This window comes from Streptomyces olivaceoviridis (assembly GCF_014650115.1).
Lineage (GTDB): Bacteria > Actinomycetota > Actinomycetes > Streptomycetales > Streptomycetaceae > Streptomyces > Streptomyces olivaceoviridis.
On the sequence record NZ_BMUI01000040.1, the window covers coordinates 1 to 57,396 of the forward strand.

Consider the following 57,396-nt stretch of genomic DNA (forward strand, 5'->3'; position numbering starts at 1 on the left):
TCGGCGGCACCCCGCCGCTGCACCCGCGAGGGCCCACGCCGCTCCCCCGAGACGGCCCCGCCTGCCCCCCTGAGACCGGCCCTGCGGCCTCAAGCGACCTCTGCCTGCGCTGCCCGTGCCACTCCGCGGAGTGAGGCGTGGACTCACCAGGGGGATGTCGGCCCCGAGGACGAGGCCGGCCGGAAGGCCGTAGCCCCTACCGGTGGCAAGGTCACGCGGCCGTGGTCCTGGTCCCGGTCGTGGTCGTCCTCGGCCTGCCGGTGACCGCGCTCGGCCTGATCGTCGGCCTCGGCCTGGACGCCGCCTCGCACTACCCCGTCCGCTTTGCACCGCCATGTACACCGGAATGAGGCCGTCGAGCACCGCCATGGCACCAGCATCCGGCACGGGCCGTGGCGGTGGGCATGTCGGTGCATACCAGGCACGGCCCGGCCGCGGTGAGGATCAGTCGAAACTTCATGCCCGGCCAACGCCCCGCGCCTGAGCGGGCGTCGGGATGGGGCGGGAGATCCACCCGCGCGAGGCATGGCTGTGCCCCGGACCTCGGGGGGGATCGGTCCGGGGCACAGCGGCCCGTCTGCCCGCGACGGGGGAACGCGGGCGACGGGGGCTAGTAGGACTCCGTTAGGTCTGGTCCTGCGGGACAGGGGTTGGTGGCAGGTGGTGCAGATGCCGGTCCAGCAGTTCAGCAGGTCCTGGAGGGCGTCGAGGATCTGGTAGAGGGTGAGTCCGTTGTATCGGCTTTTGGGGCCAGCCGCTGCTCGGTGAGGAAGGCATGGGCGGCGGTGACCAGGGTGACGTGGTGGTGCCAGCCCGGCCAGGAGCGGCCTTCGAAGTTGTCCAGTCCCAGGCCGTGCTTGAGTTCCCGGTAGTCATGCTCGATGCGCCAGCGGATCTTCGCCAGGCGGACCAGGTCGGCGACGGCGATCGGGCTGTCGTCGGGCTGGTCGGACAGCCAGAACCGGGTCGGTTCGTCCTCGCCGTCGGGCCACTCGGCCAGCAGCCGCACCTCGGGCAGCACGCCGTCCCACCGGCCCTGCCCAGCCACCGCGGCCGCCTGGGCCAGCCGACGCGGGCGGACCCCGGCCGGCCGGACCCACATCGCGAGGAAGCGGGAGGTCATCGGGCCGCGGGAGCCTTCCCGCCAGGTCACCTCCTGGAAGGCTTCCCATCCGGCGGCCGTGGCCAGTTCCGCCACCGTCATTGCCGGCTGCCGGTAGCGAGGAACCGGCCGGCGGCCGTTCCCGGACCAGACTGGGGCATCAGGGACTGCGTCATGCGGCTGGACGATCAGATCGCCGCGGATGCCGACCACGTACGCGTGTCCCCGTTCGGTCAGTGCGGCACGCAAGTCCGCGTTCTGGCCATAGCCCGCATCGGCCACCACCACCGGCGGCACCAGTCCCCATCCGGCCAGTTCGTCCAGGGCGTCCAGCGCCAGGCGCCACTTCTCCCGGTGTCCGACGTCTTCCGGCACGCCGGTCTGCCGGCGCCGGACGGTGTCCTCGGCCCATTCCCGCGGCAGGAACAGCCGCCAGTCCAGCGGGCACGACGCCGTGTCAGAGACCGCGTGGACACTGACCGCGACCTGGCAGTTGGCTTGCTTGCCCAGCGCACCGCAATACTGGTGGGCGACACCGACCGACATCCTGCCGTCCTTGGGGAACGACACGTCATCGACCGCCCACGCGTCCGGGCCGACCTGCGGCACCATCCGCTCAGCGATCCGCCGACGCACCGGCACTGGATCCCACGTGGACTGGTTCACGAACTGCTGCAGGTTCTGCTCATTGCCGTCCGGCAGCCGCGAGGCCATGGCCTGAATGGACTTGCGGCGACCGTCCATCATCAGTCCCCGCAGATAGCAGTCGCCCTTGGCTCGCTGGTCCTTGCGCGGCACCGAGGCGAACACGTCCGCCACGAATAACGCCAACGTCGCCCGAACACGGTTCACTTCATGTGCGTCCACACACTCACGGTGCCCCTGAACAAGGTCGACACACAGACCTAACGGAGTCCTACTAGGAGCTTTTTGCCGTCCGGGCTCGATAAGCCGCGACCGTCGTCCGGCTCGCGCACGCGTTAGAGCAGAACCGGCGCGTCCGGTTCCGTGACTGGTCCACGAAGTAGTTTCCGCACCCGGCCGCGGCGCACCGCCCCAGCGTCACCGCCGGATCCCCGGCCACGACCAGGGCGAGCTTGGCGGCGATCAGCTGGCCGACCCAGCGCTTGGCCGGGGTGCCGTTGCGGCTGAAGTGGATGTGCCAACCGCCGAGGCCGTCATGGTCGGACAGGTGCATTTCCGGCGGGTAATCGCGCAGCAGGCGGTGCACGGCTTCGGGGGCGGCGCCGTCGACCGACTGCGCCAGGGCCGTGCGCACGATGTCCGGCAGCTCGCCGTAGTCACCGCCCGGCGGCGGAGTGACCTCGTGCTCTGCGAAGAACGCGGCGACCAGTTCGCCGTGCTGGTCGAGGGTCCCGGTATTGGCCAGCTCTACGGCCAACCGCGTCACGTTCCCAATGTAGTCACCGTACTGCACTTGACCACCTACATCGCCGCTGCCTACTGTAGGTGCCATGTTATCTGATGACGCCTACGTGGCCCGCCGTCTGCAGCTGCTCGGGGAGTGGGACGCCGCACTCGCCGCCTTGGGCCCGGACGCCGAGCCCGAGCTGCGCGCGGAGATCGCCGTCGACCGCTGGTTCTTCCAGATCGAGGGTCACGAGGAGGCCGAGAAGGCGGTCGCGGCGCTCGATCCCGCATCACCGACCGCGCACTTGCTCACGGCGCGACTGGCCTACAGCCGCCTGCTGTTCCAGCGCGGCCCCCGCACCGACGACCGCGCCGTGGCCGAGGCGGGCTACCGCGCGGCAGTCGAGAGCGGCGACGAGAAGCAGCGCGCCTGGGCCGAGTACCACTGGGCCGTCCTGCTGGACAACATCGACGAGGACCCGACCGGCGCCCTCCCTCTCTACGAGACGGCTCTCGATGTCGCAACGAAGTACGGCGACGGCTATTTCGAGTCCTACATCATCCGGCACCTCGCACCGCACAAGGAGCCCGCCGAGCGGATGTCGATGCTGCGCCGCTCACTCCACCTGCGCGCCGCACTCGGCGCCCGGCCCCAGACAATCGCCGCGCAGGCCCTCCTCGCCGACAACCTCCCCGAAAACGACCCCGAGCGCGCCGAGCTCATGCGGACGTTCCGCCCGGGTGCGGAGGAACTGCACATCGGCTGGCTCCTGCACGAGGACTGATCCGCCGAGCGACCCAGCGCTGAGCAAGGTACGGCAGGGCCGGCACCCCGAGACAGCGTGATGCGAGTGTCCCGGACACCTGCGGTCACCCTTGACCTGCGCGGCGGTGGGAGGCCGCGCCCCCACCGGCTTCCGGGCCGAACATCTGAACAAGCTCGCAGCCCAAACAGCCCGTGCGCTCCGGCCCACCTGGCTGATCGAAACCCTATGAGAGAGCGCTTCGAACACTCGATGGCCGATGACAGGGTTCAAGAGGTTTCAATGCGGTTCACCGACGTGGAGCTGGGCCTTGGCGATCTGCGGCTTCGTACCTTGGTCACCACCGACGCCGCCTTGCTCGTCGAGGCCACGAGCGGGGAGCCGGGACGGTCCTTGTGGGGCGCTCATCCGGTCGGTCCGTACTCGCTGCGCGACGCACAAGTGGCGCTGGCCGCCTGGGACCCTGCCACGGCAGGTCAGTTCTGCCTGGGCATCCTGGAGGGCCGACGGCTTCTCGGCGCGGTCGGGCTGATGCCGGAGCGCCCGGGGAGCACCGAGCTGGCGTACTGGGTACGGCCGGAAGAGCGCGGCAGAGGAATCGCCTCCCGTGCTGTGATCGCCGCGACGCTGTGGAACCACAACGAACTCGCCGTTCCCCGGGTCTGGTTGGAGATCAAACCCAGCAACGAGCCCTCGCTACGGCTCGCCCAGCGCGTCGGCTACCGGTTCGAACAACGCATTCCACAGCACTGCCGCGAATGGACACACCAGGACGCCGAACGCGATTCCTGGCACGACTGCCTCATCTGGGTCCACACCAGCGACGGGAATCACAACCCCTTGAGCAGCGCGCTCCACCAGGATGTTGCGGCTGAGCGAAAAGTTGTGGGAGAGCGCTTTGGCGTGGGCGGCGGCGATGCTGCGCGGAGTCAGTTGCGGGTCGTGCAGGTGGCTCCGGACGAAGGCACGAATGCGAAGGACAAGCGTCCGACGGTGAGGTTCCGGCGTGAGCAGCTTCTCGGCTTCGAGGACGTGGGCCAATTTCCCGGACAGCAGATCGAGCACGATGACCCCTGACCGGGGGCCGTCGGAGGACGGGAAGAAGCCAGTGTCCGTCGTGATGCGGGTGAGGAACTGCGCCAGCAGGGCACCGAAGCCTTCCCGTCCTGATATCGGGTGTCCGATCAGCTTGTCGACCGCGTTCCCGGTCGAAGCCAGCATCTCCGTGGGGAGTGCGACCGCTACCGTTTCCACCGCTCGTCGGCCGCCGGCCGCGAGGCAGCCGAACGGCCGCGAGGAGCCGACCACGCACAGGTCACCAAGGTAGTACGTGGTCTCCTGTCCAGCGGGGCGAGCGTCTGGATCATCAGTTCACGCCAGTAGTCGAACCGGTCCGCGGCAGGCACGTCCTCGCTTTGGAACACCGTCTCGCGCACCATGGCCCCCCATGCCCTCGTTGAGTCCTTGCCCCCTCCCCTTCCCGGTTTCGAAGCGACACGACAGCTGCGATGCGCCAAGGGTGCGTGCCAGTTTCGCCAGCTGACTCCTGCCACGGATCCGCCACCGTCCGGCCTGCACACCAGATCCTCAAGGAGCTCGGTACCGGCCCCGCTTCGCGGGCCGAGTAGCCCACCGCGACGCCCTCGGCCGACGCGGAGCGGGAACCGGGGGCGTCGTCGGCCAAGCGGTGCCGGCGTTCGGGTGCGGGCCGGTCGTGGGCCGGGGCCTGGGCAGCCGGGCGGGCTACGCCTCGTCGGCGTGGTGCAGGACGACGGTGCAGCGTGCGCCGGACTCCGGCATGGCCTGCGCGCGATCGGCCGTTGATGTAGCCGGTACCGCGGGAGGGCTGGATCGCGTTCGCGACGTTGAACGGGGTGGCCGGCGCCCCGGTCTCCCAAGCGGTGGCGCCGGCCGTAGTCGCGTGGGCGGTGGCGAACCCCGTTATGCCGTCGGGGTCCACGCCCTGCGTCCGGACCCGTCCGAGGGCCTCGATCGCCATCGCGTTGACCCGGTGCCGGTCACCGCCGTCGTACCAGCAACACGACCGGGCACCGCTGCGGCACGGCAGCACCTGACGCAGGCGGCGCCACCACGGCACCCCGGCCGGCATGCACGCCGGCTCACGCAACGGGCGAGGCGGGCCACCGGTGAACCCGGCGAACAGCAGCTGGCGGTACGCGATGTGCTCGCCGTCCCGGATCAGAGCGTCGGTCGCGATGCTGGGGAAGCCCGTCGGGAGGACGAGCACGGTGTCATCGGCGTGGCCGGGACCGTCCGGGAAGTGGAGCACCTGGCCCGGCCGCACCCACAGCCAGTCGCCCGCGCCCATGCGCTACGTCGTGAAGTCGACCAAGCAGTCCACCTGCCCGCCGCGCACCGCGAGGACCAGGTGGAACGCCGGAAGTGAGGGGCGTCTCGCGCTCGACGGCGCGGGCCGCGAGCCCGGGCGGATCGAGCACCTCCAGGCCCGGTGGCCGGCCGGGCGTGGGCCGGTAGACCACCGTCGGAATGCCGCCCGCCCGACGGCCGGCCGTGATGTGTCCGTTTCACTTCGTCGCGTGCCCGAGTGTAGGCCGGACCGTAAGGGCGGGGGGATCCCCGCAACCACCTGGCATGTCCCGGCCTCGCTGCAGCCCGCTGCCGCTACGAGCGGCTCGCCCTCATCGCGGTGACGAGGGTGGAGGAGATGTGGCTCAGAGCGGGGTCGGCGGCGATGAAGAACGTTTCGCCTTTGGCCAGTTCGTGGTTCATGCGGGCCATCGGCGTTTCGTAGTCCAGATCGCGAACGCCGCGGACTCAGCGGATGACCACGTCGATTCCGGCTCGGCGGCAGTAGTCGACCAGCGGGCCGCCGGTGTGGGAGTCGACCGTGACGTTGCTCAAGTCCGTTGCCGCCGTGCGGAGCCGGTCCAGCCGTTCCGCGATGGGGAAGCGGCCGGTCTTGTTCGAGTTGGACATCACGCACACGACGACCTCGTCGAGCAGGAGGGCAGCGTGCCGGAGTACGTCCTCGTGCCCTTGAGTGACCGGGTCGAAGGATCCTGGAAAGAGGGCTCGCATGATCGGAGGGAGTAACAAGCGGCCGCCCCCGGTGGGGTCTGACGGGACGGGAGAACCGCTACGTCGGATTGACCTCGTGCTTGTTGCGCAGGGGTCACGGCGGACTTCTTCTTGGCCGCCTTCACCCTGGTCAGGGTCAGCCTGCCACGTGGAGCGGACGGTCCGGGTTCGCGGGTCGCGGCATCAGGACGGTGGCTTCGAAGCGGACGGTGAGGTCGCCGAACCGGCGACCTCCCGGTCGTGCTTGAGCCGGCTGATCCCGCATGCGACCGCGTGCCGGACCTTGCGTTCTCAAGATCGAATGCCGAAGGTCGCCCACCGGCTTACCCGCGCCGTTTGCGGCCGGCGGCCTGGTCGGCGGGCTCCGGGACTGTGCACCGGATCCCTCGCTTTCACAGGAGGCCCCGTCGGGGCGGGAGGGGTACGCATGACAGCCCTCAGTTCGCCGCCTTTCCTGATGATGCCGGGGAGGCTTCACCACCGAGATGCATCTGGCCTGCGGTCAGCGTGGCCGGGCAGGACCGTGGTCGTCGCAATCCGTGCGGGTTCCGCCCGGCGGTGCCTTCCCGGTTGCGCCGACGCGGCCGGCGCTGCGGCGCGCTGATGGGCCCGGCAGATCATGGAGTCGACGTTGACCTCCCCCGTGATCAGCCCTGCCGCATCCGACCGAGCCTGCGGTCCGGTGAGCGGCACAGCCGGGTGCCGTCCGTTGCCGGCGACGGAAGGGTCCGTGGACCGTCTGCCCCGGCCCGTAACTCCGACGGCAGATCTCTTCACGCGGCACCAGGGGGTACCCACCACTGGATCCCGTCCGTCAGCTTCCGTCGACCCGGGGTCGTCGGCCCAACACCGCGACCGGCAACAACGGCTCCCGCACCGCCCCCTGTTCGTCAGAGAGATCCCCTCACCCCCCGCAGCGAGATCATCACGGCGCCGCAGACACTGCCCTCCGGCGCCGTGAGCCGTAGCGCGCCTTGCCCACGAACCGCACCACAGATGTCATACCCGCAAACCTGCACCGCACTCCACCGATCCCTGCGCTCTGGGGGATGGGTGCCACAGAAACACACGTTTGTGTGCGGTGGTCACCGTGGAGGCTGCCCACATGTTTCTCGTTCGACCCGGACCGGGGTGTCCTGGACTCGCGGTCCGGGATGACCGTCCCGATGTCGGTCGTGGTGTCGAGCCCAGGTAGCTGCCCGTGGGTCGCGAGCAACCGTCCCGGGACTGCGGAGTTCGTGCCCTGAGCTGGTAAAAGGCGTTGGCAGGGGGTGGGCCGCCGATCCGGGGACCGTGGTCGGCTGGTCCGTCCTGGCGGGCTGCCGTTCGCACACCGCCGCGAGCGGGAACCGCGAGGGCGATCGCCATCCGGCGTCTTGACATCCAGGAGATCAAGCACTGAACTGGTGTCACCGGCGGGCGCCGTGCTCATATCTCAACCACTTCGCACAGCACGAACACCACAACGCGTGTGTCCTCTCGGCAGCGCATCCGGCCGTCGGTCCCAAGCGTCACGTGTCCGCGGTCCCGATCCGCACATAGAAGACGTGCCACTGATGGAAGACGCGCCACTGTTCGCAGCGTATGACGATCCGCCACATGCGGGTCGCGGCCTCATACCCGACCCAACGCCGTTTCCCCGTCACATAACAGGCCGCCAGGAGCCCTGAGTTCCAGCCTGCTCTCGCCTGGTCTGTCCGTTCTCCACCGGCTGTAGTTCCGTGTCGATGACCGAGGTACACGCATGGAGTCTGTGACCTTTTCTCCTACCGCACTGGCCATCCACAGCGAGTTCAACCGAACGACGACGCCCTATCCGCGTGACAGCAGCATGCAGAAGCTCTTCGAACACTGGGCCCGGCGTCGGCCTGACGCAGCAGCGGTCATTCAGGGTACCCGCGAGATCAACTATCGAGACCTGAACCGGCTGGCGAACGGTCTTGCCGGCCGGCTGGCGGACGTAGGCGTCGGACGAGGCGTGACCGTCGGCGTCTGCATGCCTCGCTCGCCGGAGATGCTGGTGGTCCTCTTGGGCGTCCTCAAATCTGGAGGAACGTTTCTTCCATTGGACCACGAGTGGCCGGACGAACGCCTTCGACACGTCGTCACCGATACCGGCTGCCATGTGCTGATCGGCGACCGGTCCCGGGAGATCGCCCGACGCGTCGAATCCGCGGCGGAAAACCACCTCCTGGCACTGGACGCGGGACCGCCGACGGCCTGTGATATCGATCCGCCTTGTACCACGACCGCCGAAAGCATCGCTTGCGTCTACTACACCTCAGGTTCCACTGGTCGACCCAAAGGCGTGCCGATTCTTCATCGAGGCCTCAACCGGCTGCCGTACATCACTGCTCTCGGGCCGATGAACGAGCACAGCCGCATACTCCAGCTGGGTTCCCTCACCTTCGATATGGCCGCCTCCGAGATCTGGGGTGCGCTCCTCGGAGGCGGGACCTTGGTGATGTACCCCGCCGAGCCCGTCAGCCTTTCCCGCTTGCGCGAGGTCATACAGGCCGGGCGGGTCAACCTCGTCCAGCTTCCCACGGCCTTGTTCAACCTGATCGTGGACGAGGCACCGGAGATCCTCGACTCCGTGACGACCATCGCTGTCGGCGGGGAGGCCCAGTCACGCCGGCACATGGTCAAGGCGCTGCGCGCGTATGGTCCAGGACGCGTATCCAACTTCTACGGGCCCACCGAGTCCACATGTGTCGCGACCTGTTATCCGGTCGACGAGCTGCCCCGCGACGACATACCGTTTCCGATCGGCCGCCCCCTTCAGAACACCCGCCTCTACGTCGTCGCCGACGATGCGCGCCGACTGTGCGGTCCGGGTGAGGCCGGGGAGCTGTGTCTGGCAGGGGACGGCCTGGCGGCCGGCTACCTGGGGCTGGCCGATCTCACCAGCGAGCATTTCGTCCATCGCGATGTCGCCGGCCGGGAAGAACGGCTCTACCGCACGGGCGACCGGGGTTATCTCCTGCCCAGCGGCGACGTGGTCTTCATCGGACGGGAGGACGACCAGGTCAAGGTCAACGGATTCCGTGTCGAGTTGGCGGAGATAAGCCACCACCTTGACACTCATCCGTCCGTCAAACGATGCTACGTGACTGTCCGGGACGTCGGTGGATACAAGTCCCTCCTGGCTTTCGTGATCCCGGACGACCACACCGTCTCCTCCGCAGACCTGCATGGGCACCTGACCGAGGTGCTGCCCTCCTACATGGTTCCGGCGCAGGTCCATCTTCGCGGCGCCTTCCCGTTGACCTCCCACGGCAAGGTCGACCGTCGCGCTCTTCTCGCCTCGTGTGAAGCCCAAGCGGTTCAAGGAGCGTCTTCCCATGCGAGATCTGAATGACCAGCCCACCGCCCACGACAAACCGACGATGACCGCCACCGAGGCCACTCTCGCCCTGATGTGGTGTGAAACGCTCCAGAGTACTCACGTCCGCCCCAGCGACGATTTCTTCAGACTCGGAGGAACGTCGCTCGCGGCCATGAGTCTGCTGCACCGTGTGGAGCAGGTCTTCGGATCGGACGTCCTGTCCATCGACACGCTCACCAGGTATCCGCGGCTGGCGAGCATGGCCAGGGCCATCGACGAGGCCCGGAGAACGACCTCGCAACGCCTCCCTGCCGCGCGCTCGGCGCCGGTCGACCCGCATGCCCCTTTCGACCTGACGCCGACGCAGCAGGCCTACTGGATCGGCCGCGCGGACGATCAGCCCCTGGGAGGGATCGGGTCCCACGTGTATTTCGAGTTCGATGCCGCCGGCGTCGAACCCGGCCGACTCCAAGAAGCGGTGCGCGCCTTGCTGAGAAGGCACGGCATGCTGCGCGCGCGGTTCCTGCCCGACGGCCGGCAGCAGATCATGGCGGAGTCCCCCTGGGCCGAGCTGATGGTCCATGACCTGCGGGGCGACCCCGCGCCGGAGGCGCAGGCGGCTCTGACGCGGTTGCGTGAGGCTCTGTCCCACCGCCGTCTCGACGTCGAGCACGGTGAGGTCTTCGACATCCAGCTCACCCTCATGGACGACGAACGCGCCAGGATCCACTGTGAGTTCGACCTCCTGGTGGCGGACGGCCGCAGCGTCCAGGTGATCCTGGACGATCTCAGTCGTCTCTACGGCGACCCGGAACAGGAGCTTGCGCCCGTCGGGTACGAGTTTCCGCAGTACTTGGCGGACCGACGCGCTCGGACGACCGATGCGCGGGAAGCGGACAAGACGTACTGGAGGGATCTCCTGCCGGATCTCCCCGGAGCGCCGGCGCTCCCGCTCGCCGCGGAACCGGAGCGTATGCACCGCCCACGCTTTCACAGACGGACCCATTCCATGGCGACCGCGAACTGGGAGCGCTTCGTCAGTCACGCCCAAGCGCACGGCGTGACTCCCGCCATGGCTCTGGCCACGGCCTATGCCGAGGTGCTCGGCCGGTGGAGCGCTGAGTCCCGTTTCCTGCTGAACCTGCCCCATTTCGGCAGACGCGTGACGCATCCGGCGGTCCCTGAGATGGTGGGCGACTTCTCCAACATCATCCTGCTCCCTGTCGACCTGTCCACCGAATCGTCCTTCGCCGATCGCGTCACCGCCGTCCAGAACGGTTTCCGAGCCAACTCGGCCCACACCGAGTACTACGGCGTCGAGGTCCTGCGCGACCTGGCCCAGCGGGACTCGACCTACGGGAATCCGGCACCGATCGTCTTCTCCTACAACGTGTTCGACGCCTTCGGGCGCAGTATGGTCTCGCCCCACTTCCGCACGCGTTTCGGTGATCTCGGTTACATGATCACCCAGACGCCTCAGGTCTGGCTCGACCACCAGGTCTTCTACCACGAGGACCGGGTCGACCTCGTATGGGACGCGGTCGACGGCCTGTTCCAGGCCGGCGTCGTCGAGGACGCGTTCGCCGCCTACGTCCGGCTGGTGGGTGATCTCGCAGCCGAGGAAGCCGTGTGGTGCCGGGCGGTGGAGATCCCACTGCCCGAGCACCAGCGAGCCGCGCGAGCGGCAGTCGTCCCCGCGGCGACGAGGCACTCGGGGACCCTTCTGCATCAACGTTTCTTTGAAACTGCGTCCAAGCATCCCGAGTGGACGGCACTGCACCGGAGCAGCGGCGAGACGGTGTCGTACGGGGAACTGGCGGATGACGCCCTGCGGGTCGCCCACTCGCTCACCCGGCTCGGCGTCGCCCCCTCCGAGGTCGTCGCGGTCGTCATGCCCAAGGGCGGCGATGACATCGCCTGCGTCCTGGGTGTGCTGGCCGCGGGCGGGGCGTACGTGGCCGTGGGAGTCGACACTCCGCCCGAGCGGCAGCGGCAGATCCTGGAACGCGCGGGTGCCCGTTTCGCGCTGACCGGTGAGGGTGGCGCTGAACTGCCGCACTGGCAAGGCCGTGTTCGCGTGGTGACGGCATCCGAAGCACTCGACACCGGTCCACTGAGCCGGCCGGTCGGCCGGACGCCGGACTCCCTCGCCTACCTGATCTTCACCTCGGGTTCGACCGGGAGCCCGAAGGGGGTCGAGGTTTCGCACCGGGCCGCCGTCAACACGATCGACTCCGTCAACGAGCGTTTCGGTGTGGGGCAGGGTGATCGGGCACTGACGTTGACCGCACTGGACTTCGACCTCTCCGTCTTCGACGTCTTCGGTCTCCTCTCCGCGGGCGGAGCCTTGGTGTCCGTCGACGAGGAACAGCGCCGGGACGTCGACGCATGGTGGGAGCTGCTGCACCGCCATCAGGTCACCATCTGGAACTCCGTCCCGTCCTCGTTGGACGCGCTCCTGCGCGCGGCCGGGTCACGACACGCGCCCGCGAGCCTGCGGCTCGCCCTGCTGTCCGGGGACTGGATCCCCCCCGACCTGCCCGGGCGGCTCGAAGTCTCCGGCGCGGGCCGCTGCCGGGTGGTAGCCCTGGGAGGGCCGACGGAGACGGCCATCTGGTCCAACGTCTTCGAGGTCGAACGCGTGGAGGCGGACTGGCTCTCGATACCGTACGGATTCCCCCTCGCCAATCAACGCCACCGGGTGGTGGACGCCCTCGGCCGGGACTGCCCCGACTGGCTGGCCGGCGAACTGTGGGTCGGGGGCGTCTGCGTGGCCGAGGGCTACCGCGGTGATCCGCTGCGGACGGCGGAACGGTTCGTCCGGTACGACGGACAGCGCTGGTTCAGAACGGGTGACGTGGTCCGCTACCGGCCAGGAGGTGTGCTGGAGATACTCGGCCGGACGGACTCTCAGGTGAAGATCAACGGCTTCCGTGTCGAGCTGGGAGAGGTGGACGCCACGCTGAACCGCCACCCGCGGATCGGCCAGGCCACGACGGTGGCAGCAGGGCCGCCCGGTGCCCGACGACTCGTCAGCTTCCTGACGCCGGAGGACGGTCCGGTCGATCTGGAGGACTTGCGCTCGTACCTGACTGCCCACCTGCCCCTCCACGAGGTCCCAGCCCAGTTCTTCGTCGTCGACGAACTACCGCTCACCGCAAACGGCAAGGTCGACCGCAGTGCCCTGGCCGGCTGGGCGTCGGGCCCGGTGGCAGTCCCTTCCGTCTCCGACGAGCCCCCCGGGAAAGGCCTGGAAGAGGCTGTCGCCCGCCAGTGGGAGGTCGTCCTCGGCCGGCCCGTCAGTCGGCGGTCCGACAACTTCTTCGAGCTCGAGGGCAACAGTCTGCTGGCGTCACTGCTGGTCAAAGCACTGAACGAGAGCTTCCGCGTGCAGCTGAGCCTGCGTCAGCTGTACTCCGCGCCGACGGTGGCCGCTCTGGCCGCCCTGCTGGCCGAAAAGAGCAACATCCGCGGTGGGCGGGGAGAGGACCTCGAACATGTCTGACGGCCGGGCAGTGCTGGAACTCCTCGAAACAGAAGAGGGCCGCCGTGATCCCTACCCTCTGTACCAACGCCTGCGGGAGCGTCCGCCGGTTTACGACGAGCGGCACCAAGCCGTTCTCGTCCTTCGGTACGAGGACTGCGTCCGGGCACTGTCCGGCCGTGGCTTCGGACGTCCCGACGAGGCGTGGGTGAAGCGCCGCATCCCTACGTGGGAGAGGCACCCGGCGGTCCGGTGTCTCATGCAGACGATGCAGTTCGGCGACCTCGCCGGACACCCTCGGCGCCGTGGCGTGGTCAGCAGGTTCTTCACCCGCCGCCGGATCGCCTCACACGTCGCCTCGGTGTCAGCCACCGTGGACGCCCTGGTGGACGACCTCGTCGCAGAGATCGAACGGCACGGCGCGGCGGACCTGCAGAGCATGTTGTCCTACCGGCTGCCCAGCATCAGTATCGCCCGGCTCCTCGGTCTGCCCGAAGAGGAGGTGGCGAGCTTCCAGCCCCATTCGCTGGCCCTGGCCAAGCTGCTGGAACCCCGGCTGCCGGAACAGCGCCTCGCCGAGGCGGACGACAGCTTCCAGACCTTGCGGACGTACGTCGAGCGGGTCATCGAGGCTCGCCGCCGGCATCCCGGCGAAGACCTCGCTTCCCACCTGGTGCACGTCCACGACACCGACCCGATGACCCTGTCCAGGGACGAACTCGTCTCGATGTTCGCGTCCATCTTCGTCGCGGGCACGATGAACACCAGCAACTTCATCGGCAACGGCCTGGCTGCCCTGCTGACTTCACCCGACAGCGTCGCCCGGCTGCGCGCCGATCCCGGTCTCATGGGAACCGCCATGAGCGAGATGCTCCGCCACGACGCTCCCATGCAGGTGACCCGTCGCGTCACCGTGGCCGACGTGGAACTCGGGGGCACGAAACTGCCCGCCGGCACGGAACTCGCCGTCGTGCTCGGTTCCGCCAACCGCGATCCCGCTGTCCACACCGCCCCGGACTCCTTCCTGATCGGCCGGTCCGGCCCGCCTCCGCTCAGCTTCGGCGGTGGTGCGTACTTCTGCCTCGGCGCGGCCATGGCCCAGCAGGAGAGCGCCCTCATCTTCAGCAAACTCGTCTCCCGGCTGCCAGGGCTCCGCCTCGCCGGCCCGCCGGTGCACAACCTGGGGTCAGTGCTGCGCGGCTACCTGCGTCTGCCGGTGACTGCGGACCTGGGTTCCGCTCCGGACGCCGGGCGGCGGACCGGTGCAGGGGGACGAATGAGCTGATCTTCCAGTGAGAGCGAGACCTACGTGTGATCAGCCCACCACCGTTCGACGTCCCTCCCGGAGCGAGAAGATGACAGTCATGGCTCCCTGGCAGCAGAATCTACGGCTGCTGGCCACGCGCCCGAATGTCCAGGCCAGAATCGTCTGCATTCCGCCCGCGGGCGGGGGCGCGAACACCTTCTACCCCTGGGCGGCTCACGTGCCACCGGGCACAGAACTCTGGGCGGTGCAGCTACCCGGCCGGGAAGACCGGCTGGAGGAACCCCCCGTCACGGACCTCCTCCAGGCCGCCCGCCGGGTGGCGTCGGCGCTGCAATGGCTCCTCGACCGCCCCTGCCTGCTGTTCGGGCACAGCATGGGTGCCCTGATCGGGTATGAGGCCGCCCGGATGCTGACCGCTCAGCGCACACAGGGGGTGTGCCACCTGTTCGCCTCGGGTTGTCTGCCCCCCGATCGCCACCAGGCCCGCGACCAGGACCTCGCCGGCGACCGCGAGGTGATGGCAGAGTTGCGCCGCATCGGATTCTCCTCGGACCTCCTCGACGACCCCGAGGCCCGGGCCCTGGTCATGCCGGCGATCCAGAGCGATCTGCGCATGTTCTCCTCCTACGGCCATCGGCCCGGCCAGCGGCTCGCCTGCCCCATCACCGTGCTCGTGGGCGACGCGGATCCGCATGTGCGGGCCGCGGATGCAGCGGGCTGGGGCCTGCACACCCGTGCGCCCGTGGAGACCGTGGTTCTTCCGGGAGACCACTACTACCTCTTCGGCGCGCACGAGCAAATCATCGCGAAGATCGCTGACGCGCTCGTGATACCGGCATCGGTGGGCGACTGAGCACCTGGAATGGGGTGAACGTGAATGGGCTGGAAAGGTCCCGCGAGCGGACCCGAGATCGGTGACGCCTTCGGGCAGGTGCTGACAGCGTGCTGGGAGGGCGGCATGCGGCCTGGAACAGTGCATGAAGTCCTGGAGCGCGACGACGGCTACGTCCAGGTGTGGGACGCCGCTCGGTGGTTCGCCGGGCCGGACGAGTGGTCGGCCGCGGAGCGGTGGGGATGCGAGCATGTGATCGGCAGGGTCCTCGACGTCGGGTGCGGCGCCGGACGGCACGCGATACCGCTGGCCGAAGCCGGTCACGAGGTCATAGGGATCGACTGTTCGCCCGGCGCGGTCGCGGTGGCACGAGACCGCGGGGTCCGCGCCCTCAGGACGGCGGTCGAGGAACTCGCGCCGGACGAGGGGCCCTTCGACTCCATCCTGCTTCTGGGGAGCAACCTGGGCATACTCGTCGACGAGCAACAGGCTGCCCGGTCACTGACCCGGCTGGCGTCCATGGCCGGCGCGGGGGCTCGCCTCATCGGGTCCAGCCTGGACCCGCACATCACCGGATATCCGGAGCACCGCCGTTACCACAGCGCGGATCATCAGCGGTCGAACCGCAGGACGCGACGGCTTCCCGGGCAGACACGGATGCGCGTCCGGTACCGCCGGACCGTCACGGAGTGGTTCGACTACACGTTCTTCTCCGAAGCGGAACTGGAGCGGATCCTCAAGGGGACTCCATGGGTCTTGCGCGCCATGGAGTACGACGGCCCGGCCTACTGTGTCGTTCTGGAACTCCGGTAGCCGCGGTCCGCTCGGGCTCAGCACCCGGGACTTCGGCACGACGGCCCGTCCGAATCGGAGGAACTGCTGGTCCGGCGGGGCCAGTGCTGTGACCGCACAGGTTCGCCGAGTTGGTGGTCATGGCGGTTGGATGTGCGGCGACGTCCGATGCGACCGCTGGAGGCGCGATGGCCGAGCCTGTCCGTGTGCGCAGACTGACCGGCCAGGAAGGGCAACGGCTACAGCAGATCGTGCGCCGTGGCGGCACGAGTCCTGTGCGCTACCGGCGCGCGATGATGCTGCTGGCCTCGGCCGGCGGGAACCGTGTGCCGGTGGTCGCGCAGCTGGTGCGCCGACGAGGACACCGTCCGGGACTTGATCCAGCGGTTCAACGAGATCGGCCTGGCCTGTCTGGACCCTCGGTGGGCGGGAGGCCGTCCCCAACCTGCTCAGCCCTGACGAGGAGGACTTCGTCATCCAGACGGCCACCACCCGCCCCACCGAGCTCGGCCAGCCCTTCACCCGCTGGTCACTGCGCGAACTCGCCGCCTACCTGCGGGAAGTCCATGGCCGGGTCATCCGCATCGGCCGCGAGACGTTACGCGGCCTGCTCGCCCGCCGCGGCGTCACCTTCCAGCGCACCAAGACATGGAAGGAGTCCCCGGACCTCGAGTGCGAGGCGAAGCTGGACCGCATCGAGGAAGTGCTCGACCGCTTCCCGGACCGGGTCTTCGCCTTCGACAAGTTCGGGCCGCTCGGGATCCGTCCCACCGCCGGCTCATGCTGGGCCGACCAGGGCCGACCCGAGCGGTACCCCGCGAGCCCAAAGACCTCGGCCGAGCGACGACCGGCGCGGATCCCGCTGAGCTGGGCCGGGCCGCCCTGGCCGCCTGCCTCGCCGTCCGGGACAGCCGGGGCGAGACGTTCCGCGTTCTCGTCCGCACCGACCACGGCCACCACGTGGTCATCACGGCCGACCAACTCACCGGCCCCGGCTGGGAAGCGGACCCGGCCGTCTGCCAAGCACTGCCCGCCTACCTTCGCAAAGCCCTCGCCTGACGCCGAGGCCGTGAGGTGGCCGTGACGCCGCCGGCGTAGGTCTGCTCCGTCTCCTCGGCCAGCCCGCCTCCAGCCGGCGCGACGCATTTTCGGGAGCGCAGACCCGCCGGCGCGCCTCGACACCGCGCCCTGCCTGTTCGGTGGTGTTCGGCGCCGCCCTGGGCCTGCGTCCTGCGGCGGGTCGGTGCCGAGCGGCCGGGGTGTCCGTCGTCATCCCATCAGGTCATGACGAGACCGGTCGAGAAGCCCCCGATCCGGCGGACGGCTTCGCTCAGGAGCGCTACGACGACAAGACGCCGCCAGGAGGCAGGCAGGGCACCGTGTTGTCCGTGTGCCGGACGGCACAGGGCCCGGGGCCGCCTGGGCACACACGCCGCTTGATCGGGGAACCGCTCGCGGACAGACTGCTCTCCATGGGATCAGTCGGCATGGCCACCAAGGCGCAGAACGGGAACCGGGGATGAGTGCCAGCCTGCCCTTCTTTCGCTATCACCCCGATCCCCTCGCCAGCGGGTCCATCCGCGCGGACGCCGAGACGTGCGCCTGCTGCAAACGCAACACGGGCTGGATCTACACGGCCACCTTCTACACCGCACACGAGGTCAACGGACGTTTCTGCCCGTGGTGCATCGCAGACGGGAGCGCGGCCGAACGCTTCGCGGGTGAATTCACCGACTCCTACGGGCTCGACGGTGTCAGCGAGGACGTCCTGCACGAGGTCACCCGCCGCACCCCTGGCTTCCACGCCTGGCAGGACCCGCGCTGGCTCGTCCACTGCCAGGACGCGGCCACCTATGTGGGCGAAGTCGGATACACCGAGCTGGCGGCGCATCCCGAAGCCCTCGACCAACTGCGGACCGACATACGCCTCGACGGCTGGCACGACGAAAACCAGCTCGAGCACTTCCTGACCCACCTGGGCGATGGGGCGAGCGCCATGCTCTTCCGCTGCACCGTCTGCGGCACCCATCTCGCCTACGCCGACGCATCCTAGAAGTCGACTGCTTGGCCGAGTCCGCGGTGGCAGGCGAGGCTGGTGAAGGCCAGGAAGTGGCTCGCCTTGCGTTCGCAGCGCAGGTGCGGACGTCGACATGCGGCGAGCCAGGCCATGGGACGTTCGACGGCGCGGCGCTGCCGTTACCACTCGCGGGGCGCCTGTGTGCGTCCCGTGCGCCACAGTCCGCATGCCGTCGATGACGGTGAGCCCGCCGGAACCTCAACGCAGACGGCAGGCGGCGCGGCACGGGCGCAGCGGGCGGGGCGGCGGGGCGCGACCGCAGGACGAAGAACGGCAGGCGGCCCGGCCTCCGCGACGGCGAGCAGGCGGCGGGCGGCATGCGGGACGGACGGGGGCGCTCAGGAGCGGGGCACCAGTACTTCCAGGGCGCCGGTCTGGGTGTCGTAGCTGCGCAGGGTGGTGAGCCGGAGCGACAGCGGCGGCGCCGGCAGCAGCTCAGAAACCCGCCGGTCGGCGAAGGCACCGGCCCGTCGGGGCCGACCGAGGGTGATGTGCGGGCTCCAGCGCCCGGGTTCGTGTAGGGGGTTGAGGGTCTCGGGCGGACTGTCGGAGGCCACCGCGTCCCACACCCGGCGGTGCAACCCGGCCGGCGCGTAGTCGAGGTCCAGCGCCCAGGCCAGTACCGAGGTGGCCGCTCGATGCGGACCGCGCCGGTGCACCGCACCGGCAGCGGCAGGGTGGCGGCCGCTTCGGCGAGTTCCCAGCGGATCGCAGCGGTGAGTTCCGGGCAGGCGGCCAGAGTGAGGCGGGGGCTGTTGGTCGGTGAGCGGTGGCGTGCCTGGCTGGGCGGCCCCGCGTCCGCCTGCCGCCGCCAGGCCTTCCTGACCGCCGGATCCGCCGCCTCGTCCAACAGGGGCTCGACCGTGCGCACCGCCGCTGCCTACCGGCGATCGCCCGCGGTTCCGCCGCCGGCCGGCCCGTCAGACCGGGGGCTCGTCGGCCGCTTGGTGCCGGCCGTCCCCGTTCCCGGCCCGTGCGAGGTGCCGGACGAGGGCGCGGGCGACCTCGCGCGCGGCGGGCGCCGCCCAGCGCCGGCGGTGCCGGGCCAGTCGTACGGGTACGTCGGAGAGGGGCGGGCCGTCGAGGGCGATCCCGCGCAGCCGTCCGTCGCGCAGGTGCTCGGCGACGGTCGTCGCCGGCAGCAGGGTCAGGCCCAGGCCCGCCGCGGCGCAGGAGCGGGCCGCGTCCACGCTGCCGAACCGGGTGATTCGCGGGTTCGCGCCGGGCGCGGCGCGCAGCCGCTGTTCGAAGGTGTCGCTGTAAGCGCAGCCCTCCTCGAGGAGGAAGAAGTGCTCGGCCGCCAGATCGCCCCAGGCCGCGGGGCGGTCACGGCCGGCCAGCGGGTGGCCGGGGGCGGCGACGAGGGTGAGGGCCTCGCGGGCGACCGGTTCGGTGGCGATCTCGGGGGACTGGGCGTCCTCGTTCATCAGCAGCGCCAGGTCGAGGTGACCGGAGCGCAGCCCTTGTAGGCACTCCTCGGTGCCGGCCGCGCGCAGGTCGACGTCCACGTCGGGGTGTTCGGTGCGCAGGGCGGCGATCACGGCCGGCAGCCGGGTGGCGCACAGCGATTCGGGCGTGCCGACCACCACCCGGCCCGCGACGGGCCCGTCCTCGTCGGCCGCGGAGCGCAGTCGGGCCACGGCGTCGAGCACCTCCTCGGCCTCCGCGAGGAGCCGTCGGCCGGCCTCGGTGAGTGGGGCGCCGGTGGGCAGCCGGTCGAACAGCGGCACGCCGAGGTCGCGTTCGAGGGTGCGGATGTGCACGGTGACTGTGGACTGCGCGAGGTGGAGTGCGGCCGCGGCGGCGGTGAAGCTGCCGGTGCGGGCGAGCGTGGTGAAGGTCGTCAGCAGTCGCGTGTCCACCTGCCCAGCTTATGCGGAACCTCGATGGAGTGCATCGCAATCCATCGTTGGACGCGATAGGGCCAGGGGTGTCAGGGTTTCCCCATGACCAACGACACGACCGCCGCCGCCAGCGACACCGCGACCACCGCCCCGGCCCACAGCGGCTCCGGCACGGCCCCCGAGATCCTGCGCTACTCCGCGTTCACCCGTACGCCGGACGGCGGCAACCCCGCCGGGGTCGTGCTCGACGCCTCCGGGCTGGACGCGGCGGCCATGCTCGCCGTCGCCGCCGAGGTGGGCTACTCGGAGACCGCCTTCGTCACCGCCGCCGATCAGGACGCCCGGCGCTTCACGGTGCGCTACTTCAGCCCGCTGGCGGAGGTGGCCTTCTGCGGGCACGCGACGGTGGCCCTGGCCGTCGCCCTCGCCGACCGGCTGGGCCCCGGCGACCTCGCCCTGGAGACCCCGGCGGGCGCCATCGCGGTGACGACCGCCACCGACGGCGCAGGGGCGGTGCAGGCGACGCTCACCAGCGTGCCCACCCGGTCCCGCCAGGCGCTCGCCGGCGAGCTGGAGGCCGCCCTCGCGGCCCTCGGCTGGAGCGCGTCGGACCTCGACCCCGCGCTGCCGCCGCACGTCGCTTTCGGCGGCAACGACCACCTGGTGCTGGCCACGGCCTCGCGGGAGCGGCTGGCCGCGCTCGACTACGACTTCGACGCGCTCGCCGAAGTCATGCGCCGGTACGGCTGGACCACCGTCGACCTGGTGTGGCGCGAGTCGCCGCGCCGTTTCCACGCCCGCAACCCGTTCCCCGTCGGCGGTGTCGTGGAGGACCCGGCGACGGGCGCGGCGGCGGCCGCGTTCGGCGGCTACCTCCGCGCCCTCGGGCTGGTCACCGAGCCTGCGGACATCGCGGTGCGGCAGGGCGAGGACATGGGCCGCCCGAGCGACCTCGTCATCGGTGTGACGCCCGAGGACGCCCGGGTACGGGTCACCGGCACGGCCGTGCTTCTCCCCCGCTGACGGCCCGCCGGCGGTGCGTCATGCCGGGTCGGCCTCCTCGATGGCTGCCGGGCGCACGATCGTGGAGTCGACCGACACGTCCCAGTCGATCTCGCCCACCGCATCGCCCCATGGCCTGCACGTGCCGCAGCAAGCGTTCCCAGGTGCCGTTGGCCGACCATAACCGGTGCCGCTCATAGATCGTCTTCCACGGCCCGAACCGCTCGGGCAGATCACGCCACGGCACCCCGGTCCGCACCCGGTGGAGGGTTCCGTCGATCACCTGTCGATGATCTCGTCGCCAACGCCCGCACCGCCTGTTGCTCACCGGCAGGTGTGGCCTGAGCCGTTCCCACTCGGCATCCGTGAGATCGCCGCGATCGTGCCGGCCCATAGGGCGCGCCCTCCCTCACCGTCGCGCCAGCCAGGTCGCTGTCTCGTCCACCACCGCAGGGTCAACATGTCCAGGCCGCGCGTACTCGGCCGGCGTGGGTCGGCCGCTGCCGGGAAAGAAGAGGTGATTGGCGTGCTCATGGATCCGGATCGTCACCTCGGGCCGGTGCGCCAGGGCACGGCTGCTGGCGGATCTCGCAGGTGCTGCCGGTCTGAGCGCGGCGTACCTCGCCGCGCTCAGACCGCTTCGGACGCGCGGGCGCGGACATGCCCCGGGCCGGCAGCTGGGGTTCGAGGGGCAGGGCCGCGATTCTGGATCAGCTTGCGGAATCCTCTTCGGGCTGCAGCATCGCCGAGATTGCCGGCCACTTCCTCGGGATGTGACAGTGGCGAGAGGTGACTGCTGGGGAGCTCGGTGACGACGGCTTCGGCGCGTGTGGCGAACCATCGCTGCAGTCGGGGATCGAGGATCCGGTCGTGGGCGGAGAGGACGTAGCCGCAGGGGAGGTCGTGCCAGGCGCCCGTAGAGGCCGGGGCCGCCAGACAGGCTCCATGGGTCGGCTTCTGCACGGCGGCGAGGCTCCTGGCAAGGCGGGGCGGCAGGTCGTGGGCGAGTGCGTCACCGAACAGTTCCGGGTCCACGTGGGACCAACCGTCCGCGGCGAACCGCAAGGCCACGCGGCTTGGCATCTCGGCACCCTTGTCGCTCAGCATGCCAATGGTCTCCCCCTCGTCAGGCACGTAGGCGGCCACGAAGACCAAGGAGTTGACCTTGGGATGCTCAAGTGCCGCGCCGGAGATGACGGTGCCGCCGTAGGAGTGTCCGACGAGGGTGACCGGTCCTTCCACCGCGTCGATGTGCCGACGGGTCCAGGCGATGTCGTCCGCGAGTGAGGTCATCGGTTCGGCCCTGGCCCGGCGCACGGACACCACCTGGGTCAACCTGACCTCGGGGGGAACGGAGACGATGGCCGCGGTTCGCTCCCGCGGGCCTGGCCTGGAGGAGCCCTTCCTGGTGCAGAAGCTGCCCCGTATCCCCCGAGTGGTCGACGTCTCCGCGCACAGCGTCCTGCATGTGTTCTTCGGCCAGGACCTCGGCTTCATCAACAAGACCGGGCCGCTGACCGACGCGCAGGGCGCCGCACTGACCTCGCGGCCAACGGACGCAGGGCGGACAGCCGGCTCGGAACCCGTCGTGCTGGACGACCGCGACCGACTGCTGCTCGACCTGCTGGCCCGCGACGGAAGGGCCCCGGTGGGCGAACTGGCCGCGGCCACCGGGCTGTCCGAGTCCACAGTGCGCCGCCGCATCAACGATCTACGTGCCGAAGGCGTGCTGTACTTCGACGTGGACTACCACCCCGACGTCCTGCACCGGAAGCTCAGGATCGCGCTCTGGCTGGAGACCGACCCCGCGCGGCTGGCCGAGGCAGGTGAGGCCCTGGCGGCACATCCCGAGGTGTCCTTCGCCGCGGCGGTGACCGGCGCGACGAACCTGTACGCGAGCATCCAGGTGGACTCGGCGCAACTCTTGTACCGCTACCTGACCCGGACCGTGTCCGGACTGCCCGGACTGCGGCACACGGTGACCACGCCGATCCACCGAACCCTCAAGGGCCCTGGCCCCTACCCGCTGTCACTTTGACTGAACGTGTTGTGATGGTCTGGCCGGGCGACCGTTCACTCCTGCTCGGCCTTGAGCATTCGGGCGTCACCCGCTCGCAACCGGGCCAGTTCCTGGGTCGCGCTCACACTGCCGTCGCGGCCCTCGGGCACAGCCTGGGGCTCGTCCTTGCGCACCACGTCCGCAGCGAGTCCGCGGTGATGCCGAGATCTACGGCCACCGCCGCGTACGTCCGCTTCCCGCCGGGCCTCTGCTTGGACCGGCCGCCGCCGAATACGGGATCACCAACACACTGGCCGACCTCGCGGCACGCCGCGAGGCAGCCGGAGACGAAGAACACGCCGAAGAACTCTGGGAAGCCGCTGCAACCTACGGACACCCCGAAGCACTCACGAGTATTGCCCGCTTCCGATACGAATCAGGCGAAATGACACTCGTACCGGCCCGGGGCGGCCGGATCAGGCTCCGGAGGCGGATACCCGGAGAAACATATTCAGCCAATAAACAGTTGAACTGTCGACAGTGGTGAGGTGTGTGGGCAGGCTACGTGTGCAGTGCACGTGTTCCCGTTCCCATGAGGAGTCGATCATGCGCAGGTCCCCTCGCAGACATGTCACCGTCGCCATCGCTTCCGCAGCCGCCGCCGCGCTGCTGGGGCTGGCCCCCGGCACGGCCTCGGCGACGTCCGGGCCGACGTTCCTGGACAAGATCGATGAACGATGCGTCACCGTCAGCAGCGACAACGTGTGCGTCTTTGAGACGCAGTACTTCACCGGCGGCAAGATGGCTCTCTACCAAGACGTCGACAGCCAGTGCGTCACGACACCCTTCGGCGTACTCTCCGACTTCAACATGACGGACAGGACGGTGACCTACTACAAGAACGCCGACTGCACCGGGGACTCGCTGTCCGAGCCGCCGGGCGACTTCCACTCGTGGCTGACGTTCGGCCCGGTACACAGCTTCCGCCAGCAGTGACCCGTCGCGGTCCGACCCGCCGGGTCGGACCGGCCCGCACTCACATCGCCTGTGGAGCTAACGCAGGATCCGCCGGGCCACGTTGGTGGAGACCAGGTCCAGCAACTCCTCGCCGCGGCCGGACAGGATCGTACGGATGGCGTAGCGGGTGAAGCCGTTGGCCTGCTCCAGGGTGACCGCCGGCGGCACCGACAGCTCTTGACGTGCCGTCATCACCTCGACGACGGCCGGGCGTTCGTGCGCGAACGTGTCCAAGGGTCCGGCGCCAGAGAGGGGTCTAGGTGATCAGCGGGCGCTACACCATGTGGAACCTGCTGGTCCTGACGCCTCCAGCGTTCGGCGCGGTCCAGTTGCTGCTGCCCTTCGCCTTCCGGGTCCGGCCGGCCCTGATCGGCCGGCGCGCGGCTGCGCTCGCTGTGATGTGGGTGGTGTTCGTGGCCGCGGCCCTCGGGCTGCCCCGGTGGGAACAGGTGATGGGCGAGGAACTGGGCGGCAACGGCCTCGCGAGCAGTTCCTGGATCATCGTCGCGGTGTTCACCCTCGTCATGACGGCGCTGCTCGCGTCCGCCACGGCGACCGTCGTGCGCGAGGCCCGCCAGCATGTGCTGATGCAGCCGCTGAGCTCACGGGTGAGGGGGCCGGGCCCTTGACGGAGACCTCGCGGCTGAGTGAAGCCATGGCCCTGGGGACCATGTCGGGCGCCGGCGGGTGAGCCGGCGCCCGACTGCCAGTCAGTTGATGCTGTACTGGCCGGTGAAGTCGGCTTCCTTCACGCCGCCGAAGGGGGCGCCGATGGTGCACTTGCCCGCGCCGCTGAACAGGTTGGTGCTGAAGGTGCCGCTGAAGCCGTGGCCGGCGAAGGGGCCGTTGGTCACGTAGCCGGTCACGTTCGCGTCGTTGAGGACGGTCTTGTCGATGGTCAGGTTGACGGTGCTGCGCAGCCGGTAGCCGTCCACGGTGGTCCACTCGATCGTGCCGGTGCCGCTGCCCGTGCCGCCGCCGGACAGGCAGCCGAGGGTGACGCCGTCGAAGTCGGCCGTGATGCGTGCGCTGCTGATGCCGATGTCAGTGTTGTCGTTGCACCGGCCGTCCTGGCCTTGGTAGGAGACGTGCTGCTGGCGTGGCCAGAGCTGTACGCCGGGGGTGAAGTGGGTCTGGCCGGAGGCCGAGCAAGAGATGGTCACGTTCGGGGCGGCGGTTGCGGCGGTGGGTGCGGCGAGGGCCGCGCCCGCGGACAGTGCGGCGCAGGCGACGGCAGAGGCGAGGACACGCGTACGGGAACAGACAGCACGGAGTATGGCGGGCGTTTCCTCTCCAGAAGGTGCCCCTCCTGGTAATCCTCGGCAGCCCGAGAGGCGACCCCGGGCAGGGCGGCCGGGAGGAAGCGGCACGGTGGCGTAGCGGGACGACGGCGCGGCGGCGGCTCGGGACGGCGGACGCAGGCCCGACTCAGCGCGACGGGGCGCAGCAGACCGGCACAGCGCGGGCGGCCCGTGCACGAGCGGGCGGGGAACACGGCACACCGGCGCGGGCGGGAACGCAGGAGCACGGCGGGACGGGCGCGGGCTCGCCGGGCGGCCGGGGAGCGGCGCGGAGCGCGGAGCGCGGAGGCGCGGAGGGTACGGCGGACGACGGGACGGGAGGCGGTGCGGCACGGGCGCAGTGGGTGGGGCGGCGGGGCGCGACCGCAGGACAGGGGACGGCAGGCGGCCCGGCCGGGGCGGTGAACATGCGGTCAGCCGTCGTGCACATCGCCATCCTCACCTTCGAGGGCTACAACGAGCTCGATTCCCTGATCGCCCTCGGTGTGCTCAACCGCGTCAGGAACAGCGGTATCGCCACCCGCGAGGTTACCGAAGACCCGGCGATCATGAACATCCTGCGAGGCCTGGACCCCTCGCGTCAGCTCATTGCGGCGCAGTGCTCCGGTGCGCTCGTGCTGGCCAGGCTCGGCCTGCTCAACGACATCCCCGCCTGCACCGACCTCGTCACCAAGCCGTGGGTCGTCGCCGCCGGCGTCGAGGTCCTCAATCAGCCTTTTCACGCCAAGGGCAACATCGCCACCGCCGGCGGATGCCTGGCCTCGCACTACCTCGCCGCCTGGATCACCGCCCGCCTTGAGGGCAACGACGCCGCCGAAGGCGCGCTGCGCTATGTCGCCCCGGTCGGTGAGAAGGAGGAATACATCGAGCGCGCCTGGCGCAACATCACCCCCTACCTGCCCTCTCCCGCCCCGGCGCTCGTCTGACAACCAGTTAGTCGAAGGCAACGGCCGGCCAGGAAGCCGCGACCTTCGTGCCGGCATCCGGACGGCGCGGGATCTCCGGGGCGACCGCAGCGGCGACGTGGCCCGCCCCGGCGAACTGCCCGCCGGAGCAGTCCGGTCCACCCCGGCCAGCTTCGAGGGGCGGGCCTTCACCCCCGCCATGGCGCTGCGGCCCGGCGAACAGGTCCAGGTCGATAGTGGCGGCCCTTCGCGGGCCGCCGGTGGTCCAGGTGGGATTCTGGCCGGGCACGACTGGCCGCTACGTCCGAGCAGGACTTTTCCAGGAGTCGCCGGAGCGGGCGCTGCTCACGACCGAGTCGGGGCTTGCGGAGGTGAATGGGCACTGGCTGATCAGCTTCGAGGACAACTCCGCTCGCGCGGAGACACGTTGGGTGCGCAGCGAGCTGGAGCGGACCGGGCTGCCACCGCGGCGCTGGGAGGACGTCGGGCCACAGACCGCCCCGCCGGCTCGTCGAGAGCAGCGCCTCGGCGAGCGGGTGCGAGGCAAGAGCTTGCGGGAGCCTATACCGGACGCGAAGGTGTAGGACACAGCGTGTCTTCGCGTCCGGCATGCGCTTTGTGGCCGATATCTCTACCGGAGGGTCTTGGCCAGGTAGTTGAACACTGTCTGGTGGAGCAAGTACATCGCCCCTTCGTGGCAGTGTTCCCCCGCGCCGTCGGCATTGCGCATCACGACGTGCTCGTGCGGTGCCCGCAGTTCCGCGGCGAGCTTGGTCGCCTGACCGGCGAAGACCTTATCGTTCTCCCCTTCGAGGATCAGAACGGGTGTCTGGATCCTATGGGCGTCGTCCACGGTCAGGGTGTAATCGCGGGTGCTGCGGACGTATTCGGCGAAGTCGGAAACCCCGTTGACCCAGACACCGTTCTGCAGGCCCCAACGAGCGTTGGTGTCGTCCTTGGCCATTCCTTCCAGAAGAGGGAGCGCCTCGGCATCACGCTCCTCTTCGACGAGGCGCAACGTGGCGGACGGAATCGGAGGGTAGGAGGCGTAGAAGGTGAGCAGACCGTCGTTGCACACGATCGCCGCCGACCGGTGGTCGTAGGCCGCATACCGTGCCACGAGGTATCCGCCCAGGCTGTAGCCGAAGTGCACGATCTTGTCGCTGTCGATCTCGGGTACGGTCAGCGCGTAGTCGACCACAGGGCCCAGCACGTTCTCCCAGTCCGGCCGGTACGGAACCTTCTTCTCCCGGATCATCCAGCCCTGTCCCGGCCCGTCGTAGGCCAGGAAGTTGTAGCCGCGCCGCAGCGCTGCCGCGCCGATGACGAAGTAGCCTTCCTCGCGGGTGGAGTCGAAGCCGTTGGTGTATATGACGGTGGGACGCGGTTGCCCGCTGTCGTCCACGAGGTACAGGTAGCCGGGGATCTCACCGTCCTCAAACGGGATGGTCACCTCGCGAAACGGACCGTCCAGCAGAGCTCCGGCCTTGACCATGTAGTCCTTGGACAGCCGTGACAGTTCGAGGACCTGCGGATCGTTGAGCGGATCCCGGCGGCGGTAGAACTCGGCCGACCGGTAGTAGCTCGACGCGCGCAGGAACGCTTCGCGCGCACTGACCGGGTCGCCGGCCTCAAGCGAATCCTCGCCCCGCATCGCGGTGCGCTCAGCGGTCGCCTTCCAGGCCGCGGTCCAGGCATCTTCATCCCCCTCGGGAATCTGCGCCGTGGTCACGATGACCTCACCGATGTCGGCACCGGCGTCCCCCGCGAATCCCGCAGCGCGCAGGGTCTCGAACTTGAAGGCTTCGTCCTTGAAGATGAATTCCATGGGAAGTCCCTTCACATAGGCGGGCTTGGCTGCCCGGTTCTGCGCTCGGCGTCCATGCGTCACCGAAGTCGGCGCAGTGGCGGCGCGTTCTCGGGGAACGTCACCGCCGTTGAAAACCGTAACTCCCGTCGATGCGCTCCGCTTCGGGAGGATTCGCCCCCGTGAGCCTCCGGAAGCCGCGGTCCAGAGCCTGGATTTCTGGCCGATTTGAAGGTTTAGCCCCTGGTCATGAATGCAATGACGCCACTCAGAGGCGACTGATTCCCCTGGAAGAACTGGTTTTGAGTAGTGCGCTGCCGAACATCGCACTGTGCGCCCCCTGTATAGGACGAGCCCTCACAAACGCCGCCCTGACGGCGCTGCCCGTCGGCTTCCGCACCGGCCCGGTTCGCCGCCGCGCCCTCGCGGGATCGCGGTGGACGTGAGGGACCACACGTCTGGCTTGCGGGCGGGACGCCACCCGTTGGGCGGCCGGCTGTGTACCGGCCGGTTCTCGTGGCGCTGACTTTGCCCGGCGCCAGCCCGTCACTCGTGTTCCCTTGCGGTCTTCTGGGTCTGCCACTTCCGGGGGCCCGTCGCGGCGCGGGAACCATCCGGATGCCCGTCGGCGTCGTGTTCGACGCCATTGCCGCACCGCATCGCCTGATGCGGCCTCAACTCCATTGGAAGGAGGCAGCGATGACCCCGCCCTGGGGCTTCACCGGCCCTGAGTTCCTCGGCCTGTACGCCGCAGGTTTCGCGGTCGCCGTGCTGCTCGGCGTGGCCGTACGGCAAGCGGCCCGCCGCTTCTACCCCGCCACGGACACCAGCTTCATACCGGACGTCTACACCATCGCCTGGGTCGTCGGCGGGGCCCGCCAGGTGGTGAGCACCGCCATCTACGCCCTCGTCCAGGGCGGCCATCTGCGCACGGCCCGGGACGGCACCCTCACCTTCTGCGGCAGCGTCCCCGACGAACCGGTGCAGCGGGCCGTCCTGGAGGCCGCGCGGACCCGGGAGACCACCAACACGACGCTGGTGCACGAGGCCGCCCGGCGTCTGCCGGAGATCCGCCGGGCCGGAGACGCCGCGCGCGGGCTCGGTCTGCTGCCCAGCCGCACACGCCGTCTGGCCGGGCGGCTGGCCGGGCTGCCGATGCTGGTGCTGTCCGGGGTCGGCGTCGCCCGGGTGGTGAACGGCGTCCACCTGGGCCGCCCGGTGGGCTTGTTGGTGACCTTCCTGCTGGTCTCCCTCGTGGTGGCGGCTGTCTTCGTCTGCACACCGCCCCGGATCACCCCTGCGGGTTGGTACACGGTACGCAACGCCGGAAGGTCGGGTCACCCGGTGCCCTGGGGGGCGGCCGGCGACGGCCCGACGGTGTCGGCCCCGGTACTCGCCGTCGCCACGGCAGGCTGGATCACCATCCCTGATCCGACACTCCGCTCGTCCCTTTTCAGCTCAGGGTCCTCGTCCTCGTCCTCATCCTCGTCGTCCTCCGGGGGCGGCTGCGGCGGCAGCTGCGGCGGCGGCGGAGGGGGAGGGGGGTGCGGCGGATGACGGCGCGGCTGGGCTTCGGCATCGGCTGGCGGCCCCCGATCGACCTCACCGTGGAACGGCTCGCGGGCGTGGACTTCGTGGAGGTCATCGCCGAGGTCGTCGACCCGCGGCGGCTGCCCGAGTCGCTACGGGTGCTGCGGGCCCGGGGCACCCCGGTGGTCCCGCACGGCGTCTCGCTCGGCCTCGGCGGGGCGGAGCTGCCCGACCCCGCGCGACTGGCCCACCTGGCGGCCTGCGCACAGGCGCTGCGGGCGCCCCTGGTCAGCGAGCACGTCGCCTTCACCCGGGCGGGTGGGCTGGAGAGCGGTCACCTGCTGCCGGTGCCGCGCACCCGGGCCGCGCTGGACGTCCTGGCCGAGAACGTCCGGATCGCCCAGCAGCAGCTGCCCGTGCCGCTGGCCCTGGAGAACATCGCGCCGCTCCTGGCCTGGCCCGGGGACGAGCTGACGGAGGGACAGTTCCTCACCGAGCTGGTCGAGCGGACCGGGGTGCTGCTGCTGGTCGACGTGGCCAACCTGTACACCGCCCGGGTCAACCTCGGCGCCGACCCGGTGGCGGTGCTGGACGCGCTGCCGCTGGAACACCTGGCGTACGTCCATGTCGCGGGCGGAGTGCTGCGCGACGGCCTGTGGCACGACACCCACACCCACCCGGTGACCGGACCGGTGCTGGACGTCCTCGCGGAACTCGCCCGCCGCACGGACCCGCCCGGAGTGCTGCTGGAGCGGGACGGCGGCTACCCGCGCGACGACGAGCTCGCCGCCGAACTCGCCGCCATCCGGCGCACCGTACGGGAGGCCCGCGGTGCCCGCTGAGACCGTGGCCGGGGCGGGGGCCGCGCGGGAGGGACTGGCGCGGCGTCAGGCCGAGCTGCTGGCCGCCCTGGTCGGGGGCGGCCCGGCCCCGGAGGGCTTCGATCCGGACCGGCTGCGGGTACAGGCCAGGGCGCTGCTGGACAAGCGGCGCAGGGTGGTGGCGGCCCATCTCCCGGACTTGGCCGAGGCGTTGGGGGAGCAGATGCCCCGGCTCTTCGCCGGGTACGCCGAGGGACAGCCGCGCCCGCCGGGCGGGCCGCACGCCGACGCGGCGGCCTTCACAGCGCACCTGCGCGCTCGCGGCCTGCTGCCCCGGGGCACCGGGCCGCGCCGTTGGGCCCGCCTGCCGGGCCGCCTGCGCCGGCTGCGGCCGGGGCGCTGAGAAAGGGCAGCCGGTGCCGTGTCCCCGGGCGGCACCGCCTCATCCATCCCGCCGTCGACCATCATCTTGCCTGGCCAGGGTCTCCGCAGGTCGGTCAGACGCTGATGGTGAAGTCTGGCCGGAGTCCTCGAACACTGCCCCGCACCCCGATCGCCGTCACCCTCGCCCGGTAGAAGCCCGGCCCCACCGGCCTGCCGGATACTGGGCGACTCCGCGGCCGGCCCCTGGAACGCGCGCGGCTCCGGTTCGGGCTGCCGGGTGCTCCTGGTCCCTGCCGTGGCGAGACTCCTCGCGCAGGTGGCGCGGGGTCCGGAGGGAATCCGCCCGTCGCTTGCCAGAGGTGTGGCCTTGCCAGAGGTGTGGCGGAAGTCGGCGGTGTGCCACTCCACCGAGCGCCCGTAACCGATCCGTGAGCGTCAAGCGGGCGCGGCTGACCTGTGACACCGGACCTGGACCGCCTGTCGAAGTCGGACCGCCCGTATCAGCTCACAGCCCTCACCGTCGGCCGTGCCGGCGGGCAGTGGGCGGCCTCGTTTCGCCGGGCCGAAGTACGCGGCCGAACCAGCGCTCGCCCCTGTCCGATGCCGCCCAGGACCCGGAGTCGGTCGGCGGGTACCGCGTGCTCGCGCGGATCGGCGCGGGTGGCATGGGCGTCGTCCATCTCGCCCGTTCCGAGGGCGGTGCCCTGGCCGCCCTGAAGGTGATCCGCGCCGGGCACGCCGCAGATCCGGGCTTCCGAGCCCGTTTCCGCCGCGAAGCACAGGCCGCCGCGCGGGTCGACGGCCGCTGGACCGCGCCCGTCACGGCCGCCGACCCCGAGGCGGCCGAACCCTGGATCGCGACCGCCTTCGTCCCCGGGCCCTCGCTCGATCGAACGGACCGTGCCGTGGCTGTCCGCTACAGCCGACTCAGCCGCCGCCACAAACACAACCCCCTGCAGCCGCCCGGCATTTCTCGGACTCGCAGCAGCCCTGTGCCACTGCAAGCGACTCCTTCGCCTCACCGCATAGGACAGGGCACGGATGCCGACAGAACCGGGCGGAGCCGGCCCGGAGGTGCTGAGCCGGGCGCTGCTCCGGGCGAGGCGCGGCTCAGCCGGTCTGCTCGGCGCGGGCGTTGTATGCCTCGCGGGCTGCGAGGACCTCGGCCATGTGCCGCAGGGACCATTCCGTGAGCCCCCTGAGGGGGCCGCGCAGGGTGTGCCCGAGCGGGGTCAGCTCGTACTCGACGCGCACGGGCACTTCCGCGTGAACCGTTCGCAGGACCAGGCCGTCGCGTTCCAGGGCGCGCAGCGTCTGGGTGAGCATCTTCTCGCTGATCCCCGACAGGCGCTTGCGCAGCTCGGTGAACCGGGATGTCCCGTGCTCCCCGAGTTCGCCGAGAACGAGGATCGACCATTTGTCGCCGATCCGGTCGAGCAGGTCCCGTGAGGGGCAGCCTCGCTCGTACGGATCCCACGACGATGTCGCGTCGGTCACAGTCTCGACAGTCGTCACGGCTCCCACCTCATTTCTTTCGTCCGGGTGGCCACCTTACCAAAAGGTGGCTACTTACCGATGGAGAGTTGCCAGGTCAGAGTGGTGGCGTGCTGCGAACGCCGCGGCGGAAACGAGGAACCGCACATGACCATCGTCGTCACCGGAGCCACCGGCCAGTTGGGCCGACTGACCATCGAGGCGATGCTGCGGCGTGGAGTGCCGGCCGCGGGCATCGTCGCCACGGGCCGGGACACCGCCAGGATCAAGGACCTGGCCGACCGTGGTGTCGTGACGCGCCGGGCGGACTTCGCCGACCCCGGCAGCCTTGCGGTGGCCTTCGCGGGAGCGGAGAAGCTCCTGCTGATCTCGGCCTCGATCCCCGTGGACGAGCGCCTGGCCAATCACCGCCGCGCCGTCGACGCGGCACTGACCGCCGGGGTGTCCCTGATCGCGTACACGAGCATGACGCGGGCCGACACAGCCCGCACGATCCTCGCCGACACCCACCGCGCCACTGAGGAGTACCTGCGCGAGCGCAACGCCCCAGCCGTGATGCTGCGCAACAGCTGGTACCTGGAGAACTACACCGACCAACTGCCCCTGGCCCTCCAACACGGCACCTTCCTCGGCGCGGCCGGCAAGGGCACGGTCAGTGCCGCGACCCGCACCGACTACGCCGAGGCCGCCGCGGTCGTCCTGACCACCGAAGGCCACACCGGCGCCGTCTACGAGCTGGGCGGCGACCAGGCGTTCACCCTGACCGAACTCGCCGCCACCGCCTCCGCCGCGACCGGCATGCCCATCACCTACACCGACCTCCCCGCAGGCGCGTTCGCCCACGCACTGACCGACGCCGGCGTGCCCCCTGAACTGGCCCGGATCCTCGCCGACTCCGACCTCGGACTGGGCCGCGGCGAACTCTTCACCGACACCGGCGACCTGAGCCACCTGATCGGACGGCCCACCACCACCCTCGCCGACGCGATCATCGCCGCCCTGCGCTGACACCTACCGCATCGGCATCAAGTACGACCAACCCCGCGGTCTTTCTGGCCGGGGCACGGCGTGGTCCTGCTCCCGGTTGCCTTGCTCGGCTCGTCTTTCGGTGACCTTGCGCCGCCTCGGCTGCCCCTCCGCGGCCCAGATCGTCAGTGTCGACGCTCAGGCCCCAGCGCGTCTCGTCGGCCGCCCGGTCGGTGACGTACTGGCGGCCGTAGCCGACGGCGGTCGACAGCCACGTGGACGGGTCCTGGTCGGCCTTGGACCGGTTCGAGGCCGCCGACACCGCGATCAGCGCACGCTCGTCACCGAGGTCGTTGGCGTAGACCTCCCGATCCTTCCAGGCACGTTCGTTCATCACCCCCTTTTGATACGTGGCCACTCATGAACGACCCAGCGGGCGATCTCGGACTCGTCCCGCTCGGGCACGTAGGCGGCTGGCGATCGGATTCTGGCAGGTCACGGCTCGCCGAGGACGAACCGTCAGAGGTGGTCGGGTGGTGGCTCGCGGACGTCTGCGCGTTGATACGGAGACACCGGCGGTCTCTCGGTCGACGGGCTGCGGACACAGGCGGTCGTGGTGGCGGTGGCGGCGCTGAAAGCCGTCGTGGAGGTCCCCACCGACGTGGGTCGCGCTCGCAGATCACTGCCCGACGGTCCACTGTGGAGGTTGTGGTCTCCTGGAAGCGACGTCCTGCTGGGCTCGGGCGCATATGGCAGCCACGTCACACGGGGCTGCTGATTCCGGTCGTGCTCATTGTCCTGATCACGGTCGCGGACACTGTGACCCCTGCCGAAATCGTCCTCGGCCCCCTGCTGGTGATCGCGCCCGCGCTCACCGCGTGGTTCGAGGGCCCCTGGACGACGGGCGGCATCGGAGTTCTGGCCGTGGCGGCCCAGACGTCCATCGGCTGGCGGTCCGGACTGCTGACCTCACGGGGCGTGATCGTGCAGATCGTCGCTCTGTCCGTGCTCGTCACCCTGATCGTGGTCATGTGTGTGGTGCGGGATCGGCGCACTCGCCAGCTGACGCAGGTGCGCTCGGTCGCCGAGGCCGCCCAGCGCGTGTTGCTGTGGCCCCTGCCGAACTACCTGGGTAGTCTGCGGCTCGCCTGTCTCTACCTGGCCGCCGAGGACGAGGCCGAGATCGGCGGCGACCTGTACGCGACCGCGCGCACCGAGGGCGCGGTCCGCCTGATGATCGGCGACGTGCGGGGCAAGGGCCTTTCCGCGATCGGCGAGGCTGCCCTTGTTCTCGGCGCCTTCCGGGAGGCCGCCCACCAGCACGCCGGCTTGCCGGAGCTGGCCGGCGCACTGGAGGGGAGCGTGGCTCGATACCTCGCCGACTTCGAGCCGCTGGACGAAGCCGGGGAGCGTTTCGTCACGGCCCTGTTGCTGGAGATTCCCGATGACGACCACGTCGTCCGATTGACCAGTTGCGGCCATCTGGCGCCGCTCCTGCTCGGTGCGGACGGCACCGTGACCGGCCTGGACCTGCATCCCGCACCTCCACTCGGCATCGGCCTGACGGACGCCGAAGATCACCCAGTTGATGTGGTGCCCTTCGCCTCCGAGGACACGCTGCTGCTCTACACGGACGGTGTCATCGAAGCTCGGGATCGCAGCGGCGCCTTCTACCCGATCACGGACCGCGTCGCACGGTGGGCCGGCAGCGACCCCGAAGCGCTGCTCCAGCACCTCAGGCGTGACCTCATCACCCATACCGGCGGACGCCTCGGCGACGACATCGCCCTCATCGCCGTCCGCCGCGCCACCGACCCGTGTTCACGGCACCGCCTCGGACACGCTTTCGCGTCCGGTGGACTCCGCCGCGGTTCCGGATCCGCCCGGCCACCGGGTTGAGTAGTCCTTCCTCCGGCGTCTGACCGGTCGTCGTGGCGTTCGTGCGGGGGCGGTCGCAGCATGGACAGCGGATCAACGGCCGGACATCGCCTCTCACCGAGTTCCAGGGCGTCGAGTCCGTGCCGTGCGTAGACGGTGCCAGCCTCGGCTTCGCCGCTGGGTGACCGCATCACCGCCTTGTCGCGACGGAGTGCGAAGTACCCGAGCGAGTCCTCCTCACCGTAGCGCGGTAGCCGTTCGCGCAGCCGCTTCTCGTAGGAACAGCAACGCGGGAAAGTAACGGCTGGGTAAAAAGAGCACGGATGTATGTGCTTCCCTGACCTGGCCTCGAGCACTCGACGTCTCAGTCGCGGTTACTTTCGGTGACGTACGGAGATGCCGTGCCGGGTGATCCGATGCAGCCTGTGAGAGGGCTCCGCTCCGTGAGTCGATGGAGCCCATGCCTCGTCAGAGGCGTTCGTCCGTCTCACCAACGGGAGAACCCATGAGCAGCAAGTTCCGCGGCCGTAGTACGCGCGCTCTGGCGGTCTGCGCCCTCTCCGCCGCGCTGGTCACCGGCGGCTCGGTCGCAGTGTCCGCCGCGCCCACTCCGACCCCGAAGCCGAGCATGACCCACCGCGCCGCGTCGGTCACTGTGCACGCGAGCCCGACCACCGTCAAGGCAGGTCAGAAGGTCCGGTTCACCGGACGTACCGCTGGCATCCCGGTCGGTGCCTCGGTCAGGCTGCAGCACGAGATGAACGGAAAGTGGACCACGCTCAAGGCCAGCACCGTGGTCAAGAAGGGCAACTCCTACGCCGTGACGACCAGGCCCACCGCCAAGGGCACGCAGCACTACCGCGTCATGGTCGGCAAGACCCATTCCCCGACGGTCACCGTGACCGTGCGGTAAGGCCACACGCCGAACCGCGCGGGGCCGTGCCCTCCACCGTTCGGGGGCGCGGCCCCGTTATGAGGCTGCCCCCACAGCCCCTCGGACCGATCAGTGCTGGGGGTGCGGACGTGCGTGGAACAGGCTGCGCCGCTGGGCGGTCGTGCCGCCGGCGAGGTGACCGATCTCGACGCGTGTCCTGATGGCGCGGACCACCTCGGTCAGGCCGACGACGATGGCCATGACGCCCACTACCAGGGTGAGTGTCGCGATCGAGGCGAAGGGCATGACGATCATTACGATGCCGGCCATCGTGCCGATGATGCCGAAGGCCACGTGCCAGCCGCGGGCCGGCATGGTCTGGTCGGAGGCCGCCGCGACCGTCTCCAAGGTGCCCCGCAGCAGCCAGCCGAAGCCGATCCACAGGGCGAGCAGGAAGACCGACTCGAGGCTGCCCCGGAAGCAGACCAGTCCGAGCAGGATGGAGGCCGCGCCGGTGATGAAGTGCAGTACGCGAAGGTGCCGGGGGACGTGGGTGCCGAAGGCGGCGGCGAGTTGGAAGACACCGGTGGCCAGCAGATAGACGCCGAAGAGCACGCCGACGACGCGCAGCGTCTCACCGGGCCAGACCAGGGCGATGACGCCCAGGGCGATGGTGGCGAGGCCCAGGGTGAGCAGGATCTGCCAGCCCACGTTCGCCAGGGCGGTCATGCCTTCGGCCAGGGGGCCCTCCTGTGGTTCGGTCCCGCGTGGGGGGACATGGCCGGGGAGATCCGAAGGAGGTGTCATGGCACCTACCTCCTTCTGTGAGCAGGTGGTCACTTCACTACATGTCCATCGTGACCTGATCGGCTTCATGTTGCCCGGTGGGAGGGGGCGGGGTCCGTGGACGACGGCATTGGCGAATGGGGGGTGAGTCTCGGGGGTAACAAGGAGGTGGGCGTTCCGCGGGTTTCGACAAGACGATCTACAAGCGGAGGAACGACGCTGAGCGCACGATCAACGCGCTGAAGGACTTCCGGGCGGCGGCCACGGGATTCGACAAGCGCGCCTACATCTTCCACGGCACTGTCACCACCACCTCGATTCGACGATGGCTTCGCCCGTGACGCGGCACACCAGATGTACCCGGCACTGCCAGTCGTGGGGCTGTGGGCGTACCTGCTCAGCCGGTGTGGGCCGCCACGGCATCGATGATCTTGGGCCACAGTTCGCGCGGTCGATCGTGGCCCATGCCGGGGATCAGCAGGAGTTCGGCCTCAGGCACCAGGTCCGCGGTGCGTTTTCCGCCGCTGGGGTCGATCAGCGTGTCATCCAGCCCGTGGATCACCAGCGTCGGCACCCGCAGCTCGCGCAGTTCGTCCGCGCGTGATCCACTGAGAATCATCGCGCCGAGCTGTCGGGCGATGCCCGTGGGATAGTAGGAGCGGTCGTATTGGGCCCCGGCCAACTCGCGCAACACCGCAGCGTCTCCGTATCGCTTGGAGGCCCACACCAGCTCCTTCTCCGCCGCCGCGACGTACCCCTCGCGGTCTGCGGGCTTCGGGCTGAACAGCACCGCCTGGGCCTCCGGGCTGGGCCGGCCGTATTCCCTCTCGCCGGTCGAGGACATCATCGACGTCAAGGTCAGCACCCGCTCCGGGGAGGCGAGCGCCATCGTCTGAGCGATCATTCCGCCCATCGAGGCACCGACCACGTGGGCGCGTTCGACACCCAGCGCGGTGAGCAGGCCAAGGCCGTCGTCGGCCATATCGAGAAGCCGGTAAGGAACCATCGCTCGGGCAGCGGGAATGTCACCCGAGCTCACGGTGGCGATGAGCTTCCCCATGTCTACGGGGTGACTGTCGAACTTGGTGGACAGCCCGCAGTCACGGTTGTCGTACCGGATCACGTAACGGCCGCGATCTGCCAGCGCCCGACAGAAGTCCTCGTGCCAGGCGAGCATCTGCGCCCCGAAACCCATCACGAGCAGGACAGGAGGGTCCCCAGGGTCGCCGAAGCTCTCGTATGCGATGGAGACTCCGGGAGACACATCAACGATCGACATACGTGGAGCCTGCCACGGACAACCACGAAGCGCACCCAAAATACGGCCTGTGACCTGCGCATCTTCCTCCAGGTCCGCCCGTGATACGCCGCGCCTCGGCCCAGGTTCTGTCTGACAAACGATCACTGTTCGCGGAGCCGGAGGATGAGTGAGGCAATGCGGGGACCCGCGCGCGATGACTGTCTCGGTCCTGCGCCGCGGCCGTCCGCTGCGAGGTGGACCTTGGTGGTCAGTCCACCGCGGGACCGGCCCAGTGCCTGGCCAGACGCCGGATGTGGCGGATCTTCCGGTTCGTTCTCCGTTGAGCGAACCATTCGTAGACGGTCTGCCACGGGCCATAGCGCCCGGGCAGATCCCGCCAGGGCCGCCCACGACCATCCGGCCGGCAGCAGCGGAGCTATCCGCTCCCACACACGCCGGTTTCCGCCGCGTCCTCGTCGCCGAACCCGACCACTCTCACCTCGAAGCCTGGTGCCCGCCGCATCACGGTCTGGGCTACGAACACACTTTCGTCCGCCAGACTCACGACCTCGTGCACACAATCGCCGCGGGCCGCGCACCCGAGCCCTCCTTCGCCGCCGCCTGCGCCTGCTTAGGTTGGCGGCATGGTCGGGCGCACACCGAACCCTGACCGGTCGCCGGTGGTGGCTGCGATCCTGGCACCTCGCGTACGACGAGGTGGAGCTCCTTCGACGCGGCCTGTTCCCAGGGGAAGTACTGACGGTTGCGGGTGGCCCGCGACGTGCGAGTCCGACCCGTGGCGTACGCGCATTACCTGTGGCGTAATCGACCGTCCACAGCCCACCGGGCAGGGTGGTCCCTAGCAGACCATTCCCACGGGACCCCGACGCCATGGAGGCCGATCCGCCATGTCCGCTCCTCAGCTCGCCGCCCTGGCCCGCACCTCCGAGCCGCAGACCATGCTGCGCCGCTTCCTCGCCCTCGACGCCGTCGTCACCACCGGCAACGGACTCGCCTACCTCGCCGCCTCCGGGCCGCTTGGCCGATTCCTCGGCGTGGACCAGGGGCTGCTGCTGGGACTGGGCGCCTTCCTCGCGCTCTATGGCGCGGGCGTCGGAATCCTCGCCACGCGCAAGACCCCGCCGGTGCTGCCGGTTCGTGCCGTCATCGAGGCGAACGTGGCCTGGGCCGTGGTCAGCCTGATCGCGCTCGCGGCCTGGCTGTCGCCGACTGTGGCGGGCGCGGTGTGGATCCCCCTGCAGGCCGTCACGGTCGGCGGCTTCGCGGCCCTGCAGTACGCGGCGCTGCGCGCGACGCGGGCCTGACTCGGAGCTCCGGACAGCACGGCGGGTGCGCGGCGCCCCTGCTGTCCGGAGCTCTGAGCCCAGCAACGACCGCAGGGAGGTGAGCGTCGCCGGGCACCCTCGACGGGCGACGGCGGCGGCGCCTGGCAGCTTGTCGCGGGAGCAGCACGGAGCCACCAGGCCAGGCCACACTGAGGCCGGAACCGTTGAGGTGGCCGAGCCGCGGCCGGCGAAGGCCGTGGTCGGCCGGCTGATCGACGAGTTGGTCTCGCGTGCCCGGGCCGGGGGTCTGCAACTGACCGGCGAGGGCGGGCTGCTGCAACAGCTGGCCAAGCGGCTGCCGGAGTCCGCTCTGGAGGGTGAGGGCTGCCCCGAGTCGTGGAGCCTCGTCGGCTCGGGAATCGATCCCGTCCTGGTAGGCCCGGGCGGTGAGACCGACTGGCAGCACTGATCACCGCCGCAACCGACACCGTTGCGGACTCAACCCGTGGTGCGACGACCGCTGGAATCCGCCCCCCGTCGCTTCGTTCGACGGTCGCGAAACCAGCCCCTCCCGGCTGCCGCCCCGCGCGGGCGGCCGGATTCCGTGAGGCTCTCCGGCATGACACCCCGTTCGGATGACAGGCTGCGCGTCCGGCTGTGTGCGGTGACGGTTCATCAATCCTGGCAGAACTCGGCGTCCAGGACCTTGTCCAGGCGGGCCGGGTCGGGCCAGTCGGAGTTGACGGCTACCGTGGCGCGGTGTGTGCCGTCATCGGTCGCTGCGGCGTAGGAGAGATAGCCCTGGATCTGGCCGCCGTGGCCCCACACCGTCTTCCCGCAGGGCAGCTTGCGGGCCAACAGGCCCAGTCCATAGGAGAGCTGGTCGTTGAGCGGGACGGTGGTTCGCATCTGCCGCAGCCACGGTTCAGGGACAAGGCGACCCGACATCAGGGCGGAGAGGAACCGGTTGAGGTCGGGGGCGGTGGAGATGATCTCGCCGGCGGCGTTCGGCACGGTGGGGCTCATGCGCGTGACGTCGTGGACGCGGGCGGAGGAATCGTTCTCGCCGAGCTTCGAGTAGCCGCGCAGGCGGGGTGCGGGTACCTCGACGGAGGTCCCGGGGACGGTGGTCTGACGCAGGCCGAGGGGCTCGATGATGGTGCGGCGAAGCTGTTGCGCGTAGGTGCGGCCGGATGCCTTCTCGATCACGAGTCCGGCCAGGGCGTAGTTGGTGTTGGAGTAGTTCCAGCCCTTGCCGGGGTCGTGGTACGGGTGGTGGGCGAGCGCTGTCGCGATGAGCTGCTGTGGCGTGAAGCGGTCGAAGCGGTGGCGCAGGAAGTTCTCACCCGTCAGATGGGAACGGACGAACTCCGGGTCCGAGGTGTAGTCGTACAGGCCGCTGGTGTGGTTCAGCAGCTGACGCAGAGTGATGTTGCGGCCGTCGTTGCCGTTGCCCCGTACCAGGTCCGGCAGCCACCGGTCGACCGTGTCGTCGAGGCGAAGGCGCCCCTGGGCGGCCAGTTGGACGAGGGCGGTGGCGGTGAACATCTTGGTGATGCTGCCCGCGCGGAAACGGTGGTCGGGCAGAGGGGTAACCGACGCCCCGCGCTCGGCCGTGCCCGCCGAGGCGTACCAGGTTCCGCGGGGGTCCTCCGCGACGGCGAGCGCCCCCGGCGTACCGGTCGACAGCAGCGCGCGTACCTCCTGCCCGGTGGCCTCGTGCCCTTGCGCGGGAGCGACGGCGGCGGTGCGGGTGCCGGGAGCCGTGGGCGGGGCGGTGGCGAGGGCGGGAGCGGCGGTGGTCAGTACGGTCACGACGGAGGTGGCGGCCAGGGCGGACACGAGTCTCATGGGCACCTCGCGGATCGGAATGCAGGGGCGTGGAGATGTTTCCGTCCGCGATACCCCCGAATAACGGGTATTGCGCTGTTCGGCCCCGCTGTCGTCGCGTCAGCCGACGTGGTCCCGAGAGGATGTGGGACCAGACTCGGCAGGGTTCCGTCAGACAGTGGTGGCCACCCAGCCGACGGTCTCTGACACATGGCGACCGTCGCTGCGGACCTCGGCGTTGACGTCGACCTCGTTGAGGCGGATCAGGAACCCCTCGGGAGTGACGTCATGCATGCGGGTACCCGGCGTCTCCGGGCCGTTGAACGTCTGGGTCTGCGCCAGCACGATCACCCGGGAACCGCCGGAGAACCCGCGGCATGACCAGCACCTTTCACCAGGAGCATCCCGATGGTGCCCGGGCTCCCCCGCTACTCCAGTTCGCCGTCGATGATCGCCAGCATCTCCTCCAGACCGGCGCCGTCGAGATCTGACGTCTCCGCCACGACGCCCCGCGGCTGCTCGCCTCGGGCGGCTTCCGGTACGGTGCCGAGCAGTGCGAGCAGTCGCGTGCGCAACAGGGCGCGGCCCGCGTCGTGCGGCGGCAGGGAGGAGACGAGACGCTCCACGTCGTCCAGTGCCGCGGACAGAGCGTCCGGGCGGGAGCGGTCCCGCTCCTCCAGGAGGACGCCGAGGTGCTCGGCGAGCGCCGCCGGTGAAGGGTGGTCGAAGGTGAGTGTGGTGGGCAGGCGCAGTCCCGTCGCCGCACTGAGCTGATTGCGCAGCTCGACGGCGGTCAGCGAGTCGAAACCGAGTTCGATGAAGCCGCGTGCGGGATGCACCTCCGGACGGCCCAGCAGTGCGGCGGCGCGGCGGCGCACCAGGTCGAGCAGCAGGCGGTCCCGTTCGCGGTCGGTGGCCCGTGCCAGCCGTTCCGCCAGGCCGGCGTCCTCGCTTCGCGGAGCGGGGAGCGAACCGCCGAGGAGGTCGCGCAGCAGCGACCGGTCAAGGCCGCGCGCCGCGGCGTGATCCAGCCGTACGGGTGCCAGCAACGCGTCGCCGCAGGCGAGCGCGGCGTCGAACAGCGCGAGACCTTCCTCACTGCTCATCGGGAGCACACCCGCTGCGGTCAACCGGGTCCGGCCGCCGTCGCCCAGAGCGTCGGTCAGACCACCGGTCTCAGCCCACCAGCCCCAGGCCAGTGACTGAGCGGCCAGGCCGTGGCGCCTGCGGTGGAGAGCCAGGGCGTCCAGGAAGGCGTTGGCGGCCGCGTAGCCGGCCTGCCCCGGGGCGCCCAGCAGGCCTGCCACGGAGGAGTACATCACGAACAGGTCGACGTCCCCGCACAACTCGTGCAGGTTCCATGCGCCGTCGACCTTGGGCGCGAGAACCGGGCCCAGCCGTTCCTCGGTCAGGGTGGTGACAGTGGCGTCGTCGAGAACACCGGCGGTGTGGATCACAGCGGTCAGCGGGTGGGCCGCGGGAACGGTGGCGAGCAGGGCGGCCAGGGCGTCACGGTCGGCCACGTCGCAGGCGACGGATCGGACCTCGGCGCCCAGCCCGTCGGGAACCGCCGGAGCCGTGCGGCCCACCAGCAGCAGGTGCCGGACACCGTACGACCGCACCAGGTGACGGGTCACGAGGCCGCCCAGCGCACCGCCCGCCCCGGTCACCAGGACGGTGCCGGAGGGGTCGAGGACGGCCGGTTCCGCGGGCGGGGAAGCCGGCACGAGCCGAGGGGCGCGCAGACGCCCCCGCTCGATGACCACTTCCGGCTCGTCGGCTGCCAACGCTGCGGGCACCACCGCCAGGTCGGCGGGGTCGGCGGGATCGCAGTGCACCAGGACCAGACGGCCCGGGTGTTCCGTCTGCGCGGACCTCACCAGCCCGGCGACGGCGGCCGCCGCCAGGTCGTCCCGGGGCAGCAGGACCGCCATGCTCGTCTCCGCCAGGCGTGGTGCCGCCAGGTGGGCGCCGACCACGGCCAGGGCGCGAGCGGTCGCCCGGTGCGCCGCCCGGGCTGGTTCGGGCCCCTCACACGGCGGTGCCACCGCGATCACGTCGGGGACGCTGTCCTGCCGCAGCAACTCCTCGACGGTGTCGGCGGCTCGTGCGCCGGGCAGGGCGGCGGCCAGTGCGGCAGCTCCCTCGCCGACGGCGGCCCAACGCCGGGACGGGGCGGGCCGTGTCCCGAGGTCGGTCCAGGTGTGACGGAGCAGACTGTCACCGGCGGGCATCGCTCCGCGCAGCCGCGCCGCGGGTACCTCCCTGACGGTCAGTGAGCCGATGGAAGCAGCAGGCACGCCCGCGCCGTCCGTGACCAGCAGGGAGACGGTGTCCTCACCCGTCGGCGTGAGGCGGACCCGCAGCGCCGACGGTGCGTCGGCGGCGAGGGTGACATCACGCCAGGTGAAGGGAAGGCGCAGGTCCTTGCGGTGGTCCCCGACCGCCATGGCCTGTACGGCGGCGTCCAGCAGGGCCGGGTGGACACCGAACCCGTCGCGCGGCAGCCCGTCGTTCTCGATCTCTGCGTAGACCTCGTCCCCACGCCGCCAAGCCGCGCGCAGCCCGCGGAAGGCGGGTCCGTAGGCGAGCCCGGCGCGGGCGTAGGCGTCGTACAGCGCCGGCACGTCGACGGGCTCGGCACCGGTCGGCGGCCAGGCGGTGAGGGCGCCGGTCAGCGGTTGTTCGGGTCCGAGGACGCCTTCGGCGTTGCGGGTCCAGTCGGTCGACTCCTCCCGGCTGGAGGAGATCGTCACCGGGCGCCCGTCGGGGCCGGCCGGTCCCACCCGTACCCGCAGCCGCACCGCGCCCGTGGCCGGCAGGGTCAGCGGGGCCACGAGGGTCAGTTCGGCGATCCGTCCGTGGCCGACGCGGCGGCCTGCGGCGACGGCGAGGTCCAGCAGAGCGGTTCCGGGCAGGAGGACCACGCCGACGGCCGTGTGATCGGCCAGCCAGGGGTGGGTGCTCAAGGAGATCCGGCCGGTCAGCACGCAGCCGTCCTCGTCCAGGTCGACCGCGGCACCGAGCAGCGGGTGGTTCGCCGGGACCAGGCCGGCGCCCGCCACGGCGGTGCGCTCCCTGGGCGGTTCCGGCCAGTACCGCTGCCGCTGAAACGCGTAGTGGGGCAGGTCCACGCGACGGCCCCGCGGGATCGGCAACCGCGCGGGCAGGCCGTGGACGTGGGCGTCCGCGAGTGCCAGGGCCAGGCGGCGCGGGCCGCCGTCGTCGCGCCGCAGCGTGCCGAGGACCGGCGCGCGTGTCCCGGCGTCCTCGGCGGTCTCCAGGATCGGGACGGCGAGCACCGGATGCGGGCTGACTTCGATGAAGACGGTACCCGGCCGGTCCAGCAGGGTACGCGTGGCGGCCTCGAACTCCACGGGCTGCCGCAGGTTGCGGTACCAGTACTCCGGGCCGAGGTCCGCGGTGTCCGGCCGGTCGCCGTCGACGGTGGACAGCAGGGGGATCGCCGCGGTGCGCGGCGTGATGCCGGACAGAGCCTCCAGGACGCGGGCGCGCAGCGGTTCCACCTGCGAGGAGTGGGAGGCGTAGTCCACCGGGATCCTGCGGGCCCGCTCGTCGTGGGCCAGCAGTTCCGCGACCGCCTCCGCGTCGCCGGAGACCACGGTGGAACGGGGGCCGTTGACCGCGGCGACCTCCAGCCGGCCGGACCAGCGGACCAGCAGGGCGCGGACCTCGGCCACCGGAAGCGGAAGCGAGACCATGCCGCCGTGCCCGGCGAGTGCGGCCAGTTCGCGGGAGCGCAGGGCCACCACGCGGGCGCCGTCCTCGAGGGACAGTGCCCCGGCGACCACCGCGGCGGCGATCTCTCCCTGGCTGTGGCCGAGCACCGCGGCGGGCTCCACGCCGTGCGCGCGCCACACCTCGGCCAGCGAGACCATCACCGCCCACAGGGCGGGCTGCACGAGGTCGACGCGGTCGTACCGCGCTCGACGCACCACATCGTGCAGGTCGCCGTCCAGGTGGGGGGCCAGCGCCTTGGCGCACTGGGCCATCCGGTCGGCGAACTGCGGGCAGTGGTCCAGGAGTTCCACCGCCATGCCCGCCCACTGGCCGCCCTGGCCGGGGAAGACGAAGACCGGCCGGGGGTCGGGAACCGCCTCCCCGACCACGAGGCCGCTGTCCGGCTCGCCGTTGTGCAGCGCTTCCAGGGCTCGCCGCAGTTCCCGACGGTCGCCGCCGAGGACGACGGCCCGGTGCGGGAAGGCGGTGCGGGTGGTGGCCAGGGAGTGCGCCACGTCGCCGGGGTCGTGCCGGACCAGTGCGGGCAGCAGTGCGCCGGCCTGGCCGGGCAGCGCCGCCCGTCCCCGCGCGGACAGCGGCAGCGCGAGGAGCGGGCCGGCCGCGTCGTCGGAGGCGGGCCGGTGCGGACGCTGTGCGCTCTGCCGCGGGTCGGCGTCAGGGGCGGGTGCCTCGAGGACGACGTGGGCGTTGGTGCCGCTCGCCCCGAACGAGGACACACCCGCACGCCGCGGCCCCTGCCAGGGCCGGGCCTCGGCCAGCAGCCGCACGGCGCCCGCCTCCCAGTCGACCCGGGTCGTCGGGGTTTCCGCGTGCAGGGTCCGCGGGAGGACGGCGTGTCGCATGGCCATGACCATCTTGATGATGCCCGCGGCGCCGGCGGCTGCCTGGGTGTGGCCGATGTTCGATTTCACCGAGCCCAGCCACAACGGCCGGTCCGCGGGGCGGTCCTGGCCGTAGGTGGCCAACAGCGCCTGCGCCTCTATCGGGTCGCCCAGCCGGGTGCCGGTGCCGTGCGCCTCGACCGCGTCGACGTCGCCGGTCCGCAGTCCGGCGTCGGCCAGCGCGGCCCGGATCACCCGCTCCTGGGACGGGCCGTTCGGCGCGGTCAGCCCGTTGGACGCGCCGTCCTGGTTGACGGCGCTGCCGCGCATCAGGGCCAGTACCCGGTGGCCGTTGCGCAGGGCGTCGGACAGCCGCTCCACCAGGAGCATTCCCACACCCTCGGCGAAGCCCGTTCCGTCGGCGGAGTCGGCGAAGGCCCGGCAGCGTCCGTCACCGGACAGGCCGCGCTGCCGGCTGTACTGCACGAACAGTTCGGGGGTGGCCATCACCGAGACCCCGCCGGCCAGTGCCATCGAGCACTCCCCGGCCCGCAGCGCGCGTGCGGCGAGGTGCAGCGCGACGAGTGAGGAGGAGCAAGCCGTGTCCACCGACAGCGCGGGTCCCTCGAAGCCGAACGTGTAGGCGATGCGTCCGGAGGCGATGCTGCCGGCGCTGCCGTTGCCGACGTACGGCTCGATCTCCGGCGGGGCGTCGCGCAGTCGGTCGGCGTAGTCGTGATGCATCACGCCCGCGAAGACACCCGTCGGGCTGCCCCGGAGCCCTGCCGGGTCGATGCCGGCGTCCTCCAGCGCCTCCCAGGTGACCTCCAGCAACAGCCGCTGCTGCGGGTCCATGGCCAGCGCCTCACGGGCGGAGATGCCGAAGAACTCGGCATCGAAGCCGGACACGTCGTCCAGGAACCCGCCGTGCCGGGCGTAGCTGCGTCCGGGCCGGTCGGGGTCGGCGTCGAAGAGGGCGTCGAGATCCCATCCCCGGTCCCCCGGGAACGGTGTGATGGCTTCTTCACCCGCGGAGACCAGGTCCCACAGCTGCTCCGGGGACGTGACTCCGCCGGGGAAGCGGCATGCCATACCGATGATCGCGATGGGCTCGTCGGCGAGCGGGCGTCGGGCGGCCGGCGCGGACCCGGATGGCCGCGCCGGCGTCTTCGCCTCCGACTGTTCCCCCAGCCACCGGGACAGCAGACGGGGGGAGGGATGGTCGAAGACCAGGGTGGCGGGCAGGCGTATGCCGGTGGCGGCGCTGAGGCGGTTGCGCAGGTCCACGGCGGTGAGCGAGTCGAAACCGAAGTCCTTGAAAGCGCGCTCGGGATCCACACGCCGGACGTCGTGTCCGAGGACGGCGGCGACCTGAGCGAGCACGAGGGTGAGAACGGTACGCTCGCGCTCCTCCTCGGACAGCCGGGAGAGGCGCTGGCCCCACTTACCGCCCGCAGCCTGCGGGCGCGGTCGCGACGTGTCCGGCGTACGGCTGCCGGCGAGCGTCCGCAGCAGGGCCGGCGTCGTCTCGTCGCGCAGGCGCGCCGGGTCCACGCGCACGGCGGCGAGGACCGGGTGGTCCACGGTGAGCACGGTGTCGAACAGCGCCAGTCCTTCCCCGGTGCTCAGGGGGAGAACGCCGCTGCGTCCCATCCGGCCCGCGATGTCGGACGCCGTCAGGTGACCCGTCATGGAGCTCGGGTCCTGCCAGAGCCCCCAGGCGATCGACTGCGCCGCCAGCCCCTCGGCGCGGCGGTGCTCGGCCAGGGCGTCCAGGAAGGCGTTGGCGGCCGCGTAGTTGCCCTGCCCCGGCGAGCCGAGGAGCCCTGCCGAGGAGGAGAACAGGACGAAGGCGGACAGATCCATTTCCTTCGTCAGCTCGTGCAGGTGCCACGCCCCGTCGACCTTCGGCGCGAGCACCGGTCCGATCCGGTCGGCGGTCAGGGACGTCACGGTCGCGTCGTCGAGTACCCCGGCGGCGTGGACGACGGCGGTGAGCGGGTGGTCACGGGGTACGGCGGCCAGCACGGCGGCGAGCGCCGTGCGGTCCGACACGTCGCACGCGGCCCACGTCACCTCGGCATCCAGGTCGTCCAGGTCCGCCGCCCTGCCGCGGCGGCCCACCAGGATCAGGTGCCTCACCCCGTGTTCACGGACCAGGTGCCGGGCCACCAGGCCGCCCAGCAGTCCGGTGGCGCCGGTGACCAGTACCGTGCCGCCGGGAGCGAGGGACGGTCGCCCGGTGCCGCGTGCCACGCGAACCAGGCGGGGAGCCAGCACCGTGCCGCCGCGCACGGCGACGTGCTGCTCCCCCGTGGCCAGAGCGGCGGGCACCGCTTCGGGACCGTCCGCCTCGACCAGGACGAACCGGCCGGGGTGCTCCAACTGTGCGGCGTGCACGAGTCCTCGGACGGCACCGGCCGCGAGGTCGTCCGGGCGGGTCAGTACGACGAGGCGGGAGGCGGCGAACCGGTCGTCCCCCAGCCAGTCCTGAAGGAGGGCGAGGAACCGTCGCACGGTCTCGTGCGTGGCCCTCACCGGATTCTCCGCGTGGCCCGGGGCGGCGCTGACGGCGGCCACCACCGCGTCGGGCGCACCGGTCACCTCGGTCAGGTCCAGGCCGGCGCCGAGCGGTACCGGAACGGTGGACGCGGGCACCCTGGCCGGTACCGGCGTCCAGTCGGGCCGGAAGAGCGAGCCGGTGCCCGGCCGCCCGGAGGAGAGCTCGTCGACGGGCAGCGGCCGGCCGGTGAACCGGTCGACCGAGCAGACCGGACGGCCCGTGTCGTCGGCGATGAGCACGGACGCCTCGTCCGGCCCCCGTGCGGAGAGCCTCACCCGGAACACGCCGGAGGCGTGGGGGCTGAGTTCCACGCCGTTCCAGGAGAACGGGACCCGGATCTCGTCGACGTCGCGATCGAGGAAGAACGCATGCAGGGCCGCGTCGAACGCCGCCGGGTGCAGCAGGAATCCCCCGGCGGCCACGTCGCCGGGGACGACCACCTCGGCGTACAGCGTGCCCTCCAGTCGCCAGGCGGCGCACAGCCCCTGGAAGACGGGCCCGTAGCCGTAGCCCGCCTCGTCCAGCCGCTGGTACAGCGTCGCGGTGTCGACCGGTACGGCGCCGGGCGGCGGCCACTCGGCGAGGTCTCCGTCGGAGGGCGACGTACCGCTCGCCGTCAGGAGGCCGTCCGCGTGCCGTGTCCAGTCGTCGTCCTCGCCGCACCGGGACAGGATCGTGACCGGCTGGGTGTCTTCCCGTCGGGGGCCCAGCCGTACCTGGAGCGTCAGGCCGCCCCGGTCCGGCAGCACGCAGGGCGCGTACTGGGTGAGCTCGGCGAGGCGGGGACGTCCCGTCCGGTGTCCCACGCTCACCGCCAGCTCGACGACGGCCGTCCCGGGCAGGAACACGGACCCGGCGACCGCGTGGTCGGCCAGCCACGGATGCGTCTCGGACGACAGCCGCCCGGTCCAGACGGCCCCCTCGTCGCCGAGGTCCACGAGCGCGCCCAGCAGCGGGTGACCACTGGCCGCGAGGCCGAGGGCGGCGACGTCCCCGCCCGGTCCGGGGGCCGGGTCCAGCCAGTACGACTCGCGCTGGAACGGGTACGTCGGCAGCTCCACCGGGCGCGCGTCCGGGAACAACGACGGCCAGTCCACCGCCACGCCCCGCACGAAGAGTTCCGCGGCGGAGCACAGGAACCGGCCCCAGCCCCCCTGGTCCCGCCGCAGGGTTCCGGCCACGACGGCGTCGGGAACCGTCTCCTCGACCCCGACCGTCAGGACGGGATGAGCGCTGACCTCCACGAACGCCCCGAACTCCTCCTCGGCCAAGGCCCGCACAGCGGTCTCGAACCGCACCGGCCGGCGCAGGTTGCGGAACCAGTACCCCGCGTCGAGTTCCTCCCCGGTGAGCCACTCCGCATCCACCGTGGAGAAGAACGGCACCGTGGCCGGCCGGGGGGAAACCTGCTTCAGCACCTGCAGGATCTCCTCGCGGATCTCCTCCACCTGTGCGGAGTGCGAGGCGTAGTCCACCGGAATCCGCCGGGCCCGCTCCACCCGGCCCAGGACCTCCTCCAGACCAGCCGGATCACCAGCGACGACCACCGAGGACGGCCCGTTCACCGCCGCCACCGACACACCCTCCGGCAGCAGGCCGTGAACCTGCTCCACCGGCAGCGGAACCGACACCATCCCGCCCCGGCCCGCCAGCGCGGTGATCGCCTTCGAGCGCAGCGCCACCACCCGCGCACCGTCCTCCAACGACAGCGCACCCGACACCACAGCAGCCGCGATCTCACCCTGCGAGTGGCCCAGCACCGCGGCGGGCCGCACCCCCACCGACTCCCACAGCGCCGCCAGCGACACCATCACCGCCCACAGCACCGGCTGCACCACATCCACCCGGCCGAACTCACCAGAGGCCACCACCTCCGACAACGAGCAGTCCACGAACGGGGACAGCGCCGCCTCACACTCCGCCATCCGCGCCGCGAACACCGGCGAGGAACCAAGGAGTTCCACCGCCATCCCCGCCCACTGCGACCCCTGACCCGGGAACACGAACACCGTCCGGCCCACGCCGGCGGCGACCGCACCGGACACCACGCCGTCCGACGTACTCCCTCCGGCCAGCGCGGACAGGGCGGCGCTGAACTCCTCGGGCGTCTCCGCGACCACCACCGCGCGGTCCGGGAAAACCGTCCGCGTCGCGGCCAGCGAGTACCCGACGTCGCCGGGTGCGCGGTCGACCAGAGCGAGGACGTCGCGGGCCTGCTGACGCAGCGCGGCGTTCCCCCGGGCCGTCAGGACCCAGGGCAGCGGCCCGTGGCCCTGCCGGGCCTCGGGTGCGCGGTCCGGCTGTCGGGGAGTCTCCTCGGCCGGGGCCTCGGGAGGCTCCTCGATGACGACGTGGGCGTTGGTGCCGCTGATGCCGAAGGAGGACACCCCGGCGCGCCGCGGGGTGTCGGCCCCGGGCCACGGCCGGGCCCGCGTCAGCAGCTCCACGCGTCCCGTGGTCCAGTCCACGTGCGAGGTCGGGCGGTCCACGTGCAGGGTCCGGGGCAGGACGCCGTGCCGCATCGCCAGCACCATCTTGATCACGCCCGCGAGCCCCGCTGCCGCCTGTGTGTGCCCGATGTTCGACTTCACCGAGCCCAGCCACAGCGGCCGGTCCCGCTCCTGACCGTAGGTGGCGAGCAGCGCTTCCGCCTCGATGGGGTCGCCGAGGCGGGTGCCGGTACCGTGCGCCTCCACCGCGTCGACGTCGCAGGCCCGCAGCCCGGCCTGGGCGAGGGCCGAGCGGATCACACGCTCCTGCGCGGGGCCGTTGGGGGCCGTCAGCCCGTTGGACGCACCGTCCTGGTTGACGGCGGACCCGCGGACCACGGCCAGGACGGGGTGGCCGAGCCGCTGCGCGTCGGAGAGCCGCTCCACCACCAGCGTTGCCGCACCCTCACCCCAGCCGGTGCCGTCAGCGGCCTCGGCGAACGCCTTGCACCGGCCGTCCGCGGAGAGTGCGCGCTGTCTGCTGAGTCCGACGAACGCCTGCGGTGTGGACATCACCGTCACGCCGCCCACCAGCGCCAGACCGCACTCCTCCTGGCGCAGTGCCTGTGCGGCGAGGTGGAGGGCGACCAGCGAGGACGAACAGGCCGTGTCCACGGTGACGGCGGGGCCCGCCAGACCGAGCGTGTACGCGATCCTTCCGGACATGACGCTCGCCGAGCTGCCGGTGCCGACGTAGCCCTCCAGGCCGTCCGGGAGCGGTAGACGGCCGTAGTCCTGTCCGTTGGATCCGACGAACACGCCGACCTGGGCCCCGCGCAGCGAGCCGGGCACGATGGTGGCGCGCTCCAGCGCCTCCCAGGAGGTCTCCAGCAGCAGCCGTTGCTGCGGATCCATGGCCCGCGCCTCACGTGGCGAGATGCCGAAGAAGTCCGCGTCGAACGCCGCGGCCCCGGAGAGGAAGCCACCGGCCGTGACGTACGAGCGGCCGGGCGTGTCCGGGTCTGCGTCGTACAGCGACCGCAGGTCCCAGGCACGGCCCGGCGGCACGTCGGACAGCGCGTCGACCTCGCCCGCCACCAGGTCCCACAGCTGCTCGGGGGTCTCCACCGCGCCGGGGAAGCGGCAGGCCATCCCCACGATCGCGAGGGGCTCGCTCCGTGTGTGCAGTTGCCTGCGTGCCTCGCGCAGATCGGAGGTGACCCGCTTGAGGTACTCCACGAGCCGTTCTTCGTTCGCCATGCGAGGGTTACTACCTTCCGAATTCGTCATCGATGAGGGCCAGCAGCTCGTCCTGGGTGACCTGGTCCAGGTCACGCTCGCCTGCCGGGGCGCGGGTGACCTCGCCGAGCAGCGCGCGGAGTCGCTCCGCCAGGGGTGCGCGCTCGTCGGCGTCCGGGGGGAGAGCGGCCACGGCCGCTTCCAGCCGGTCCAGTTCCGCGGTCACCGACGGCCGCACGGTGGCCGCCTGCCGGCGCAGCCGGTCGTGCAGGTGGCGGGCCAGCTCCTCGGCGGTCGGGTGGTTGTAGGCGAGAGTCGCGGACAGTTCCAGGCCGGTCCGGGCGCGCAGACGGTTGCGCAGTTCGACGGCGGTCATGGAGTCCAGCCCGAGTTCGGTCAGCGTACGGTCCTCACCGAGGGCGCCCGGGTCGCGGTGGCCCAGTACGGCAGCCAGTGCGGACCGCACGGTCCGCAGTACCAGACGCTGCTGCTCCGGCTCGGAGAGCCCGGCCAGCCGGTCGAGGAGGGCCGCCGCCGGCTCGGCCGCGCGGTCGGGAACGAGCCCGGCCACCACGGGCGTGACCCGCTCGGCCGGGAAGCGTTCCCAGTCGACGTCCGCGACGACGGCGAACGCCGCGTCGGTGGCGGCGAGCCCCCGGACGGCGAGCGCCGGCTCCATGGGATTCATGCCGTGCCGGCCGGCCGCTCCGGCGACGGCGTCCGCCGCGGCCAGCCCGTCCCCTGCCCAGGGGCCCCAGGCGATCGACGTGGCGGGCAGGCCGAGGGCCCGGCGGTGGGCGGCGAGCGCGTCGAGGAAGGCGTTGCCCGGCGCGTAGTTGCCCTGCCCGGCGGTGCCGAGTGTGCCGGCGACCGAGGAGAACAGCACGAACGCGGTCAGGGGACGCGCACGGGTGAGCTGGTGCAGATGCCAGGCGGCAAGGGCCTTGGCGCGCAGTACGGGTTCCATGCGGGCCGGGGTCAGACCGTCGAGGGTGGTGTCGTCGACGACGGCCGCCGCGTGCACGACGGCGTCCGGGGGGTAGCGGTCCAACAGGTCGGCCAACGCGCTCCGGTCCCCGATGTCGCAGGTGACGGCGGTCGCCGTGACACCGTCTGCCGCCAGTTCCTCACACAGCTCCGCGATACCGGGGGCGTCGTTCCCGCGGCGGCCGGCCAGCACCACGTGCGCGGCTCCCTCGGCCGCGAGCCACCGCGCCACGTGCCGGCCCAGGGCGCCCGTGCCGCCGGTGACGAGCACCGTCCCGGCCGGGCGCCAGGGGGTCCCGTCGTACGAGGTGCGCACGAGGCGGCGGGTGCGCAGTCCGTCGTCCCGTACGGCGAGCTGGTCCCGGCCGGAGACGAGCGCCGTGACGAGCAGCTCCGTCGCGGCGGCGGACGGTGCGGCGGGTACGTCCACGACACCGCCCCACAGCTCGGGACGCTCGTCGCGGAGCACCGGGCCGAGGCCCCACAACAGGGAGTGTCCCAGGCCGCTCACCGGGTCGTCCCCGTCGACGGCGACGGCACCACGGGTGACGAACCACAGCGGAGCGGCGGCCTCCTCGGCGGCCATCCGGCGGGTCAGGTCCACGATGGCCGCCGCCTCGTCGAGACCGGCCACCGGCGTGCGTCCGTCCGTCGCGTCGGATCCGCCGGCCGCGGGCAGGAGGATGACGACGCCGGCGACCGGCCGCCGCGCGACCCGGGCCGGGACGTCCTCGATGCGGACCACGGCCGGCTCCGCTCCCCGCACGTCCAGTGCCGTGACCACGGCCTCCGTGAGGGGGTCCTCGACGGTGGACGGCACGACGAGCCAGGTGCCGGCCATGTCTTTCGCGGACGGGTCGGTGACGACGGTTTCCCACGCGAGTGCGTAGCGCCAGCGGTCCAGCGCCGCACCGTCCCCGCTCCTGTGGTGCCAGCGTTCCAGCGCGGGCAGCACCTCGCTCAGCCTGGGGTCGCCGTCGACGCGCAGGCTCCTGGTCAGGGCGCTGAGGTCCTGTCGTCGTACGAGAGTCCAGAACTCGCTGTCCGGTTCCCGTGGTTCGAGCCAGTAGCGGCGGCGCTGGAAGGTGTAGGTCGGCAGATCGGTCAGGCGTGCCCCGGGGAACACGGTCTCCCACCGGGGGGTGACCCCGTGTGCGGCCAACTCGCCCAGTGCCGTGACCGTCTGGACGTCCTCGGGACTGCCTCGCCGTGCGCTGGGCACGAATCGGACGCCGGGGACGTCGTCGGCGCACTCCTGCGCCAGGGCGGTCAGCACGGCGTCCGGCCCGATCTCGCAGAACGTGCGGACTCCGCGCGCCAGTGCCGCGCGCACACCGTCGTAGAACCGCACCGGTTCTCTGACCTGCCGCACCCAGTGGTCCGGCTCCGTCACGTCGCCCGCCGCAAGCAGGGGAATGGACGGCTGGTGGAACGTCAGGTCGCCCACGACCGTGGCGAAGGCGTCGAGCATGCCGTCCATGTGGTGGGAGTGGAAGGCGTGGCTCACCCGGAGTCTGCGGGCCCCGGGCCAGCGGGTGGCGTACGTCTCCACGGCTTCGGCGTCGCCCGACAGGACCACCGACCGGGGTCCGTTGACCGCGGCCACGCACACCCCGTCCGCGAGCGTGTCCGTCACCTCCTCCTCCGAGGCGCGCACCGACACCATCACGCCGCCGTCGCGGGCCAGCCGCTCCATCAGATCGGCGCGTGCGGCCACCAGACGGCACGCGTCCTGAAGGGACAGGACGCCCGCCACGTGTGCGGCAGCCACCTCTCCGACGGAATGGCCGATCACGGCGTCGGGCACCATGCCCCACGACTCCCACAGGCGGTACAGGGCCACCTGGAAGGCGAACAGCGCCCGCTGCGCCATGGCGGTGCCCCGCAGCACGTCCGCGTCGTCCACCCGGACGCCGCCCACGCCCGCGCTCGCCTCGGCGAACGCGGTGGCGAACACCGGGAAGGCGGCGGCCAGTTCCTCACCCATTCCCGGCAGCTGTGCGCCCTGCCCCGAGAAGAGGAAGGCCAGCCCACCGGGTGCCGCGGGACCCGTCACGACGGGGTGCGGCGGATCGCCCGCCGCGAGCGCGGCCAGGGCCGCCCGGAAGCCTTCCGCGCCGCGTGCGACCACGACCGCACGATGGTGCAGCAGGGCGCGCGTCGTGGCCAGCGAGAACCCGAAGTCGCGGACGTCGGCGCCCTCCACCTGGTCCAGCAGGGCGCGCGCCTGGTCGCGCAGCGCCCCCTCCGTGTGTGCCGACACCAGCCAGGGCACCGGCCGCCGGGGTTCGCCGGACGGGGAGGGCCGGTCGTCGGGCACGCCCGGCGCGGCCTCCAGGATGAGGTGGGCGTTGGTGCCGCTGATCCCGAACGCCGACACGCCCGCGCGCAGCGGCCCCTCCCACGCGCGCGCCTCATCCAGCACGCGCACCGCGCCCGCCTCCCAGTCCACCTCGGAGGTGGGTGTCTTCGCGTGCAGGGTCGGGGGCAGCAGCCGGTGTTCCAGGGCCTTCACCATCTTGATCACGCCGGCCACGCCTGCGGCGGCCTGGGCGTGGCCGATGTTGGACTTGAGTGACCCGAGCCACAGCGGCTCCTCACCGGAGCGGTCCTGGCCGTACGTCGCCAGCAATGCCCGCGCCTCGATCGGGTCACCCAGCCGGGTCCCTGTGCCGTGGGCCTCCACGGCGCCGACTTCGGACGGCCGCAGTCCGGCGTCGGCCAGGGCCTGCCGGATGACCCGCTCCTGGGCGAGGCCGTTCGGCGCCGTCAGTCCGTTCGAGGCGCCGTCCTGGTTCACCGCCGAGCCGCGTATCACCGCCAGGACCCGGTGGCCGTTGCGCCTGGCGTCGGACAGCCGTTCCAGCACGAGCACGCCGACGCCCTCGGACCAGCCTGTTCCGTCGGCCCCCTGTCCGAAGGACTTGCACCGACCGTCCGGTGACAGGCCGCCCTGCCGGGTGAACGCCATGAAGGGACCGGGTGTCGCCATCACGGTCGCGCCACCCGCCAGGGCCAGGGAGCACTCGTCGCGGCGCAGCGACTGCGCGGCCAGGTGGAGCGCCACCAGCGAAGAGGAGCACGCCGTGTCCACCGACAGCGCGGGACCTGTGAGCCCCAGGACGTAGGAGACGCGTCCGGAGGCCACACTGGGCGCCGTGCCGGTGAGCACGTGCGTCTCCCCGTCCTCGGCCGGGTGGTGCAACGGGGGTCCGTATCCCTGGTCGGTCACGCCGACGAAGACTCCGGCCCTGCTGCCGCGCAACGCGTGCGGGTCGATGCCCGCCCGTTCCAGCGCCTCCCAGCTCGTCTCCAGCAGCAGCCGCTGCTGCGGGTCCATGGTCAGGGCCTCGCGCGGGGAGATGCCGAAGAAGTCGGCGTCGAACTCGCCCGCGTCGCGCAGGAAACCGCCGTTGCGGGCGGCGGAGAACCCGGGTCCGCCGGGGACGGACAGCGCCGCCAGGTCCCAGCCGCGGTCGGCGGGGAACGGCGTGATCGCATCCGTGCCCGTGGCGACGAGCCGCCACAGGTCGTCCGGGCCGGTCACTCCGCCCGGGTATCGGCAGGCCATTCCCACGATCGCGATGGGGTCGTCGGCTGCCGGAGCGGACGGCGCTCCGGGAACGGCGGTGTCCTCCTCCGTTCCAGTGCCGCCGAGGAGCGCGTCGAGGTGTGCGGCCAGACCGAGGGCCGAGGGGTGGTCGAACACCACTGTGGCGGGCAGGGTCAGCCCGGTGGCCCGGGCGAGCCGGACGCGTAGCTCGACAGCGGTGAAGGAGTCGAAGCCCATGTCACGGAAGGCCTGGTCGGTGGCGATCGCCTGTGCGGAGGTGTGTCCCAGGACCTCGGCGGCGTGTTTCCGGACGAGTTCCACCAGGAACGCGGAGCGTTCCCGTGCCGCCAGGTCCGCGAGCCGCGCCGTGAGCCCCGGGTCCTGGTCCTGGCCTTCCGACTCGGCCGGCCGGGCCGGCGCGTCCGCGCGGGCGGCTTCGGGGAGGGCCGACAGCAGTGGGCTCGGACGCGTCGCGGTGAACGTCGGCAGGAAGCGGGGCCAGTCCAGGTCCGCCACGACGAGCGCGGTCTCGTCCTCGTCCAGGGCCCGGTGGAGTGCGGAGACGGCGAGGTCCGGCTGCATGGGCACGACTCCGAGCCGCCTCAGACGGCCGTCGTGCCCGGGAGTCGCGCCGACCATGCCGGCTCCGCTCCACGCGCCCCAGGCGATCGAGGTGGCGGTGCGGCCCCGGGCCCGGCGGTGCGCGGCGAGGGCGTCCAGGAAGGCGTTGGCAGCGGCGTAACCCGCCTGGCCACCGCTGCCCCACGCCGCCGCGCCCGACGAGAACAGCACGAACGCGTCCAGCGCGGCACCGGCCGTCAACTCGTCCAGATGCCGTGCGCCGGCCGCCTTGCCCGCGAGTTCCTCGTCCAGCCGGCGCGTCGTCAGGGACTCCAGGGCGACGGTCCCGGTGCTCACTCCGGCGGCGTGGACGACCGTGCGCAGCGGCACGTCGTCCGGGATCCCCGCGATCACCCGCGCCAGAGCGTCCCGGTCCGCCA

Annotated in this window: 37 protein-coding genes and 8 pseudogenes; 26 read left to right on the forward strand and 19 right to left on the reverse strand. The window is 71.2% G+C overall.

What is annotated here, in order from left to right:
• Positions 1-221 precede the first annotated feature (221 nt).
• Positions 222-350: a hypothetical protein gene (locus IE273_RS44840; RefSeq protein WP_268257538.1), complete on the forward strand. Its 129-nt coding sequence runs from the start codon at positions 222-224 to the stop codon at positions 348-350.
• A 335-nt stretch (positions 351-685) separates the two neighbouring features.
• Here the strand turns inward: IE273_RS44840 and IE273_RS38875 are convergent, their stop codons facing one another.
• Positions 686-1,969 (reverse strand): IS701 family transposase, encoded by a 1,284-nt coding sequence (locus IE273_RS38875; RefSeq protein WP_189819852.1) that lies wholly within the window; start codon positions 1,967-1,969, stop codon positions 686-688.
• Positions 1,970-2,021: 52 nt separating this feature from the next.
• On the reverse strand, positions 2,022-2,513 hold the full coding sequence (locus tag IE273_RS38880; protein ID WP_229887989.1) for a CGNR zinc finger domain-containing protein: 492 nt from the start codon (positions 2,511-2,513) through the stop codon (positions 2,022-2,024).
• Positions 2,514-2,577: 64 nt separating this feature from the next.
• Between IE273_RS38880 and IE273_RS38885 the strand changes: the two genes are divergently transcribed.
• Together IE273_RS38885 and IE273_RS38890 are read left to right on the forward strand one after the other, a co-directional pair.
• Positions 2,578-3,258: a hypothetical protein gene (locus tag IE273_RS38885; RefSeq protein ID WP_229887991.1), complete on the forward strand. Its 681-nt coding sequence runs from the start codon at positions 2,578-2,580 to the stop codon at positions 3,256-3,258.
• Between the two features lie 207 nt (positions 3,259-3,465).
• Positions 3,466-4,314, forward strand: coding sequence for a GNAT family N-acetyltransferase (locus IE273_RS38890; protein ID WP_189819854.1), 849 nt, complete (start codon positions 3,466-3,468; stop codon positions 4,312-4,314).
• A gap of 1,719 nt (positions 4,315-6,033) precedes the next feature.
• On the opposite strand, the gene IE273_RS38895 is transcribed toward IE273_RS38890, so the two are convergent.
• Entirely contained in the window at positions 6,034-6,297 is a 264-nt protein-coding gene (locus IE273_RS38895) for an adenylyltransferase/cytidyltransferase family protein (RefSeq protein ID WP_189819855.1), read from the reverse strand.
• Between the two features lie 1,744 nt (positions 6,298-8,041).
• Between IE273_RS38895 and IE273_RS38900 the strand changes: the two genes are divergently transcribed.
• The 8 genes and pseudogenes from IE273_RS38900 (at position 8,042) to IE273_RS38935 (ending at position 18,053) form a co-directional block, all read left to right on the forward strand.
• Positions 8,042-9,658 carry an amino acid adenylation domain-containing protein gene (locus tag IE273_RS38900; protein WP_189819856.1) on the forward strand — a complete coding sequence of 539 codons (1,617 nt, stop codon included), beginning with the start codon at positions 8,042-8,044 and terminating at the stop codon, positions 9,656-9,658.
• The gene (locus tag IE273_RS38905) at positions 9,642-13,130 is read left to right on the forward strand and encodes a non-ribosomal peptide synthetase (RefSeq protein WP_189819857.1); all 3,489 of its coding nucleotides are present in this window, start codon (positions 9,642-9,644) and stop codon (positions 13,128-13,130) included. Before IE273_RS38900 ends, IE273_RS38905 begins: the two co-directional genes overlap by 17 nt.
• 238 nt (positions 13,131-13,368) lie before the next feature.
• The gene (locus IE273_RS38910; RefSeq protein ID WP_189819858.1) at positions 13,369-14,394 is read left to right on the forward strand and encodes a cytochrome P450; all 1,026 of its coding nucleotides are present in this window, start codon (positions 13,369-13,371) and stop codon (positions 14,392-14,394) included.
• Positions 14,395-14,473: 79 nt separating this feature from the next.
• Complete coding sequence (locus tag IE273_RS38915) at positions 14,474-15,229, forward strand: thioesterase II family protein (RefSeq protein WP_189819859.1); 756 nt, start codon at positions 14,474-14,476, stop codon at positions 15,227-15,229.
• A 105-nt stretch (positions 15,230-15,334) separates the two neighbouring features.
• Positions 15,335-16,021, forward strand: coding sequence for a class I SAM-dependent methyltransferase (locus IE273_RS38920; RefSeq protein ID WP_229887992.1), 687 nt, complete (start codon positions 15,335-15,337; stop codon positions 16,019-16,021).
• A gap of 167 nt (positions 16,022-16,188) precedes the next feature.
• A pseudogene (locus IE273_RS38925) lies at positions 16,189-16,823 on the forward strand (helix-turn-helix domain-containing protein); the annotation flags it as partial.
• A complete protein-coding gene (locus IE273_RS38930) occupies positions 16,781-17,059 on the forward strand; it encodes a hypothetical protein (RefSeq protein WP_189819884.1) in 279 nt (92 codons plus the stop codon). The pseudogene IE273_RS38925 and the gene IE273_RS38930, both read left to right, overlap by 43 nt.
• A 460-nt stretch (positions 17,060-17,519) precedes the next feature.
• Positions 17,520-18,053, forward strand: a complete 534-nt coding sequence (locus tag IE273_RS38935) for a CbrC family protein (protein WP_189819861.1) — start codon at positions 17,520-17,522, stop codon at positions 18,051-18,053.
• A gap of 362 nt (positions 18,054-18,415) precedes the next feature.
• Here IE273_RS38935 and IE273_RS44215 read toward each other — a convergent pair whose 3' ends face one another.
• The gene (locus tag IE273_RS44215) at positions 18,416-18,736 is read right to left on the reverse strand and encodes a hypothetical protein (RefSeq protein WP_229887994.1); all 321 of its coding nucleotides are present in this window, start codon (positions 18,734-18,736) and stop codon (positions 18,416-18,418) included.
• 261 nt (positions 18,737-18,997) lie between these two features.
• Complete coding sequence (locus IE273_RS38945) at positions 18,998-19,939, reverse strand: LysR family transcriptional regulator (RefSeq protein WP_189819862.1); 942 nt, start codon at positions 19,937-19,939, stop codon at positions 18,998-19,000.
• Positions 19,940-20,023: 84 nt separating this feature from the next.
• On the opposite strand from IE273_RS38945, the gene IE273_RS38950 reads away from it, so the two are divergent.
• A complete protein-coding gene (locus IE273_RS38950) occupies positions 20,024-20,944 on the forward strand; it encodes a PhzF family phenazine biosynthesis isomerase (protein WP_189819863.1) in 921 nt (306 codons plus the stop codon).
• Positions 20,945-20,995: 51 nt separating this feature from the next.
• Here the strand turns inward: IE273_RS38950 and IE273_RS38955 are convergent.
• Positions 20,996-21,317: pseudogene (locus IE273_RS38955) on the reverse strand (IS5 family transposase); the annotation flags it as partial.
• Between the two features lie 236 nt (positions 21,318-21,553).
• Entirely contained in the window at positions 21,554-22,216 is a 663-nt protein-coding gene (locus IE273_RS38960; RefSeq protein ID WP_373309472.1) for an alpha/beta fold hydrolase, read from the reverse strand.
• Between IE273_RS38960 and IE273_RS38965 the strand changes: the two genes are divergently transcribed.
• Positions 22,194-22,961, forward strand: a complete 768-nt coding sequence (locus IE273_RS38965) for an Lrp/AsnC family transcriptional regulator (RefSeq protein ID WP_229887996.1) — start codon at positions 22,194-22,196, stop codon at positions 22,959-22,961. The genes IE273_RS38960 and IE273_RS38965 overlap by 23 nt on opposite strands.
• Before the next feature lie 567 nt (positions 22,962-23,528).
• A complete protein-coding gene (locus IE273_RS38970; RefSeq protein WP_189819865.1) occupies positions 23,529-23,918 on the forward strand; it encodes a peptidase inhibitor family I36 protein in 390 nt (129 codons plus the stop codon).
• 57 nt (positions 23,919-23,975) lie between these two features.
• Here IE273_RS38970 and IE273_RS38975 read toward each other — a convergent pair whose 3' ends face one another.
• Positions 23,976-24,173 carry a hypothetical protein gene (locus tag IE273_RS38975; RefSeq protein ID WP_229887998.1) on the reverse strand — a complete coding sequence of 66 codons (198 nt, stop codon included), beginning with the start codon at positions 24,171-24,173 and terminating at the stop codon, positions 23,976-23,978.
• A 26-nt stretch (positions 24,174-24,199) separates the two neighbouring features.
• On the opposite strand from IE273_RS38975, the gene IE273_RS38980 reads away from it, so the two are divergent.
• Positions 24,200-24,568 carry a hypothetical protein gene (locus IE273_RS38980; protein ID WP_189819866.1) on the forward strand — a complete coding sequence of 123 codons (369 nt, stop codon included), beginning with the start codon at positions 24,200-24,202 and terminating at the stop codon, positions 24,566-24,568.
• An 81-nt stretch (positions 24,569-24,649) separates the two neighbouring features.
• On the opposite strand, the gene IE273_RS38985 is transcribed toward IE273_RS38980, so the two are convergent.
• Positions 24,650-25,102, reverse strand: coding sequence for a hypothetical protein (locus tag IE273_RS38985; protein ID WP_189819867.1), 453 nt, complete (start codon positions 25,100-25,102; stop codon positions 24,650-24,652).
• Between the two features lie 560 nt (positions 25,103-25,662).
• Here IE273_RS38985 and IE273_RS38990 point away from each other — a divergent pair.
• Positions 25,663-26,166: a type 1 glutamine amidotransferase family protein gene (locus IE273_RS38990; RefSeq protein WP_189819868.1), complete on the forward strand. Its 504-nt coding sequence runs from the start codon at positions 25,663-25,665 to the stop codon at positions 26,164-26,166.
• A gap of 610 nt (positions 26,167-26,776) precedes the next feature.
• Here IE273_RS38990 and IE273_RS38995 read toward each other — a convergent pair.
• Positions 26,777-27,973, reverse strand: a complete 1,197-nt coding sequence (locus IE273_RS38995; protein WP_189819869.1) for an alpha/beta hydrolase family protein — start codon at positions 27,971-27,973, stop codon at positions 26,777-26,779.
• A gap of 678 nt (positions 27,974-28,651) precedes the next feature.
• Here IE273_RS38995 and IE273_RS39000 point away from each other — a divergent pair.
• The 3 genes and pseudogenes from IE273_RS39000 to IE273_RS44220 form a co-directional block, all read left to right on the forward strand.
• Positions 28,652-29,509, forward strand: a complete 858-nt coding sequence (locus IE273_RS39000) for a TIGR04222 domain-containing membrane protein (RefSeq protein WP_189819870.1) — start codon at positions 28,652-28,654, stop codon at positions 29,507-29,509.
• Positions 29,506-30,706 (forward strand): annotated as a pseudogene (locus tag IE273_RS39005) (MbnB/TglH/ChrH family RiPP precursor modification enzyme). Before IE273_RS39000 ends, IE273_RS39005 begins: the two are co-directional and overlap by 4 nt.
• A gap of 574 nt (positions 30,707-31,280) precedes the next feature.
• Positions 31,281-31,574 (forward strand): annotated as a pseudogene (locus tag IE273_RS44220) (bifunctional serine/threonine-protein kinase/ABC transporter substrate-binding protein); the annotation flags it as partial.
• 223 nt (positions 31,575-31,797) lie between these two features.
• Here the strand turns inward: IE273_RS44220 and IE273_RS39015 are convergent.
• On the reverse strand, positions 31,798-32,202 hold the full coding sequence (locus tag IE273_RS39015) for a winged helix-turn-helix transcriptional regulator (RefSeq protein ID WP_229888000.1): 405 nt from the start codon (positions 32,200-32,202) through the stop codon (positions 31,798-31,800).
• Between the two features lie 126 nt (positions 32,203-32,328).
• Between IE273_RS39015 and IE273_RS39020 the strand changes: the two genes are divergently transcribed.
• Positions 32,329-33,189 (forward strand): SDR family oxidoreductase, encoded by an 861-nt coding sequence (locus IE273_RS39020; protein ID WP_189819873.1) that lies wholly within the window; start codon positions 32,329-32,331, stop codon positions 33,187-33,189.
• Here the strand turns inward: IE273_RS39020 and IE273_RS45385 are convergent.
• A complete protein-coding gene (locus IE273_RS45385; protein ID WP_373309473.1) occupies positions 33,170-33,541 on the reverse strand; it encodes a hypothetical protein in 372 nt (123 codons plus the stop codon). The genes IE273_RS39020 and IE273_RS45385 overlap by 20 nt on opposite strands.
• A 392-nt stretch (positions 33,542-33,933) precedes the next feature.
• Between IE273_RS45385 and IE273_RS39030 the strand changes: the two genes are divergently transcribed.
• Positions 33,934-35,046 (forward strand): PP2C family protein-serine/threonine phosphatase, encoded by a 1,113-nt coding sequence (locus IE273_RS39030; protein WP_229888002.1) that lies wholly within the window; start codon positions 33,934-33,936, stop codon positions 35,044-35,046.
• Between the two features lie 484 nt (positions 35,047-35,530).
• The gene (locus tag IE273_RS39035) at positions 35,531-35,938 is read left to right on the forward strand and encodes a hypothetical protein (protein WP_189819875.1); all 408 of its coding nucleotides are present in this window, start codon (positions 35,531-35,533) and stop codon (positions 35,936-35,938) included.
• Between the two features lie 90 nt (positions 35,939-36,028).
• Here the strand turns inward: IE273_RS39035 and IE273_RS39040 are convergent, their stop codons facing one another.
• The gene (locus IE273_RS39040; RefSeq protein ID WP_189819876.1) at positions 36,029-36,706 is read right to left on the reverse strand and encodes an HdeD family acid-resistance protein; all 678 of its coding nucleotides are present in this window, start codon (positions 36,704-36,706) and stop codon (positions 36,029-36,031) included.
• A 146-nt stretch (positions 36,707-36,852) separates the two neighbouring features.
• On the opposite strand from IE273_RS39040, the pseudogene IE273_RS39045 reads away from it, so the two are divergent.
• Positions 36,853-37,026: pseudogene (locus IE273_RS39045) on the forward strand (IS5/IS1182 family transposase); the annotation flags it as partial.
• A gap of 56 nt (positions 37,027-37,082) precedes the next feature.
• Here the strand turns inward: IE273_RS39045 and IE273_RS39050 are convergent.
• Both IE273_RS39050 and IE273_RS45390 read right to left on the reverse strand, forming a co-directional pair.
• Positions 37,083-37,964, reverse strand: a complete 882-nt coding sequence (locus tag IE273_RS39050) for an alpha/beta fold hydrolase (RefSeq protein ID WP_189819877.1) — start codon at positions 37,962-37,964, stop codon at positions 37,083-37,085.
• Positions 37,965-38,158: 194 nt separating this feature from the next.
• A pseudogene (locus IE273_RS45390) lies at positions 38,159-38,377 on the reverse strand (IS5/IS1182 family transposase); the annotation flags it as partial.
• On the opposite strand from IE273_RS45390, the pseudogene IE273_RS44230 reads away from it, so the two are divergent.
• From IE273_RS44230 to IE273_RS39065, 3 genes and pseudogenes are all read left to right on the forward strand, one after another.
• Positions 38,374-38,541 (forward strand): annotated as a pseudogene (locus IE273_RS44230) (gfo/Idh/MocA family oxidoreductase); the annotation flags it as partial. The pseudogenes IE273_RS45390 and IE273_RS44230 sit on opposite strands and share 4 nt — an antisense overlap.
• A 292-nt stretch (positions 38,542-38,833) precedes the next feature.
• Positions 38,834-39,250, forward strand: coding sequence for a hypothetical protein (locus IE273_RS39060; protein WP_189819878.1), 417 nt, complete (start codon positions 38,834-38,836; stop codon positions 39,248-39,250).
• 190 nt (positions 39,251-39,440) lie between these two features.
• Positions 39,441-39,593, forward strand: a pseudogene (locus tag IE273_RS39065) (transposase); the annotation flags it as partial.
• A gap of 293 nt (positions 39,594-39,886) precedes the next feature.
• On the opposite strand, the gene IE273_RS39070 reads toward IE273_RS39065, so the two are convergent.
• The 4 genes from IE273_RS39070 to IE273_RS39085 form a co-directional block, all read right to left on the reverse strand.
• Positions 39,887-41,062, reverse strand: a complete 1,176-nt coding sequence (locus IE273_RS39070; protein WP_189819879.1) for a serine hydrolase domain-containing protein — start codon at positions 41,060-41,062, stop codon at positions 39,887-39,889.
• Between the two features lie 150 nt (positions 41,063-41,212).
• The gene (locus IE273_RS39075) at positions 41,213-41,392 is read right to left on the reverse strand and encodes a hypothetical protein (protein ID WP_189819880.1); all 180 of its coding nucleotides are present in this window, start codon (positions 41,390-41,392) and stop codon (positions 41,213-41,215) included.
• A gap of 77 nt (positions 41,393-41,469) precedes the next feature.
• Positions 41,470-51,876, reverse strand: a complete 10,407-nt coding sequence (locus IE273_RS39080; protein ID WP_189819881.1) for a type I polyketide synthase — start codon at positions 51,874-51,876, stop codon at positions 41,470-41,472.
• A 10-nt stretch (positions 51,877-51,886) separates the two neighbouring features.
• A partial coding sequence (locus tag IE273_RS39085; protein ID WP_189819882.1) for a type I polyketide synthase occupies positions 51,887-57,396 on the reverse strand: 5,510 nt, incomplete at its 5' end.

What these genes read in the sequence shown, in the direction of transcription:
- IE273_RS38900 (WP_189819856.1), top strand. Translation starts at nt 8,042, where the DNA reads ATGGAGTCTGTGACCTTTTCTCCTACCGCACTGGCCATCCACAGCGAG.
- IE273_RS38995 (WP_189819869.1), bottom strand. Translation starts at nt 27,973, where the DNA reads ATGGAATTCATCTTCAAGGACGAAGCCTTCAAGTTCGAGACCCTGCGC.
- IE273_RS38890 (WP_189819854.1), top strand. Translation starts at nt 3,466, where the DNA reads ATGAGAGAGCGCTTCGAACACTCGATGGCCGATGACAGGGTTCAAGAG.
- IE273_RS38960 (WP_373309472.1), bottom strand. Translation starts at nt 22,216, where the DNA reads ATGACCTCACTCGCGGACGACATCGCCTGGACCCGTCGGCACATCGAC.
- IE273_RS39040 (WP_189819876.1), bottom strand. Translation starts at nt 36,706, where the DNA reads ATGACACCTCCTTCGGATCTCCCCGGCCATGTCCCCCCACGCGGGACC.
- IE273_RS38885 (WP_229887991.1), top strand. Translation starts at nt 2,578, where the DNA reads ATGTTATCTGATGACGCCTACGTGGCCCGCCGTCTGCAGCTGCTCGGG.
- IE273_RS38965 (WP_229887996.1), top strand. Translation starts at nt 22,194, where the DNA reads ATGTCGTCCGCGAGTGAGGTCATCGGTTCGGCCCTGGCCCGGCGCACG.
- IE273_RS38910 (WP_189819858.1), top strand. Translation starts at nt 13,369, where the DNA reads ATGCAGACGATGCAGTTCGGCGACCTCGCCGGACACCCTCGGCGCCGT.
- IE273_RS38935 (WP_189819861.1), top strand. Translation starts at nt 17,520, where the DNA reads ATGAGTGCCAGCCTGCCCTTCTTTCGCTATCACCCCGATCCCCTCGCC.
- IE273_RS39000 (WP_189819870.1), top strand. Translation starts at nt 28,652, where the DNA reads ATGACCCCGCCCTGGGGCTTCACCGGCCCTGAGTTCCTCGGCCTGTAC.
- IE273_RS39020 (WP_189819873.1), top strand. Translation starts at nt 32,329, where the DNA reads ATGACCATCGTCGTCACCGGAGCCACCGGCCAGTTGGGCCGACTGACC.
- IE273_RS39035 (WP_189819875.1), top strand. Translation starts at nt 35,531, where the DNA reads ATGAGCAGCAAGTTCCGCGGCCGTAGTACGCGCGCTCTGGCGGTCTGC.
- IE273_RS38905 (WP_189819857.1), top strand. Translation starts at nt 9,642, where the DNA reads ATGCGAGATCTGAATGACCAGCCCACCGCCCACGACAAACCGACGATG.
- IE273_RS38950 (WP_189819863.1), top strand. Translation starts at nt 20,024, where the DNA reads ATGACCAACGACACGACCGCCGCCGCCAGCGACACCGCGACCACCGCC.
- IE273_RS38895 (WP_189819855.1), bottom strand. Translation starts at nt 6,297, where the DNA reads ATGCGAGCCCTCTTTCCAGGATCCTTCGACCCGGTCACTCAAGGGCAC.
- IE273_RS45385 (WP_373309473.1), bottom strand. Translation starts at nt 33,541, where the DNA reads ATGAACGAACGTGCCTGGAAGGATCGGGAGGTCTACGCCAACGACCTC.
- IE273_RS39060 (WP_189819878.1), top strand. Translation starts at nt 38,834, where the DNA reads ATGTCCGCTCCTCAGCTCGCCGCCCTGGCCCGCACCTCCGAGCCGCAG.
- IE273_RS39070 (WP_189819879.1), bottom strand. Translation starts at nt 41,062, where the DNA reads ATGAGACTCGTGTCCGCCCTGGCCGCCACCTCCGTCGTGACCGTACTG.
- IE273_RS38920 (WP_229887992.1), top strand. Translation starts at nt 15,335, where the DNA reads ATGCGGCCTGGAACAGTGCATGAAGTCCTGGAGCGCGACGACGGCTAC.
- IE273_RS38930 (WP_189819884.1), top strand. Translation starts at nt 16,781, where the DNA reads ATGCTGGGCCGACCAGGGCCGACCCGAGCGGTACCCCGCGAGCCCAAA.
- IE273_RS39050 (WP_189819877.1), bottom strand. Translation starts at nt 37,964, where the DNA reads ATGTCGATCGTTGATGTGTCTCCCGGAGTCTCCATCGCATACGAGAGC.
- IE273_RS38970 (WP_189819865.1), top strand. Translation starts at nt 23,529, where the DNA reads ATGCGCAGGTCCCCTCGCAGACATGTCACCGTCGCCATCGCTTCCGCA.
- IE273_RS38915 (WP_189819859.1), top strand. Translation starts at nt 14,474, where the DNA reads ATGGCTCCCTGGCAGCAGAATCTACGGCTGCTGGCCACGCGCCCGAAT.
- IE273_RS39080 (WP_189819881.1), bottom strand. Translation starts at nt 51,876, where the DNA reads ATGGCGAACGAAGAACGGCTCGTGGAGTACCTCAAGCGGGTCACCTCC.